Annotated in this window: 49 protein-coding genes, 1 tRNA gene and 2 pseudogenes (1 of these 52 running past the window's edge); 19 read left to right on the top strand and 33 right to left on the bottom strand. The window is 73.2% G+C overall.

What is annotated here, in order from left to right:
* The 4 genes and pseudogenes from IEY78_RS02125 to IEY78_RS02110 all read left to right on the top strand — a co-directional run.
* Positions 1-705: pseudogene (locus tag IEY78_RS02125) on the top strand (crotonase/enoyl-CoA hydratase family protein); it begins 65 nt to the left of the window's first position.
* Between the two features lie 124 nt (positions 706-829).
* Positions 830-1,339: a DUF1990 domain-containing protein gene (locus tag IEY78_RS02120; RefSeq protein ID WP_189095786.1), complete on the top strand. Its 510-nt coding sequence runs from the start codon at positions 830-832 to the stop codon at positions 1,337-1,339.
* A 174-nt stretch (positions 1,340-1,513) separates the two neighbouring features.
* On the top strand, positions 1,514-2,737 hold the full coding sequence (locus IEY78_RS02115) for a metallophosphoesterase (protein WP_189095785.1): 1,224 nt from the start codon (positions 1,514-1,516) through the stop codon (positions 2,735-2,737).
* A gap of 223 nt (positions 2,738-2,960) precedes the next feature.
* Positions 2,961-5,096 carry a SpoIIE family protein phosphatase gene (locus IEY78_RS02110; protein WP_189095784.1) on the top strand — a complete coding sequence of 712 codons (2,136 nt, stop codon included), beginning with the start codon at positions 2,961-2,963 and terminating at the stop codon, positions 5,094-5,096.
* 200 nt (positions 5,097-5,296) lie between these two features.
* On the opposite strand, the gene IEY78_RS02105 is transcribed toward IEY78_RS02110, so the two are convergent.
* On the bottom strand, positions 5,297-6,694 hold the full coding sequence (locus tag IEY78_RS02105) for an NADP-dependent succinic semialdehyde dehydrogenase (protein WP_189095783.1): 1,398 nt from the start codon (positions 6,692-6,694) through the stop codon (positions 5,297-5,299).
* A 478-nt stretch (positions 6,695-7,172) separates the two neighbouring features.
* Here IEY78_RS02105 and IEY78_RS02100 point away from each other — a divergent pair, with 478 nt between their 5' ends.
* Positions 7,173-7,946 carry a L,D-transpeptidase family protein gene (locus IEY78_RS02100; RefSeq protein ID WP_229699649.1) on the top strand — a complete coding sequence of 258 codons (774 nt, stop codon included), beginning with the start codon at positions 7,173-7,175 and terminating at the stop codon, positions 7,944-7,946.
* Positions 7,947-8,037: 91 nt separating this feature from the next.
* Here IEY78_RS02100 and IEY78_RS02095 read toward each other — a convergent pair whose 3' ends face one another.
* The 3 genes from IEY78_RS02095 to IEY78_RS02085 all read right to left on the bottom strand — a co-directional run bounded on the left by IEY78_RS02095 (position 8,038) and on the right by IEY78_RS02085 (position 13,052).
* Positions 8,038-9,378: an MFS transporter gene (locus tag IEY78_RS02095; protein WP_229699648.1), complete on the bottom strand. Its 1,341-nt coding sequence runs from the start codon at positions 9,376-9,378 to the stop codon at positions 8,038-8,040.
* Positions 9,379-9,505: 127 nt separating this feature from the next.
* Positions 9,506-10,906 (bottom strand): type I glutamate--ammonia ligase, encoded by a 1,401-nt coding sequence (locus tag IEY78_RS02090; RefSeq protein WP_189095781.1) that lies wholly within the window; start codon positions 10,904-10,906, stop codon positions 9,506-9,508.
* An 82-nt stretch (positions 10,907-10,988) separates the two neighbouring features.
* Entirely contained in the window at positions 10,989-13,052 is a 2,064-nt protein-coding gene (locus IEY78_RS02085; RefSeq protein WP_189095780.1) for a SpoIIE family protein phosphatase, read from the bottom strand.
* 206 nt (positions 13,053-13,258) lie between these two features.
* Between IEY78_RS02085 and IEY78_RS02080 the strand changes: the two genes are divergently transcribed.
* The 6 genes from IEY78_RS02080 (at position 13,259) to IEY78_RS02055 (ending at position 17,845) form a co-directional block, all read left to right on the top strand.
* Entirely contained in the window at positions 13,259-14,122 is an 864-nt protein-coding gene (locus tag IEY78_RS02080; RefSeq protein WP_189095779.1) for a TetR/AcrR family transcriptional regulator, read from the top strand.
* A gap of 50 nt (positions 14,123-14,172) precedes the next feature.
* Positions 14,173-15,060, top strand: coding sequence for a beta-keto acid cleavage family enzyme (locus tag IEY78_RS02075; protein WP_285508935.1), 888 nt, complete (start codon positions 14,173-14,175; stop codon positions 15,058-15,060).
* A 48-nt stretch (positions 15,061-15,108) separates the two neighbouring features.
* Positions 15,109-16,080 (top strand): 3-hydroxyacyl-CoA dehydrogenase NAD-binding domain-containing protein, encoded by a 972-nt coding sequence (locus IEY78_RS02070; RefSeq protein ID WP_189095778.1) that lies wholly within the window; start codon positions 15,109-15,111, stop codon positions 16,078-16,080.
* Positions 16,077-16,562 (top strand): thioesterase family protein, encoded by a 486-nt coding sequence (locus IEY78_RS02065; RefSeq protein WP_189095777.1) that lies wholly within the window; start codon positions 16,077-16,079, stop codon positions 16,560-16,562. Before IEY78_RS02070 ends, IEY78_RS02065 begins: the two co-directional genes overlap by 4 nt.
* 150 nt (positions 16,563-16,712) lie before the next feature.
* Entirely contained in the window at positions 16,713-17,045 is a 333-nt protein-coding gene (locus IEY78_RS02060) for a DUF427 domain-containing protein (protein WP_189095776.1), read from the top strand.
* Positions 17,046-17,257: 212 nt separating this feature from the next.
* On the top strand, positions 17,258-17,845 hold the full coding sequence (locus IEY78_RS02055) for a DUF309 domain-containing protein (RefSeq protein WP_373294055.1): 588 nt from the start codon (positions 17,258-17,260) through the stop codon (positions 17,843-17,845).
* A 105-nt stretch (positions 17,846-17,950) separates the two neighbouring features.
* On the opposite strand, the gene IEY78_RS02050 is transcribed toward IEY78_RS02055, so the two are convergent.
* The 6 genes from IEY78_RS02050 to IEY78_RS02025 all read right to left on the bottom strand — a co-directional run bounded on the left by IEY78_RS02050 (position 17,951) and on the right by IEY78_RS02025 (position 23,716).
* On the bottom strand, positions 17,951-19,120 hold the full coding sequence (locus IEY78_RS02050; protein ID WP_229699647.1) for a D-alanyl-D-alanine carboxypeptidase family protein: 1,170 nt from the start codon (positions 19,118-19,120) through the stop codon (positions 17,951-17,953).
* A 216-nt stretch (positions 19,121-19,336) separates the two neighbouring features.
* Positions 19,337-20,560: a cytochrome P450 family protein gene (locus tag IEY78_RS02045; protein WP_189095775.1), complete on the bottom strand. Its 1,224-nt coding sequence runs from the start codon at positions 20,558-20,560 to the stop codon at positions 19,337-19,339.
* A gap of 220 nt (positions 20,561-20,780) precedes the next feature.
* Positions 20,781-22,001 (bottom strand): MAB_1171c family putative transporter, encoded by a 1,221-nt coding sequence (locus IEY78_RS02040; RefSeq protein WP_189095774.1) that lies wholly within the window; start codon positions 21,999-22,001, stop codon positions 20,781-20,783.
* Complete coding sequence (locus tag IEY78_RS02035; RefSeq protein ID WP_229699693.1) at positions 21,994-22,605, bottom strand: hypothetical protein; 612 nt, start codon at positions 22,603-22,605, stop codon at positions 21,994-21,996. The genes IEY78_RS02040 and IEY78_RS02035 overlap by 8 nt, the downstream gene beginning before the upstream one ends.
* A 79-nt stretch (positions 22,606-22,684) precedes the next feature.
* A complete protein-coding gene (locus IEY78_RS02030; RefSeq protein ID WP_189095772.1) occupies positions 22,685-23,173 on the bottom strand; it encodes a helix-turn-helix domain-containing protein in 489 nt (162 codons plus the stop codon).
* 469 nt (positions 23,174-23,642) lie between these two features.
* Positions 23,643-23,716 (bottom strand) — tRNA-Pro (locus IEY78_RS02025).
* Positions 23,717-23,880: 164 nt separating this feature from the next.
* Between IEY78_RS02025 and IEY78_RS02020 the strand changes: the two genes are divergently transcribed.
* Entirely contained in the window at positions 23,881-24,174 is a 294-nt protein-coding gene (locus IEY78_RS02020; RefSeq protein ID WP_189095771.1) for a YiaA/YiaB family inner membrane protein, read from the top strand.
* Positions 24,175-24,314: 140 nt separating this feature from the next.
* Here IEY78_RS02020 and IEY78_RS02015 read toward each other — a convergent pair whose 3' ends face one another.
* Positions 24,315-25,238 carry an alpha/beta fold hydrolase gene (locus IEY78_RS02015; RefSeq protein WP_189095770.1) on the bottom strand — a complete coding sequence of 308 codons (924 nt, stop codon included), beginning with the start codon at positions 25,236-25,238 and terminating at the stop codon, positions 24,315-24,317.
* 446 nt (positions 25,239-25,684) lie between these two features.
* On the opposite strand from IEY78_RS02015, the gene IEY78_RS02010 reads away from it, so the two are divergent.
* Positions 25,685-27,004 (top strand): acyl-CoA dehydrogenase family protein, encoded by a 1,320-nt coding sequence (locus tag IEY78_RS02010; protein ID WP_189095769.1) that lies wholly within the window; start codon positions 25,685-25,687, stop codon positions 27,002-27,004.
* A 118-nt stretch (positions 27,005-27,122) separates the two neighbouring features.
* Here the strand turns inward: IEY78_RS02010 and IEY78_RS02005 are convergent, their stop codons facing one another.
* Genes IEY78_RS02005 through IEY78_RS01985 form a run of 5 tightly spaced genes read right to left on the bottom strand, consistent with a single transcriptional unit; the run spans position 27,123 to position 31,316 of the window.
* Complete coding sequence (locus IEY78_RS02005; RefSeq protein ID WP_189095768.1) at positions 27,123-27,728, bottom strand: GAF domain-containing protein; 606 nt, start codon at positions 27,726-27,728, stop codon at positions 27,123-27,125.
* Entirely contained in the window at positions 27,725-28,345 is a 621-nt protein-coding gene (locus tag IEY78_RS02000) for a GTP-binding protein (protein ID WP_189095767.1), read from the bottom strand. The genes IEY78_RS02005 and IEY78_RS02000 overlap by 4 nt, the downstream gene beginning before the upstream one ends.
* Positions 28,323-28,721 (bottom strand): DUF742 domain-containing protein, encoded by a 399-nt coding sequence (locus IEY78_RS01995; protein ID WP_189095766.1) that lies wholly within the window; start codon positions 28,719-28,721, stop codon positions 28,323-28,325. The genes IEY78_RS02000 and IEY78_RS01995 overlap by 23 nt, the downstream gene beginning before the upstream one ends.
* Positions 28,722-28,723: 2 nt before the next feature.
* Positions 28,724-29,173, bottom strand: a complete 450-nt coding sequence (locus IEY78_RS01990; protein WP_189095765.1) for a roadblock/LC7 domain-containing protein — start codon at positions 29,171-29,173, stop codon at positions 28,724-28,726.
* A complete protein-coding gene (locus IEY78_RS01985; RefSeq protein ID WP_189095764.1) occupies positions 29,163-31,316 on the bottom strand; it encodes a sensor histidine kinase in 2,154 nt (717 codons plus the stop codon). The genes IEY78_RS01990 and IEY78_RS01985 overlap by 11 nt, the downstream gene beginning before the upstream one ends.
* Before the next feature lie 386 nt (positions 31,317-31,702).
* On the opposite strand from IEY78_RS01985, the gene IEY78_RS01980 reads away from it, so the two are divergent.
* Entirely contained in the window at positions 31,703-32,347 is a 645-nt protein-coding gene (locus IEY78_RS01980) for a LysE family translocator (RefSeq protein WP_189095763.1), read from the top strand.
* A 64-nt stretch (positions 32,348-32,411) separates the two neighbouring features.
* Here the strand turns inward: IEY78_RS01980 and IEY78_RS01975 are convergent, their stop codons facing one another.
* Positions 32,412-33,605, bottom strand: coding sequence for an FAD-dependent oxidoreductase (locus tag IEY78_RS01975; protein WP_189095762.1), 1,194 nt, complete (start codon positions 33,603-33,605; stop codon positions 32,412-32,414).
* A gap of 172 nt (positions 33,606-33,777) precedes the next feature.
* Between IEY78_RS01975 and IEY78_RS01970 the strand changes: the two genes are divergently transcribed.
* Complete coding sequence (locus IEY78_RS01970; protein WP_229699645.1) at positions 33,778-34,383, top strand: TetR/AcrR family transcriptional regulator; 606 nt, start codon at positions 33,778-33,780, stop codon at positions 34,381-34,383.
* A 76-nt stretch (positions 34,384-34,459) separates the two neighbouring features.
* Here the strand turns inward: IEY78_RS01970 and IEY78_RS01965 are convergent, their stop codons facing one another.
* Complete coding sequence (locus IEY78_RS01965; protein WP_189095761.1) at positions 34,460-35,677, bottom strand: MBL fold metallo-hydrolase; 1,218 nt, start codon at positions 35,675-35,677, stop codon at positions 34,460-34,462.
* A 330-nt stretch (positions 35,678-36,007) separates the two neighbouring features.
* Positions 36,008-36,862, bottom strand: coding sequence for a GNAT family N-acetyltransferase (locus IEY78_RS01960; RefSeq protein WP_189095760.1), 855 nt, complete (start codon positions 36,860-36,862; stop codon positions 36,008-36,010).
* A gap of 1,099 nt (positions 36,863-37,961) precedes the next feature.
* Here IEY78_RS01960 and IEY78_RS01955 point away from each other — a divergent pair.
* Positions 37,962-39,011, top strand: coding sequence for a carbohydrate kinase family protein (locus tag IEY78_RS01955; protein ID WP_189095759.1), 1,050 nt, complete (start codon positions 37,962-37,964; stop codon positions 39,009-39,011).
* 75 nt (positions 39,012-39,086) lie between these two features.
* Here the strand turns inward: IEY78_RS01955 and IEY78_RS01950 are convergent, their stop codons facing one another.
* The 3 genes from IEY78_RS01950 to IEY78_RS01940 are packed head-to-tail and all read right to left on the bottom strand — an operon-like array spanning position 39,087 to position 41,137.
* The gene (locus IEY78_RS01950) at positions 39,087-39,992 is read right to left on the bottom strand and encodes an SAM-dependent methyltransferase (protein WP_189095758.1); all 906 of its coding nucleotides are present in this window, start codon (positions 39,990-39,992) and stop codon (positions 39,087-39,089) included.
* Positions 39,989-40,267: a DUF397 domain-containing protein gene (locus IEY78_RS01945; RefSeq protein WP_189095757.1), complete on the bottom strand. Its 279-nt coding sequence runs from the start codon at positions 40,265-40,267 to the stop codon at positions 39,989-39,991. Before IEY78_RS01945 ends, IEY78_RS01950 begins: the two co-directional genes overlap by 4 nt.
* A gap of 3 nt (positions 40,268-40,270) precedes the next feature.
* Complete coding sequence (locus IEY78_RS01940) at positions 40,271-41,137, bottom strand: Sco1979 family transcriptional regulator (RefSeq protein ID WP_189095756.1); 867 nt, start codon at positions 41,135-41,137, stop codon at positions 40,271-40,273.
* A gap of 215 nt (positions 41,138-41,352) precedes the next feature.
* Between IEY78_RS01940 and IEY78_RS01935 the strand changes: the two genes are divergently transcribed.
* The gene (locus tag IEY78_RS01935) at positions 41,353-41,739 is read left to right on the top strand and encodes an ATP-binding protein (RefSeq protein WP_189095755.1); all 387 of its coding nucleotides are present in this window, start codon (positions 41,353-41,355) and stop codon (positions 41,737-41,739) included.
* Between the two features lie 126 nt (positions 41,740-41,865).
* Here IEY78_RS01935 and IEY78_RS01930 read toward each other — a convergent pair whose 3' ends face one another.
* Complete coding sequence (locus IEY78_RS01930) at positions 41,866-42,669, bottom strand: SGNH/GDSL hydrolase family protein (protein WP_189095754.1); 804 nt, start codon at positions 42,667-42,669, stop codon at positions 41,866-41,868.
* Between the two features lie 264 nt (positions 42,670-42,933).
* Here IEY78_RS01930 and IEY78_RS01925 point away from each other — a divergent pair, with 264 nt between their 5' ends.
* Together IEY78_RS01925 and IEY78_RS01920 are read left to right on the top strand one after the other, a co-directional pair.
* On the top strand, positions 42,934-43,740 hold the full coding sequence (locus IEY78_RS01925) for a tyrosine-protein phosphatase (RefSeq protein ID WP_189095753.1): 807 nt from the start codon (positions 42,934-42,936) through the stop codon (positions 43,738-43,740).
* A gap of 36 nt (positions 43,741-43,776) precedes the next feature.
* Positions 43,777-44,196 carry a GNAT family N-acetyltransferase gene (locus IEY78_RS01920; protein WP_189095752.1) on the top strand — a complete coding sequence of 140 codons (420 nt, stop codon included), beginning with the start codon at positions 43,777-43,779 and terminating at the stop codon, positions 44,194-44,196.
* A gap of 71 nt (positions 44,197-44,267) precedes the next feature.
* Here IEY78_RS01920 and IEY78_RS01915 read toward each other — a convergent pair whose 3' ends face one another.
* From IEY78_RS01915 to IEY78_RS01870, 10 genes and pseudogenes are all read right to left on the bottom strand, one after another.
* A complete protein-coding gene (locus IEY78_RS01915) occupies positions 44,268-45,656 on the bottom strand; it encodes an aspartate aminotransferase family protein (protein ID WP_189095751.1) in 1,389 nt (462 codons plus the stop codon).
* On the bottom strand, positions 45,653-47,548 hold the full coding sequence (gene dxs / locus IEY78_RS01910; protein WP_189095750.1) for a 1-deoxy-D-xylulose-5-phosphate synthase: 1,896 nt from the start codon (positions 47,546-47,548) through the stop codon (positions 45,653-45,655). The genes IEY78_RS01915 and dxs overlap by 4 nt, the downstream gene beginning before the upstream one ends.
* A gap of 136 nt (positions 47,549-47,684) precedes the next feature.
* Positions 47,685-48,710, bottom strand: coding sequence for an adenosyl-hopene transferase HpnH (hpnH, locus tag IEY78_RS01905; RefSeq protein ID WP_189095749.1), 1,026 nt, complete (start codon positions 48,708-48,710; stop codon positions 47,685-47,687).
* A 5-nt stretch (positions 48,711-48,715) separates the two neighbouring features.
* Entirely contained in the window at positions 48,716-49,384 is a 669-nt protein-coding gene (locus tag IEY78_RS01900; protein WP_189095748.1) for a phosphorylase family protein, read from the bottom strand.
* Positions 49,384-51,402, bottom strand: coding sequence for a squalene--hopene cyclase (shc, locus tag IEY78_RS01895; RefSeq protein ID WP_189095747.1), 2,019 nt, complete (start codon positions 51,400-51,402; stop codon positions 49,384-49,386). The genes IEY78_RS01900 and shc overlap by 1 nt, the downstream gene beginning before the upstream one ends.
* A 107-nt stretch (positions 51,403-51,509) precedes the next feature.
* Positions 51,510-52,574 (bottom strand): polyprenyl synthetase family protein, encoded by a 1,065-nt coding sequence (locus IEY78_RS01890; RefSeq protein WP_189095746.1) that lies wholly within the window; start codon positions 52,572-52,574, stop codon positions 51,510-51,512.
* A gap of 53 nt (positions 52,575-52,627) precedes the next feature.
* Positions 52,628-54,103, bottom strand: coding sequence for a hydroxysqualene dehydroxylase HpnE (hpnE, locus tag IEY78_RS01885; RefSeq protein WP_189095745.1), 1,476 nt, complete (start codon positions 54,101-54,103; stop codon positions 52,628-52,630).
* 100 nt (positions 54,104-54,203) lie between these two features.
* Complete coding sequence (gene hpnD, locus IEY78_RS01880) at positions 54,204-55,157, bottom strand: presqualene diphosphate synthase HpnD (RefSeq protein ID WP_189095744.1); 954 nt, start codon at positions 55,155-55,157, stop codon at positions 54,204-54,206.
* Complete coding sequence (hpnC, locus tag IEY78_RS01875; RefSeq protein ID WP_189096160.1) at positions 55,154-56,020, bottom strand: squalene synthase HpnC; 867 nt, start codon at positions 56,018-56,020, stop codon at positions 55,154-55,156. The genes hpnD and hpnC overlap by 4 nt, the downstream gene beginning before the upstream one ends.
* Positions 56,021-56,472: 452 nt before the next feature.
* Positions 56,473-56,657, bottom strand: a pseudogene (locus tag IEY78_RS01870) (ABC transporter ATP-binding protein); the annotation flags it as partial.

Below are 56,657 nucleotides of genomic sequence, written 5' to 3'. Positions count from 1 at the left end.
CAACGCGGTCGACGGCCCGACGGCCCACGAACTCGCCGATACCTTCCGGGAGTTCGACGCCGACGAGTCGGCGCGGGTGGCCGTCCTGTGGGGCGAGGGCGGGACCTTCTGCTCCGGTGCGGACCTCAAGGCGATCGGCACCGAGAGCGCGGCAACCGCGTGGCGGCCGACGGGGACGGGCCGATGGGGCCGACCCGGATGCGGCTCGGCAAGCCGGTGATCGCGGCGATCGCCGGGCACGCGGTGGCCGGCGGTCTGGAGCTGGCGCTGTGGTGCGATCTGCGGGTGGCGGAGGAGGACGCGGTCCTCGGCGTCTTCTGCCGGCGCTGGGGCGTGCCGCTGATCGACGGCGGCACGGTGCGGCTGCCGCGGCTGATCGGCGCGAGCCGGGCGCGGGACCTGGTGCTGACGGGGCGGCCGGTGCCGGCCGCGGAGGCGCTGGACATCGGGCTGGTCCACCGCGTGGTGCCGGCCGGTGCGGCGCGCGCGCAGGCGGAGCTGCTGGCGGCGGAGATCGCCCGCCTCCCGCAGGCGTGCCTGCGCAGCGACCGCGCCTCCCTGCTGGACCAGGAGGGCCGGGACGAGGAGTCGGCGATGGCCGCGGAACTCGCCCACGGGCAGGCCGTCCTGGCCGAGGCCCAGGAGGGCGCGGCGCGCTTTGCCGCGGGGGCGGGGCGGCACGGGGCGGCGGACCCGAACGGGTGAGGCGGCGCCCGGCCGGGTGCCGGTCGCGGACGCCCGCCCGCCCCTCGGCGGGCGGGGCGCGTTGCCCGCGGACGGCCGGCCGCGTACGGTCGCGCCGTCCCCGCCCCGCTGCCAGGAGCACCGCATGAGCGAGCTGAACTACCCCGAGCAGGGCGGCACCCGGCGCACCCCGCTGCCGCCCGGCTACCGCCACCTCCACGAGGAGCTGCCGATCGGCCGGGGGCGGGCGGCGCTGGCGGCGGCGGGCGAGGCGATCACCACCTTCCGGATGCACCGCGCGGCGGGCACCGGCGTCCGGGCCGACGCGCCGCGCGCCGCGCCGGGCGTGCGGGTCGAGGTCGCACCGGGCATCGGCCCGCTGCGGCTGCGCGCGCCGTGCACGGTGGTGTGGACGGCGGATGAGGAGGACCGCGTCGGCTTCGGCTACGGGACCCGCGAGGGGCATCCCGTGTGCGGCGAGGAGGCGTTCCTCGCCGAGCTGCGCGCCGATGGCTCGGTGTGGTTCACGGTGACCGCGTTCAGCCGCCCCGCCGGGACACTCACCCGTCTCGCCGGCCCGCTGCTCCCCGTCTTCCAGCGCCGCTACGTGCGCCATCTCGGCCGCACCCTGCGCCGTCTGACGCCCCCTCGGTGAACGCGCCGCACGGGGTGGCTCCGCCGCCGTACGCGCCGTTCGCTACGCCCTGCCGGTCCCCTGAGCACGCTTTGTTACCGACGCGTAGATTCTGGGCTCCCCGTTTCGATACGTCCACTTCGCCTTCATCAATCCGTCACCATCACCTCCGGCGACCGTGAAAGAAATCCACACATGTGTGAGGACGAACTGATTCCGCCGCAGGCGGACATGACCGAGCAGGAGTGGCTGCGCACCGGCTCGGCGACGGCGACCGGGGAGCCGTCGATGCCCACGACGGGGCGCACCCCGTCCTTCGTGAACCGGCGGACGCTGCTGGGCGGCGCGATGGCCGGCGCGGCACTCGCGGTGCTGCCGTCACCGGGGCAGCCGTCCGCCTCCGCCGCTCCCCGACCGGGAGTCCCAGGGGCCTTCCCGTTCCCCGAACACCCCAACGGCAAGGGCGAGTTCGCGATCCTGGTCACCGGGGACGCGGGGACCGGCGACGAGGCGCAGTACGCGGTGGCGGCCGCCGCCCGCGATGTCTGCCGGGCCGAGCGGGTGGGTCTCGCGGTGGGCCTGGGCGACAACATCTACGAGAACGGGCCGGAGTCCGCCGACGACTCCGAATTCCAGGACAAGTTCGAGAAGCCCAACAGCGGCATCGATGTGCCGTGGCTGATGGTGCTGGGCAACCACGACTGCTCGGGGCTGATCCCCGGCAGCGGCGGCGACCCGTCCCGCGGTGACCGCGAGGTCGCCTACGCCGCCACGTCGCGGCGCTGGTACATGCCGAGCCGCTACTACAGCGTGCCGCTGCCGGCCGCCGATCCGCTGGTGGAGTTCTTCGCGATCGACACCATTCCGTGGTCCTCCTACGTCGCCCAGCTCGACCCGCACTACCGCTGGGACGGGCCGTACATGCGCGAGCAGCGCAGCTGGCTGGACGGCGCGCTGCGGGCCTCGCGCGCCCGCTGGAAGGTGGTGATCGGCCATCACCCGTACCTCAACAACGGCAAGCACGGCAGTGCCGGTTCCTACGACGGGTTCGAGATCGGGAACTACACCAGCGGGGTCCACCTCAAGGACATGTACGACAACGTGGTCGCCGGCCGGGCCGACCTGATCCTCTCCGGTCACGACCACACCCTCCAGATCCTGGAGCCGACCGCCCGCACGGGCGGCACCCGGCAGGTGGTGTGCGGGGCGTCGGCCAAGACGGAGGACGGCAAGGCGCACTTCACGAATCCGGCGGCCTGGCAGAACTTCTCCGACCACGGGTTCATGCTGCTGAAGGTGTCCGGCGCGCGGCTGACCATCGAGGCGTACACGGTGGACGTGGCGACCCGGAAGGCCACCCTGGCGCACCGCGCGCGGCAGACCCGTCCGGTGGCCGCTCCCGCGGGGGCGCACGCCTGACGGGGGCACGACTCCTGGGCCGCGGCGCCGGAAATGCGGGTTTTCCGGCCCGCGCCTAGGGTGTTCGCATGGCCGCGTTCCGGTGGACACCGGCCCCGGTCAACGGCCCCCGACCGTGGGCACGAGACGTGCTCGGCGCGGCGCCGCGCGCCCTGCTGCACGCCCGCCCGGCAGGGGCGGAAATCGGCCCCGCCCATGACCGGGCCGCGAGGCGTGACGCGCCATGACCGGCCGGTTCGTGGAATCGCCCGGCGAGGACTACGACCCCCGGGCCGACCGGGACTGGCGTCCGGTCACCGAGGACGCGCCCGGGGTGTCGGACCGCGAGCCCATCGGCCTGCGCGAGCGGCTGTCACTCAACCGGATGGGCACCTTCGACTGGGATCTGGACGAGGGGTTCATGAACCTGGACCCCGGCGCCTTGGACGTCTTCGATCTGCGCCCGGACGAATACGACGGCGCGCCGATGTCGCTGGTCTCCCGGGTGCCTCCGGAGGAGGCCCTGCGGCTGGACGAGGCGCTCGCCCAGGCCCTGCGGGACGGCCACTCCTCCTACGGGTCCTACTTCCGCCTCCAGTGCCGCGACGGGACCCGGCGCTGGACCCACTCCCAGGGGCGGATCCTGCACGACGCGGACGGGACGCCGTACCGGATCATCGGCATCGTCCGGGAGGCGACCAGCGAGCTGGCGGACTCCGCGCTGCTGCGCTCGCTCCAGCAGGAGCGGCAGCGGCAGACCGTGATGGTGCAGCAGACCACCGCGGAGCTGGCCCGCGCGCTGTCCGTCAAGGACGTCACCCGGGTGCTCACCGACAGCGGCGGCGCCCGGCGGTTCGGGGCGGACGGGCTGCTGCTCGGGCTGGTCGAGAACGACCGGTTCGAGGTGATCGCCGCCGCGGGCCTGGCGGGCGAGGTGCCCGAGGACATGAAGACCTCGGCGCTGGACGACACCCTGCCGCTGGCCGACACCGCGCGCTCGCGGCGGCCGCTCTTCCTCAGCAGCCGCAGCGAGCTGATCACCCGCTTCCCCCGGCTGCGCCCGTACACCGAGGTGCTGCCGACCGGCAGCTCGGCGTACCTGCCGCTGGTGGCGCAGGACACCGTCATCGGGGCGCTGGGGCTGTTCAACGCGGAGCCCGCGGTGCAGTCGCCGGAGGCCAAGAACCTGGCGCTGGCGCTGGCCGGTGTGGTCGCCCAGTCGGTGCAGCGGGCGACCCTCTTCGACCAGGAGCGGGAGTTCGCGACGGGGCTCCAGGCGACGATGCTGCCGCGCCGGCTGCCGCCCCTGGCGGGCGGCGCGGTCACCGTGCGCTACCACCCGGCGAGCGTCGGGCGGGACGTCGGCGGCGACTGGTACGACGTCATCGCGCTGCCGCAGGGCCGCACCGGGCTGGTGGTCGGCGACGTCCAGGGCCACGACACCCACGCGGCCGCCGTGATGGGCCAGCTGCGGATCGCGCTGCGGGCCTACGCCAGCGAGGGGCACACGCCGGAGACCGTGCTGGTGCGGGCCTCCCGCTTCCTGTCCGAGCTGGACACCGAGCGCTTCGCCACCTGCACCTACATCCAGGCCGACCTGGAGTCCGGCGCGCTGCACCTGGCCCGGGCCGGCCATCTCGGCCCGCTGATCAGCAACAGCTCCCGGCACATCGACTGGCCCGAGGTCCGCGGCGGGCTGCCGCTGGGCCTGGCCACCGCCTTCGGGCACGACCACTTCCCGGAGACCCAGCTGTTCCTGGAGCCCGGCTCGACGCTGCTGCTGTGCACCGACGGGCTGGTCGAGCGCCCCGGCCACGACATCTCCTCCGGCATCGACGCGCTGTCCGAGGCCGTCCGCGAGGGCCCCACGGAGCTGGAGGCGCTGGCCGACCGGCTCTCGGACCAGCTGTGGGCCGCGCCCGGCTCGGAGGACGACATGGCGCTCCTGCTGCTGCACCGGCTCCCCGGCCCCGGGCCGGCCACCACTCCCCGGCTGCGGCTGCACGTCCACCAGGCCGACCCCTCGGGCACGGCGGAGGTCCGCGCGGCGCTGCGCCGCACTCTGGACCAGTGGCGGGCGGGCGCCGTCGCGCACCACATCGAGGTCGCCGCGTCCGAGCTGATCGCCAATGCGCTGACCCATACCGAGAGCGGCGCCCTGGTCTCCGTGGAGCTGCTGCCCGGCACCCCGCGGCGGATCCGGCTGGAGGTCGAGGACCGCTCCAGCCGGTGGCCGCGGCGGCGCAGCCCCGGGGAGACCGCCACCTCAGGGCGGGGGCTGATGCTGGTCGAGGCGTTCGCGGACCGCTGGGGCGCGGAGCCGCGCGGTGCGGGCAAGGCGCTGTGGTGCGAGTTCGCGGTACCGGACGGCTCGCGGTGACGTCCGCCAAACGGACTCCGCACATCTACTGACGGTCCGTCAGGCGCCTTGCAGGAAAGGGCATTTGGTGCCCGCCCGAGCGGCTCGGCACCGGCGCGCGGGAGGGCGGCCGAGCCGACCGACCTGGCCGTGGGCCGACTCGGCCTGACCGGACCGTACACCCTGAGCTCCGCGACGAAAACCGCGCCGGAACGAGCCGTTCAGTCCTCCGGCCCGTACCAGAGCGTCGTCATGTTGCAGAACTCCCGGATGCCGTGCCCGGACAGCTCCCGCCCGTAGCCGGAGCGCTTGGCGCCGCCGAAGGGCAGGCCCGGGTGCGAGGCGGTCATCCCGTTGAAGAAGACGCCGCCGGCCTGCACATCGCGGGCCAGCCGGGCCTGTTCGTCGGGGTCCCGGGTCCAGGCGTTGGAACTGAGCCCGAACGGCGTGTCGTTGGCGATCCGCACCGCCTCGTCCACGTCGGCGACTCGGTACAGCGTGGCCACCGGCCCGAACGCCTCCTCGTAGTGGATGCGCATGCCGGGGGTGATGTCCGAGAGCACCGTCGGCTCGTAGAACCAGCCCGCCGGGTGCTGTGCCGGCCGCCGCCCGCCGCACAGCGCCGTGGCGCCCTTGTGGACCGCGTCGTCGACGAGTTCCTCCAGGTCGGAGCGGCCCTGCTCGCTGGCGAGCGGCCCGACATCGGTCCCCTCGTCCATCGGGTCGCCGACGGTCAGCGCCGCCATCCGGTCGGTGAAGCGCCGGGCGAAGGCGTCGTAGATGTCGTCGTGCACGAGGAAGCGCTTGGCGGCGATGCACGACTGGCCGTTGTTCTGGACGCGCGCGGTGACCGCGACCCGGGCCGCCTTGTCGAGGTCGGCGGAGGGCAGGACGATGAACGGGTCGCTGCCACCGAGTTCGAGGACGGTCTTCTTGACCTCGTCACCGGCGACCGAGGCGACCGCGCGGCCGGCCGGCTCGCTGCCGGTCAGCGTGGCGGCGGCGATCCGCGGGTCGCGCAGGATGTCCTCGACGGCGCCGGAGCCGATCAGCAGGGTCTGGAAGCAGCCCTCGGGGTAGCCGGCGCGGCGGAACAGCTCCTCCAGGTACAGCGCGGTCTGCGGGACGTTCGAGGCGTGCTTGAGCAGTCCGGTGTTGCCGGCCATCAGGGCGGGTGCGGCGAACCGGACGACCTGCCACAGCGGGAAGTTCCACGGCATCACCGCGAGGACGGTGCCCAGGGGGCGGTAGCGCACCACGGCGCGGGCGGCGCCGGAGTCGCGGACGTCGGCGGGGTCGGGGTGCTCGTCGGCGAGCAGTTCCTCGGCGTGGTCGGCGTACCAGCGCATGGTCTTGGCGCACTTCGCGGCTTCCGCGCGCGCCTGGGCCAGCGGCTTGCCCATCTCCGTGGTCATCGTGCGGGCGATGTCGTCCTGGTCGCCGTCGAGCAGCTCGGCGGCCTTGTGGAGCAGTGCCCTGCGGTGCGCGAAGCTGGTGCGGCGGTGCTCCTGGAAGGCCTGGTCCGCCCGGACCAGATGGTCTTCGATCTCGCCCGCGTTGAGCGCGTCGAAGGTCTTCAGCGTCTCGCCGGTGGCCGGGTTGACCGTGGCGATGGCCATGGTCGGCACCTCCTTGGTGGGGCGGGCGCGCGCGCCCGCGGACGACGGGGTGACGGTCCGGGCGGCTCCTAGGAGAGCGGCGAGGGGGCCGGGGACGGCTCCGGGACCGGGTCGGGGTCGGGTCCGGGCGGCCGTGGGATCGGGGACGGTTCCGGCGGGATGGGGTCCGGCTGACCGGGCGGGCTCGGCGGGCCGGGCAGCGGGTCCGGGACGGGGTCCGGCGACGGGCCTCCCGGATCCGGGGTGGGCTGCGGATCGCGGTCGAGCGTGCGCTCGCCGCGCGGATGCGGTTGCCGCTGCACGATGGGCCTCCAGAATGAGACGTCTAGTGGCACATGGGCCCCGTACCCGAGTTTGGCCCGTCCATGGCCCCGGCGCACGACGGATTGCGGCGGACGGAGTGCGCGGGGGCGGAGGGCGGCGCATGTGACCTGATCGGGCGGCGCCCGGGGAGCCCGCCGCGCTCTACCGTGCGGTCATGCCCATGACGCGTACCAGGACGACGCCCCCTTCCGCGGCCGGGACCACGGCCGGCGCGGTCCGGACCGCGGCGCTGCCGGTGGCCGCGCTGCTCCTCGCGCTCTGCGTGCCCGCCCCGGCGGCCGCCCGCCCCGCGGACCCCGCCCTCCCGCTGCCCGCCCGGATGGCCGACACCGGGGGCGGCGGGCAGCTGATCACCGCCCGGGCGCGCACCCCGCGCGACACCACCGGGACGGTGGCGTGGTGGGAGCGGCGCAACGGCCGCTGGCGGCGGGCCGGTTGGGCGCCGGCGCGGTTCGGGGCCGGCGGGCTGACCGAGGGCCGCACCCGGGTGCAGGGCACCTCGACCACCCCGACCGGGCTGTATGACCTGCCGTTCGCGTTCGGCCTCGCGCCCGCGCCGCCCGGCACCACCGTCCCCTACCGCCGGGTCGGCGCGGACTCCTGGTGGTGCGAGGACAACGCCTCGGCCTCCTACAACCGCTGGGTGGCACCCCTGCCGGCGGACTGCGCGGCCGCCGAGTCCGAACGCCTGGCGGACTATCCCACGCAGTACGACCAGGCCCTGGTCACCGGCTTCAACTACCACCGTCCGGTGCACGGCCGCGGCGCCGGGATCTTCCTCCACGTCCAGGGGAAGGGCGCCACGGCCGGCTGTGTGTCCGTACCGGCCGGGGCGATGGCGCGGATCCTGTCCTGGGTGCGGCCGTCCCGGCATCCGCACCTCGCCATCGGCACGGCGCACGGACCGACCGCCCTCACCCGCTACTGACGCCGCCCGCCCGGGAGGCACGGGGAGAGCGGAGTCGCGCCGTGAGTGCCCGGGCGCCCCTGCGCACGAGTCGCCGCGGCGGGCCCGCTCCTCACGGCTGCGGGTCGCGGGCGTCGTAGCGGGCGAAGTCGCGGCGGGCCAGGCCCAGGGCGGTCACCACCAGCACGCAGGCCAGACCGCCGCCGATCACCGCGGTGGCCGGGGAGGTGAGATCGGCCGCCGACCCGGCCAGGAAGTCGCCCAGCCGCGGCCCGCCCGCGACCACCACGATGAAGACGCCCTGGAGCCGGCCGCGCATCGCGTCCGGCGTCGCGGCCTGGAGCATGGTGCTGCGGAACACCATCGAGACGGTGTCCGCGCAGCCGGCCACCGCCAGGAAGAACAGACCGAGCCAGAGGTGGCGGGACAGCCCGAAGCAGGCCACGGCCGCGCCCCAGGCGGCCACCGCCACCAGGATCGCCAGTCCGTGCCGGCGGATCCCGCCGAGCCAGCCGGAGAACAGCCCGCCCAGTACGGCGCCCACCGCGGGCGCGGCGACCAGCAGGCCGACCGTCTTGGCATCCCCGGCGAACCAGAGCACCGCGACCGCCGGAAACAGCGCCCGCGGCTGGGCCAGCACCATCGCCGCCAGGTCGGAGAAGAACGTCATCCGCAGATTCGGCCGGGTGGCGAGAAACCGCAGCCCGTCCAGGACGGAGGCCCGGCGCCGCGGCCCCTCCCCCTGGTCGGGCCGCATGGACGGCAGCCGCCACATCGCGTACAGCGAGCCGCCGAAGGCCACCACGTCGATCAGGTACGCGGTCTGGTAGCCCCACAGGCCGACGATGACGCCGCCCAGCATCGGCCCGCCCATCAGACCGAGGTTGCTGGTCAGGGAGTTGAGGGCGTTGGCGGCCGGCAGCTGCTCGGCGGGCAGCAGCCGCGGGATCATCGAGGAGCGGGCCGGCGAGTTCATCGCGAAGCAGACGGCCTGGACGGCGACGACGGAGTAGAGCAGCCAGACCCGGTGGAATCCGGCCATCGCGGCGACGGCCAGCGTGACGGACATCGCGGTGGCGCCCATGGCGCTGTACAGGCCCAGCGTGCGGCGGTCGACGGTGTCCGCGATGGCCCCGCCGTACAGCCCGAAGACCACCAGCGGGACCAGCGCGCACAGGCCCACCAGACCGACCGAGAAGGTGGAGTGGGTGAGCGCGTAGACCTGGAGGGAGACCGCGAGGGCGGTCATCTGCTGGCCCATCCAGGAGATGGTGTTGCCGCACCACAGGCGGCGGTAGTCCGGCGAGGTGCGCAGCGGGGTCAGATCGGCGAATATCCGGGAACGCAGGGGTATTTCGCCTTTTTCGGCAGTCGTTGTAGGGGCCACGCAGCGCAGTAAAGCATGCCGCCGGGACGGAAGGGGCGACAGGACGGGAACAGCCGCCCACCGCATTCGCCCCTTACATCCCGCCGCCTCCCACGGCGGCAGCCGGCCGGTTCACCGATGGCCGCGCGGACGCCGGCCGTCCGGTTCCGGGCCCACTACGCGCACGCGCCGGACGCCGCGCGCCCCGCGGGCCTCACCAGCGCCAGCGGGTGGCCGCGGCGATCTCCTCGGGCTCGCTGTCGGCGAAGTGGGCCTCCTCCGCGCGCCGCACGGCCAGGACCGCGCCGTGCAGCATCTCCCCCATCGCCTCGTGCAGCGGGGCCGACTTCTCCAGCTGGTCGGCGGCCTCGGTGAGGGTGGCGGGCAGCCGGACGATGCCGCGCCGGGCCCGTTCGCGGACGCCGAGCACGCCCGGGTCGCCGGTCTGCGGGGCGGGCAGCCGCGCCGCCGACTCGATGCCGTGCAGCCCGGCGGCGATGACCGCGCCGACGGCGAGGTACGGGTTGGCGGCGGCGTCGAAGGTCTTCAGCTCGGCGTGGCCGCCGTCCGGGTCGTCGGGGGCGCCGGTGATCAGCCGCAGCGCCGCCTCCCGGTTCTCCACCCCCCAGCACTGGTAGACGCCGGCCCAGTGGGAGGGTTGGAGCCGCAGATAGCTGGCGGGTGAGGGGCAGCCGATGGCGAGCAGGGCGGGCAGGGCGGCGACGAGGCCGCCGAGGAAGGCCACCGCATCGGGCGCCAGCCCCCATTCGGCGCCGGGGGCGCGGTGCAGGCTGGCGCCGTCGCGGTAGAGGCCGAGGTGGAGGTGGCAGCCGTTGCCGACCTGGCCGGCGACGAACGACGGGGCGAAGGAGGCGCGCAGCCCGTGCCGGGCGGAGACGGCGCGGACGGTCTCGCGGACCAGCACCACGTCGTCGGCGGCGCGGACCGGGTCGGCGGGGGCGGTGGTGACCTCGAACTGGCCCGGGGCGTACTCGGGGTGGAGCTGGAGGACGTCGAGCCCCTGGACGCCGAGCGCCTCGGTGACGTCCCGGAGGTAGTCGGAGAGTTCGACGACCCGCGTCATGCCGTAGGCGGGGCCCGCGCAGGGGAAATCGAGCGCCTCGTCCGCGCCGGCGGCGGCCGGGCCGTGCCCCGCCGGGGCGCGGGTGACGATCCACTCCGTCTCGAAGCCCATCCGCAGTTGCAGGCCGGCCGCGGCGGCCCGGTCCACCATCCGCCGGGCGAACTGCCGCTGGCAGGCGGGGTGCGGGCGGCCGAGCTGGTCGTAGCGGTCCACCGGCGCCCAGGCCCAGCCGGGCTGGGCGGCGAGCGGGACGACGCGGTCCAGGTCGGGGAGGAGCCGCAGGTCCCCGTCGGGCCCGCCGACCTGGTCGGAGGCGGTGATGTCGTCGTAGGAGGTGAAGACGTCGAAGACCGGCGACATCCCGACGCCGCGCTGGGCCGCCGCCGCGAACCGCTGCACAGGAACGGTCTTGACGCGGACGATGCCCGCGTTGTCCACCCAGGTCAGCGCGGTGTTCAGCACGCCTTCCGCGGTCAGTTGCGCCGCCAGCCGGCGGGCTTCCTCGCGCTGTTCCGGTGCCCGCGATGCCATAGAACCGTCCTCACTCGACCGTGCCGAACCCTCGGCGCCCGCTGTGCCGACTGCCGCCCGCCGCGGCCCGATACCGCGCGGGTCAGGAGCAGTTGAACTCGCACCATACGCACTTTCCGCTGCCGCGCGGTTCCACACCCCACACATCGGCCAGGCGGTCGACGAGGAGCAGTCCGCGGCCCGAGACCCCGGCCTCCCCCGGCTCGCGGCGGCGCGGCAGGCTGCTGGAGTGGTCCTCGACCTCCAACCGCAACAGCCGCCCGACGCTGTGCGGCATACGGATGTTGACGACCGCCTCGCCGTCGGTGTGCAGCAGCGCGTTGGTGATCAGCTCATCGGCGACCAGTTCGATCTCCTCGGCCCGCTCGGCGGCGCCCCAGGCGCGCACCGCGGCCCGGATCATGTGCCGTGCGGCCGACAGCCCGTCGGGGTCGGCGGGGGCGATGTGCTGGCGGAACCGTCCGACGGTGTCGTGCTCCGGGACGCCGAGGCGGCGCAGCAGCAGCAGCGCCATGTCGTCCTCGCCGGTCCGCACGTCCGCCGACTCGCAGAGCCGGTCGGCGAGTTGCTGGACGTCCTGGGGGCCGTCGCGGACCTCGCGGGCCAAGTGCCGCATCCCGACGTCGAGATCGGTGCCGGGCTGCTCGACGATGCCGTCGGTGCACAGCAGCAGGGTGTCGCCGGGGGCGAGCTGCACGGTGGTGACGGGGTAGTCGAGCCGGCGGAACTCGGAGGCGATGCCGAGCGGCAGCCCGCCGGCCACCGGCAGTCTGCGGCAGATGCCCTCGGCGTGCCGCAGCAGCGGGTCGATATGGCCGGCCCGGACGATCCGGGCCGCGCCGGTGCTCAGGTCCGCGTCGACATAGGTGCAGGTCGCGAAGCGGTCGGTGTCCAGCTCGTGGAGGAAGGCGGAGGCCCGCGCCACGACGGTGGCCGGGGCGTGCCCCTCGGCGGCGTAGGCGCGCAGCACGATCCGCAGCTGGCCCATCAGCGCCGCGGCATGGGTGTCGTGGCCCTGGACGTCGCCGATGACGGCGGCGACCCGGCCGTCGGGCAGCGGGATGACGTCGTACCAGTCGCCGCCGATGTCCCGGCCCATGCGGGCGGAGCGGTAGCGCACGGCGATCTGCGCGTGCGGGACGCCGGGGATCCGCCGGGGCAGCATCGCCTGCTGGAGGCCCGCGGCGAGATCGTGCTCCTGGTCGTAGAGCATGGCGCGGGCCAGGCTCTGCGCGATGCTGCTGCCCAGTGCCAGCAGGACGCTGCGCTCCTGGTCGCGGAAGTCGCTCTCGCGCTCGAAGAACAGGCCGATCACGCCGATCGGGCGGCCCTGGGCGATCAGCGGCAGATAGGCGGCGGAGTTGACGTTCAGCGGCTCGATGGCCGGCCACAGCCGCGGCCAGCCGTGCCGGAACTCCGCGCGGCTGGACACATACCGCGGGGTGAGGGTGCGGACCACCTCGCTCATCGGGAATTCGTCGCCCACCCGCGTGTACTCCAGGTCCGGCACGAAGCTGCCCGCCTTGCCCTCGGAGATCAGCCGGATGCGGCCCGCCTCGACGAGGCCGAGGATCACGTTCTCCGCGCCCAGCCGGCTCAGCCCCTGCTCGTCGGCGAGCACGGCGATCACCTCGCCGACCGTCCGGGCGTGCGCCAGGGCGGCGGTGGTGCGCTCGACGACGCTGGTGTGCCGGCGGCGCTCCTCGTCGCCGGCGACCCGCTCCGCCGCGTGGGTGTACTCGTGGCTGGCGTCGCGGACCACGCCGATGATGCGGCGGGGCCGGCCGCCGCCGTCCCGGCGGATGCTGCCCTGGCTGTGAGTCCAGCGCAGTTCGCCGTCGCGCAGCCGCACCCGGAAGTAGGCGCCGTAGGAGTCGCTGCCGTCCTTGAGGGCGCGGGCGACCAGTGCGTCGAGCCGGGCGGCCTCATGGGGCGGGAGGTGGCACCGCAGGCTCTCGGGGCGGTCGTCGTAGTCCCCCGGGAGCATGTCGAACACCTCGAGGGCGGGCGCGTCCAGGTGCATCAGCCCGCTGTCGAGGTCCCAGTCGAAGCCGCCCATCCCGTTGAGGGCCAGGGTCAGGTCCGGGTGGGCGGGCCAGTCGTCCGGCACCGACACGGTGGGCCGTTTCGCTCCCCGGTCAGCCATGACGTCACTTTGCCACATTCACCCGGATTGCGACGTATCCAGGATATCGGCGCGAAGCCGTCCGGCACACCCTCCCGCCGAACTGACTCATGCATCAGCCACCTCCGCATCACTCGCCCGGCATCCGCCGGAACAAGCTGATGAAGCCCCTAGCCCCTGCCCCACACCATTGCGATGATCTCAACGCGCTGTTACGGTCCCGGACCATGGACGACACCCCCGGAGACCGGGTCACCGACGACAGCGGCGATGTCACCGACCGTGTCCGCCAGGTGATCGGCCGGCTCGGCTGCAGCCACCGCGAATTCGCCCGCCGGATCGTGATGGACCCCTCGAAGCTGTCCCGGTCGCTGGGCGGCACCCGCCGCTTCACACTCGCCGAGATCGTGCGGATCGCCGATATCGGCGCGGTCGACACCGGCTGGCTGCTCGGCGCCCCGGCCCGGCCCGCACCGGCGGCCGACCGCGCGCCGGCGGCCGTCCCCGAGGGCGGCCGGCCGCTGCAGATCGTGCGGGAGACCGTCCGGCTGATCGCCGAACACGGCTTCCACGCCGTACGGGTCGCCGATATCGCGGCCGCCTGCGGCACCAGCACCGCCGCCGTCCACTACCACTTCCCCGGCCGCGACGAGCTGCTGGAGGCCGCGGTGCGCTGGTGCATGGACGAGGACACCGAACGCCGCGCCGCCGGACTGGCCGAGGCCCCCGACGCGCACGCCGAGCTGCTGCATCTGATCGCGCTGCAGACCCCGCGCACCGCGCAGCAGCGCCGCCAGTGGCTGGTCTGGCTGGATCTGTGGGCCCAGGCCGCCCGCTCCACCGCCGTCGGCCGGCTCCACGAGCACTACTACCGGCAGTGGCGCACCACGGTCGCCGAGGTCGTCCGGCGCGGCGTCGACCAGGGCGTCTTCCGCGCCGTCGATCCGGAGTTCACCGCACTGCGGCTGACCGCGCTGATCGACGGCCTGGCCACGCAGGTGCTGGCCACCGCGCCGGACAGCACCGGTCCCGACACCATGCACACGGCCCTGCTGGCCTTCGTGACGAGCGAACTCACCCCCGCCGACTGACGCCCCCGCCCCGCGCCCCCGAGGCACCCCACCCCACCGAAGGGATCCCCGTGAACAACGAGGTCATCATCACCTGTGCGCTCACCGGCGCCGGTGACACCGTCCGCCGCTCCCCGCACGTCCCGGTGACGCCCGAGCAGATCGCCGCCTCGGCCGTGGAGGCGGCGTCCGCGGGCGCCGCCGTCGTGCACATCCACGTCCGCGACCCCGAGACCGGCGACCCGTCCCGCGATCCGCGGCTGTACGCGGAGGTGGTCGAGCGGATCAAGGAGTCCGGCACCGATGTCGTCATCAACCTCACCGCCGGCATGGGCGGCGACCTGGTGATCGACCCGGAGCGGCCGCTGCGGCAGCTGCCCGGCACGGACCTGGTGAGCGGCCTGGAGCGGCTGCCGCACGTCGAGGAACTGCTGCCCGACATCTGCACCCTGGACTGCGGATCCCTCAACTTCGGGGACGGCTCCAGCCTCTACGTCTCCACGCCCGACATGCTGCGGGCCGGCGCCCGGCGCATCCAGGAGCTGGGCGTACGGCCCGAGTTGGAGATCTTCGACACCGGTCAGCTGTGGTTCGCCAAGCAGCTGCTGGCCGAGGGGCTGCTGGACGATCCGACGGTCTTCCAGCTGTGCATGGGTATCCCGTGGGGCGCCCCGGCCGACCCCGGAGTGCTCCAGTCCATGGTGCACATGCTGCCCGAGGGCGCCCAGTGGGCGAGTTTCGCGCTCGGCCGGATGCAGCTGCCGTGGGCCGCCCAGTCGATCCTCCTCGGCGGCAATGTCCGGGTCGGCCTGGAGGACAACCTCTACCTCAGCAAGGGCGTCAAGGCCACCAACGGGCAGCTGGTCGAACGTGCCGTGCAGCTCACCGAGCTGCTCGGCGCCACGGTCGCCACCCCCGACCAGGCCCGCGCCCGCCTGGGACTGAAGCCGCGCGGCTGACCCCGTACGCCCCTCCCGCCCCTACCTCCCCACCTGGAGCCGCCCGCCATGTCCGAGACCACCCCCGCCCCTTGCGCCCCCGAGGACGTACGCCGTGTCGCCTGTATCGGCGCCGGAGTGATCGGTGGCGGCTGGGCCGCCCACTTCCTCGCCCGCGGCTACGACGTCACCGCCTGGGACCCGGCCCCCGACGCCGAGGAGAAGCTCCGCCGCCTGGTCGCCGCCGCCTGGCCCGCACTGGAACAGATGGGCACGGCCGAGGGGGCGGCGCCGGAGCGGCTGACCGTGGCGGGCTCACTCGCCGAGGCGGTCGCCGACGCGGACTTCGTCCAGGAGAGCGCCCCCGAGAAGCTGGAGCTGAAGCGCTCGCTGCTCGCCGAGCTGACCGCCGCGACCCGGCCGGGCGTGGTCATCGCCTCCTCGACCTCCGGCTACCCGATGACCGACATGCAGACCTCGGCCGGCGACCCCGGCCGCCTGGTCGTCGGCCACCCCTTCAATCCGCCGTACCTCATCCCGCTGGTCGAGGTCGTCGGCGGCGAGCGGACCGACCGCGCCGCCGTCGACTGGGCGTCCCGCTTCTACAAGGCGGCCGGCAAGTCCGTCCTCACCATGGACCGCGAGCTGCCGGGCTTCATCGCCAACCGCCTCCAGGAGGCACTGTGGCGCGAGGCGCTGCACATGGTCGCGAGCGGCGAGGCCACGGTCGAGGACATCGACGCCTCGATCACCGAAGGGCCGGGACTGCGCTGGGCGTTCATGGGCCCCTGCCTGACCTTCGCGCTGGCCGGCGGCGAGGGCGGTATGGCGCACATGCTCGACCACTTCGGCCCGTCCCTGAAGTCGCCGTGGACCCGGCTGGAGGCGCCCGAGCTGGACCGCGCGCTGCGCGACGCCATGGTCGAGGGCTGCGACCGGGCGGCGGGCGACCGCAGCTACGCGGACCTGGTCGCCGCGCGCGACCAGGGCGTCATAGACGTGCTCCGCGCCACCGGCCGACTGGGAGGCACCGCCCGATGAGCAACCACCCGCCGGAGCACCTTCCCCCGGAGGGCCTCCCGCTCTTCCGCCGCACGGTCCAGGACGACTGGATCGACTACAACGGCCACCTCAGCGAGGCCTACTACGTCCTGGTCTTCGGCTTCGCGACCGACGCCCTGATGGCGGCCGCCGGCCTCGGCCCGTCCTACCGCGAGCGCTCCGGCTGCTCCCTCTACACGGTCGAGACCCATGTCCGCTATCTCCGGGAGGTGGCCCGCGGCACCGAACTCACCGTCCGGACCACGGTGTTGGGGGTCGACGGCAAGAAGCTCCGCTTCCTCCACGAGATGTTCGCCGGTGAGCCGACGGGTGAACCGGTGGCCACCGGGGAGCAGTTCACCCTGCACGTCGACCGGGCCGCGGGCCGCTCGGTGCCCCTGCCGGAGGCCACCCGCGCCTTCCTCGCCGGCCTGGTCGCGCCCGCACCACCTTGGGCGGGGCACGGCATCCGCGAGGTGTGAGGCACACGGGATACGGGCGGGGGCTGCCAGCCACGGCCGCCCCTCGCCCGTTTCCCGCCGCCGGATGCCGCGCGGGAGCGCCGTTGTCCTACCCCGGTGCCATCCTGGGAGGCGGGCGACACCCCACGGACCCGGCAAGGAGACCCGACCATGAGCACGACGCAAGGCCACCACATCGACGTCACGCAGGGCACCGAGCACGTCCGCGTCGAGATCGACGGCAAGCTGATCGCCGAGAGCAGCCGCCCCCTCCTGCTCGCGGAGACCGGCTACCCGGTGCGCTACTACTTCCCGCCCGAGGATGTACGGACCGAGCTGCTGGTCCCCTCCGACACGCACACGGTGTGCCCGTTCAAGGGCACGGCCTCCTACTGGTCGCTGCCCGGCGGCCCGGAGGACGTCACCTGGGCCTACCCCGAGCCGCACGACCAGGTCGCCCCGATCAAGGATCACTTCTGCTTCTACGAGGTCGAGCGGGACTGACGCCGGCCGGCCCCACCCCGCACAATCGAAGGGTGAACCCCGCGGACAAGACCCCCGACACCCCGAACCCGCCCCCGCCCCGGACGCCCGGCCCCCCCTGGCCCGGCGAGCAGGGCGGCGACCCGGCCTGCTGGCTGGACCAGGTGTGCGAGGCCTGCGGCCGGATCCGCGAACGGCCCGGCGGCGAGGCCTGCGCGTACTGCGGCGCGGGGGTGGCGGACGGCGCGGACGACGGTGCGGGCGGCCCGGACAGTGCGGACGGCTCGGACACTACGGGCGGCGACACGCCCGCCGCCGTCACCCCCGAGCAGCCCACCGCGCTCCGCCGGGACCGCGACGAGGAGGGCCGGGCCCGCAGCGCCCGCCCCCGCGACGGACTCGGCCGCCCGCTCCCCTACGGCTCCCCCGGGGTGGCACGCCAGCCCGAGGGGGTGTCCCGCACGCCCGCGCAGTCGCTGGCGGAAGCCCAGCGGCTGCTCGACGACGGGATGCCGTTCCACGCCCACGAGGTGCTGGAGGACGCCTGGAAGGCGGCGCCGGAAGCGGAGCGCGAGCTGTGGCGCGGACTCGCCCAGCTCGCGGTGGGACTCACCCATGCGGCACGCGGCAACGCCGTGGGCGGCAAAGCGCTGCTCGACCGGGGGGCCTCGGCCCTCGCGCCGTATGCCGAGGCGGCCCCCCACGGGATCGACATCGCGGGGCTGCTCGCCTGGTCCCGGGAGCTGACCGGATGTCTGGCCGGCTCCGGGGCCGTATCGGCCGCGGAGACCGCACCCCGGCTCCGGACCGCCGACGCATGAGGAAGGGGCTCCGCGAGGACATGCGGAGCCCCTTCTTTTGGTCGTACGGCGAGACCTCCGGTGCGCACCGTCCATAGGCCCGCACCGGCCGCCAGCGGTACGGTCCTACGCCGTGCCGCGCCGCTCGCCACCGCGGCCGCGCGCCTGGCGCCGGCCGGTCAGCAGGGCGCCCAGCCCGATCGCCCCGACACCCGCGCCGCCGGCCCCCAGGACCAGGGCCGAGCGCCAGGCCGCACCACCGCGGACCTCGGCCCCGGTGACATCCGCCGCCACCGGACCCGGCCGGGCCCCGCCGTCGTAGGAGGCGTTCACGGCGTGCAGGGTGCCCACCGGCTCGGCCTTGCCCTCGGCGCCGAAGCCCCAGTCGAGCAGCGAACCGGCCTCCTTGTAGACGCCGTTGGCCTGCTTCGACTGCGGGTTCATCACGGTGACCAGCAGGGTGCGGCCGTTGCGGCGGGCGGCGGCGATCAGGGTGTTGCCGGCCTGGGAGGTGTAGCCGTTCTTCACGCCGATGATGCCGGGGTAGCGGGACAGCCCGTGCGAGCCCACCAGCATGCGGTTGGTGTTCTCGATCCGGGTGGCACCGCCGGCGCCGGGGAACAGGGCGCTGGGGGTCGAGCAGTAGCGGGCGAAGTCGGCGTTGGCGAGCCCGGCACGGGCGAAGACCGTCAGGTCGTACGCCGAGGACACCTGGCCGGGCGCGTCATACCCGTCCGGGGACTTGACGGTGGTGTCGCGCCCGCCGAGCCTGCGGGCGGTCTGCTGCATCTCCCGCGCGGTGGTCCGCCAGCCGCCGTTCATCGACGCCAGCACATGCACCGCATCGTTGCCGGAACGCAGGAAGACCCCGCGCCACAGATCGGCGACGGTGTAGCTGCGGCCCTGCCGGACGCCGACGACGCTGCTGCCCGCCCCGACGCCCGCGAGGTCCGACGAGCTGACCTGGCGCACGGTGCCGGAGGGGAACTTGGGCAGGACGGTGACCGCGAACAGCGTCTTGAGGGTGCTGGCCGGGGCCAGCTTCCGGTGCGGGCTCTTGGTGGCCAGCACATTGCCGGTGTCCGCGTCGGCCACCATCCACGAGAGTGCGGACAGCCCGTCGGGCAGCGCCGGTATGCCGGGGGCGGTGACGGCCCGCACCCCGGCATCGCGCGCACCGGACTGACGGGTCGTCGCCCCGTCCGCCGCGGCCGGTATGCACGCCAGTGAGACCCCGGCGGCGGCGAGAAGTACCGTCGACGCCGCCTTCTTGGACATCCGCGAGTGAAGTGCCATGGCGTCACGCTATGGAGTGGAGCGGACACGCGCAGCACAGTTGAGCCAGACGGACCACGAGGGCGCCACCGACACGGCGTGTCGCGACTGCAAACAGCGCAAACACCCAAAGAAGAGGCCCGCCCGGTGCGACGGGGGATGCACACCGGGCGGGCTCAGACACCTTTTTACCGCATGAGCGAACGGTTATGCCTCAAAAACTTGTTCGTCTGCCGACTACCAGGCGACGGGCAGCGAAATCAGGCCACGCGAGCGGAGGGACCTGCGATGCCGCAATTCACTACGGGGGACGTCCAGTCGCAGCCCCGGGAAACGGGCGAGGAGCGCCTCGATCGCGGTGACGGCCTCCATCCGGGCCAGCGGCGCGCCGAGGCAGTAGTGGATGCCGTGCCCCATGGCGAGGTGGCCGGACAGGTCCCGGCCGCGATCCAGCACGTCCGGGGCGGGGAAGCGCGCGGGGTCGCGGTTCGCGGACGCGATCGACAGCAGCACGCTGTCCCCGGCCGGGATCCGCACGCCGCCGATCTCCAGGTCCTCGCGGGGAAAGCGGCGGATCGCCAGCGGACCGGGGCTGTCGAAGCGCAGGAACTCCTCCACGGCGGGCGGCAGTTCGGCTGGATTGTGCTGCAACTGACGCAGTAGTTCCGGGTGGTCCAGCAGGCCGAGCACGGCGTTGCCGATGAGATGGACGGTGTTCTCGTATCCGGCGAAGAGGATGAGGAAGGCGAGCGAGGTCAGCTCGTCCTCGGTGAGCCGGTCGCCCCCTTCGTCCCCGGGCTCGTCATCGCGGACCGCGATCAGGTCCGAGAGCAGGTCGTCGCCCGGCTCGGCGCGCTTGGCCGCGATCAGCCCGGTGTAGAACTCCAGCATCGCGCCGATCGCGTGCTTCATCGCCTCCGGCCGGCTCGGGTCGGGCGTGATCAGCGCGTCCGACCAGGCCAGGAAGTCCCGGCGGTCGCGCTGCGGGATACCGAGCAGATCGCAGATCACGGTGATCGGCAGCGGACCCGCGTAGTCGGCGATCAGGTCCGCGCGGCCGCGCCCGGCCATCGCGTCCAGCAGCTCGTCGGCGACCCGCCGCACGGGCGCCCGCAGCGTCTCGACCCGGCCCGGGGTGAACGCCTTGACCACCAGGCGGCGGACCCGGGTGTGGTCCGGCGGGTCCATGTTCAGCAGATTGGCGTCCAGCGCGGGCGGCAGCGCGAAGCCACGGTATCCGCCGGGCCCGGCATGGCGCTTGTCCAGGGAGAGCCGGGGATCGGCCAGGGCGCTGCGGACATCGTCGTAGCGGGTGACCAGCCAGGCGGGGCTGCCATCGGCGCCGGTGATCCGATGTACCGGGCCGGCCTCGCGCAGGGCGGCGTAGGCGGCGTGCGGATCGTCGAGGAGGGGCGTCACGTCGAGGGGTGCGTCGGGGCCGGTCTCGGCGGTGTTCTGCATGGGCCCGACTCTAGGCCGTGGCCCCGAAGTCCCGCCCGGCACACGACGCCTGGCACGCACCCTCGCTGCCGACCTCGGCCTTCCACGGTCCGCGGTGCCCGGTCTGCGGTCTGCGGTCCCGCAATGCCGCGAGGACGGTACCGGTGGAAGAACCGGTACCGCCTCGGCGGTACGGGTGGCCCGGACCCCCGTCCCGGGCCACCCCGTCTCAGGGTGTTCCTCAGCCGCGCGCCAGCGCGCTGCGCTGCCGCAGTTCGGTGAGCACGGTGTCGATCAGCGGCGAGTGGTAGACATCCGCCACCAGGGCCAAGTGCTCGTACTCCGCGGCGAGTTCGGCCGGTTCGCTGCCGCTGGCGACCACCACGCTGTCCGCGCCGTGCCGGGGCACATGACCGACCGCACGGTTCTCCAGCCCGCGGCGGAGTGCGGCGGCCTCCGCGACGGCCGCCAACTGCCGGTCGTCCAGGGCGACCGCACGGGCCCGCTCCCGGGCGACATCGACGGCGTCGGACTCCACATGGCGCCGGATGCCGCGCTGCACGTCGCGGATCTCCGCCATCTGCCGGTTGGCCCGCCACTCCAGATCGGCGAACGGCCAGCGCACGGACCATGCCGAGGTCTCCATCGTCACCTCCGGGGTCTGCGCGGTGACGGTCCGCCAGAGCGGGGAGAGCCGGCGCAGCCGGCGCCAGGCGGCGACCCGGGGGCCGGCCGCCGGCAGGGCGAATCCGGCGAGGACCATGAGGGCCGCGACCGAGGCGCTCAGCGGGGCCACGCCGTTGGAGAGCCACAGCGCCGGATGGCCCGCCCAGGACAGGACGAAGCCGATGACCTTGCACGCGCAGTAGACGAGGCCCAGCCAGCAGCCCGCGGCCAGCACCCGCAGTCCGCGCGCCAGATGGGTGCCGCCGAGCCGGGCGGCGTAGCGCGGGCACAGCGTGCCCAGGGCCGCCGAGGCGAAGCCGAAGATGGCCAGGTACAGCACCAGGAACAGCATCACGCCGGGCGAGTCGGTGTACGCGGTGCTGAAGTCACGGGGATGCTCGACGGAGTCCGGCCGGCCGACCAGGAACCCGGCGATCGCCACCGCCCAGAGTGCGGCCACACCCCCGACGGCGGCCCGCGCCCTGACCCGTGCCCGGGCCTTCCCGGCCGCGCCCTCCCCCGCCGTCCAGCGCAGCAGCAGCACCAAGGCGCCCGCGGCGAACATCACGACGGAGGAGTAGAGGAACACCATGGCGAGGTTCGCCACCCCGGCCACCCGGTCGAACGCCCGGTAGAGGCTGGGCGCGGAGAACAGGAAGACCGTGGCCACCCCGCCGGTCATCACACAGGCCAGCCCCAGATCCGCGTTGCTGCGGTCACGGAACCAGGCGACGGACTTGTATCCGACGATGACCCAGGCGGCCAGCCCGAACGACAGATAGAGGGCGTCAAACACGCGAGCCCCCGTTCCCGGCCGCGTCCGCACCGGCGTCCTCGGGTCCCGCGCCGCCTACCGGAACTCCCTGCTGGCGCCGGATGTGCTGGAGCGCGGGCCCGAGCGCCGCCGCCAGCTCGGCCGCCTGTCCCTCCAGAGGGAGTTCACGCTCGGCGGCGGACGGCGCCACCTGCTCCATCAGCAGCGTGCCGAGCACCTCGGTCTCCCGCTCGGCGAGGTTGTCATAGCCGTGGTGCCGGGCGAAGCCCATGGTCAGGCCCATCCGGCGCATGGCGGTGGCGACATCGACGGACGGTGTCCACAGCTTCAGCGCGTCCTCGGTGACCGAGGGGTCCTGGTCGTGTCCCAGCAGGAGGTGGCTCAGCTCGTGCAGCACGATGTGCGCCTGGTGCCACGGCGAGGTCTTGAGCTCGTAGAACACCCAGTAGCCGTCGTCGGTGACGGCCGTCATCCCGGAGACCACGCCGCCCAGGCTCATCGGCACCAGATGGACGGGCCGCGCCACCCGCGCGGCGACGATGTCACACATCCCGCGCAGATCGATTGCGGCGGGCAGCGCCAGCTCCTTGATCAGCTGCTTGCACCGCCTGCGTATCTGCCCCACTCGCATGCTCGTCCCGTCCTCGTGTCCGGACCGCTGCCAGGTGCCGAAGAGCTGGCCGCGCTCAGCGGTCCGTGTCGACTCACTCACCGCGCCGGTCACCGCCCTGCTCCGGCGGATCGGCCGGCAGATTCATCTGCTCCCGGAAGTGGCCGATGATCGTCGTCAGGCTGTCCTGCACCTCCGGCGGCAGCCCGACGGAGCGCAGGGCGATGGCGCGCACCCGCTGATCGCGCATGGCGGCGAGGAAGCGCACCTCCTCCTCCACCCGCGCGGCCTGCGGCTGCGAGAGGTCCCCCAGCAGATAGCCCACCGGCACCGCGAAGAACTTGGCCAGCGCGCGCAGCAGTTCCGGACTCGGGTTCGTGCGCCTGCTGTTGCGCAGCATCGACAGATACTGCTCGGTCACCTTGACCCCGCCGTACTCCTCCGCTCCCCCGCTGATCTCCTCGGCCACGAAGGCGTTGGTGTACGGGGCGCCGGGCGGGTGCATGTTCGCGAAGAGATGGTTGAGCCGCTCCGCGAGCGCGCTGCCCGCCCCCTTGGATCGGCTGTCGCCCCCCACGCTCATGCCCACCGTCCCCCCATCGACCGAGCCCAACGAACAGTTAAGGCACTGGAATTATCGCCCCCATAGTGGCACGCCGGGAACACCGTGCACCAGTCCACTTACAGACAGTAGGGGCCGACCGACTTAACCGGGAGTTGAGTGGCAGTGCGGTCATACAGAGCGTGAACAAAAGCGACCCGACGGACGGTCAGCCGGCACCGCACCCCAACCAACACCGCGGAGCGCGAAGTTCATCCGCATCTCGCGGAAGCGGGCGCCGGGCACGCGCCACGGTCACCGCCCCTCACGACGACACGGACACGGATACCCGATGGCCCGCAACCCCGGGCGAAGCGGCCGGATGCCCCACGAGACAGGACCGGCTCCTCTCCCCGCGCCGCGGGTGAGCGGACAGACACGCGGCAGGCAGACATGCGAAAGAGGCCGCTCCCCCTTACAGGGAAACGACCTCCGACCTGCGAAAAACAAGTCGGGACGACAGGATTTGAACCTGCGACCCCTTGACCCCCAGTCAAGTGCGCTACCAAGCTGCGCCACGTCCCGATGCCCGTTCCGGCCGGGATGTCCCGGCTGACCGCGCACGAGAACAATACCGCATGTCAGAGGGTGGGTGCTGCCATTTCGTGGCGCGCGGCCCCACCTGGCCGGTCGGCGAGATGAGTACCCGTACTCATGCGCCCCTGTCACCGCGCCCGCACGCTACGCACATGACCACTCCATCGATTCAGCGGCCGACGACCACGGCCTTCTTCGTGCAGTCCGCGATCTCCTTCGGACTCTCCCTGGTGGCGCTGATGATCGGGATCACCCGGCTGCCCGTGGGGCCCTGGGAGCGCGGCTTTCTCGCCCTCGGGTTGGTTTTCGTGGTGTCCTCGGCCTTCACCCTGGCCAAGTGCGTCCGCGACCGCCAGGAGGTCGCGGAGGTGACGAACCGGGTGGACAAGGCCCGGATCGACAAGATCCTCATCGAGCAGGACGTCTTCCACCCCGGGAAGGTCTGACCCGCAGAGGGCGGCCCGGCCCGGCCCCGCCGGATGACACCCGACGGCGACGGGCGGGGCGCCGGCGGCGGGGGCCCGGTTCCGCACACGGGCCCCCGGCCCCCGGTTCCGCACACAAGCCCCCGCCCCCGGCATCGGGCTCAGATGCGCTTGTCGAGCCAGGCCAGCAGGTCGTCCTGGACCTCGTCGCGATGGGTCTCGTTGAGGATCTCGTGGCGGGCGTCCGGGTAGGCCCGCCAGGTCAGATCGCGGGTGCCCAGGTAGCGGAAGTCCTCCAGGAGTTCATGGACCAGGGTCATCCCCTGGTGGCAGGGGTCCAAAGCGCCGACGGCGACATGGACGGGCAGCCCGCGCGGGATGCGGGCGAGGTTGCCCGGGTCGTTGATCTTGCGGATGGCGCGCACCCAGTCGAGGGCCAGCCCGGCGCAGAACGGGAAGCCGCAGTCCTCGTCGGCGACGTAGGCGTCCACCTCGGCGGTGTCGCGGGAGAGCCACTCGAAGCCGGTGCGGTGCGGGAAGGCGTCATTGAAGGAGCGGAAGGTGCGCGGGATGAAGGCCGACAGCGCGCCGCGGCCGTGCTCGGCGGCCTCCGCCTCCAGTTCGGCGACGGCCCCCTCGATGTCCAGGCCGGGCAGGGTCCGGAAGGTGCCGGTGAGGATCAGCCCGGCGAGGTCGGCGCCGTACTCCTGGGCGTAGTCGCGGGCCAGCAGCGAGCCCATGCTGTGGCCGAGCAGGACCAGGGGGACGCCGGGGTGGGCGGCGGCCGCGTGGTCGCCGATGCTCTTGAGGTCGCCGACGATCGCCCGCCAGGAGTCCTCGCCGACCACCCCGCGGCCACCGGTGGAGGGGGCGGTGGCGCCGTGCCCCCGGTGGTCGGAGGCGAGCACGCCATAGCCGTGGCCGGTCAGGAAGCGGGCGAAGCGGTCGTAGCGCCTGCCGTGTTCGGCGGCGCCGTGGGCGATCTGGACGAGGGCACGCGGACGGCCGGACTCCGGGAGCCAGGTATAGGTGGCGATCCGGGCGCCGTCCGGGGCCTGGTGGACAGCTGGCTGCATGGCCTGCATGGCGTCGTCTCCTGACTGCCGGGGCGGTGGCTGACGGTCTCGGCGCCCACTCTTCCGCGCCGGGCGCGGGCACGCCATGGGACGCGCGCGGTGGCGCGGCCCCGACGGCAGCGCCGCGCGCAGAGCCGGGGCGCCGCGCACCGGGTCGCCGCGGCCGCTCCGCGAGGGGTCGGGGAGGCGTGGGGTGGCGCGATTCCGGAGGCCTCGGAGCCGTACCCGGGGCATCGTCGAACCAGGGGTGGTGCGGCTCTCCCGAGTGCGCCAACTCTGCGTCGGAACGCCGCCAGTTGATGTTTCGTGCGGCCCGGAGTAGGTATGCCAACGGGTATTGCACGGGGTAAGCGATAGCTCACGTTCCGGAACGTTCACTGCAGACGGCACCGCCGGTGCCGTCCCGAGGCAGGTGCGCGGCCGGCACGGAGAAGATCGCGGAGGAGGGGCTCGTCTTGCATGGCTATTTCACGGACCAGAGACACGAGGCACTCCGCAGCCGGGTGCGGGATTTCGCCGAAAGGGAGGTCCGCCCCCGGATTGCGGAGATGGAGGAGAACCGTTCCGTGTGCCGCGATCTCTCGCGCCTGATCGCCCGTCAGGGGTGGATAGGAGCCACCGTGCACCGCGCCTACGGCGGCATGGGCGCCGGGCACGTCGCCAAGACCCTCATCATCGAGGAGCTGTCCCGGGTGAGCGCCGCGATGGGCGCCATGGTGCAGGCCTCCCAGCTGGGGGTGGCGAAGATCGTCCACTTCGGCAGCGAGGAGCAGAAGAAGACCTGGCTGCCCGCGATAGCTTCCGGCGACTGCCTGCCGACCATCGCCGTCACCGAACCGCAGTCCGGCAGCCATGTGCTGGGCATGGCCTCCACCGCGGTCCGCGACGGCGACGACTACCTCCTCAACGGCCGCAAGATCTACGTCGGCAACAGCCACGTCGGCGATCTGCACGGCGTGGTGGTGCGCACCGGCGAGGGGTCCAGGGGCCTGTCGGCCTTCCTCGTCGAGTCCGACAGCCCGGGCTTCCGGGTGGGCGAGCAGCGGCCCGCGATGGGGCTGCACGGCTTCAGTTTCGGTGAGCTGTTCTTCGACAACTGCCGCGTCCCGGCGGCGAATCTGCTGGGCCGGGAGGGCGACGGACTCTCCGTCGCCTACTCCTCCAGCGTGCTGTACGGACGCCCGAACCTCACGGCCGTCTCCCTGGGGATCCATCAGGCGGTGCTGGAGGAGACGACCGCCTTCTGCGCCGAGCGGCAGCGCTACGGCAAGCCGCTGGCCGATCTGAGCACCGTCAAGCTCAAGCTCGGCCGGATCCAGTCGCGGCTGCTGCTGGCCCGGCTGTCGGCCTATCACGCGGTGCACCTGCTCGACCAAGGGCAGCCGTGCGACGCGGAGTTGATGAACGCCAAGCTGGTCAATGTGGAGTCCGCGCTGGAGTCGGCGCGCGACGCGATGGACATCCATGCCGGGTGCGGGCTGTTCACCGACCGGCCGATCGAGCGCTTTCTGCGGGACGCCCACCACATCTTCGCGCCGGCCGGCACCTCCGACATCCAGCTGCTGCGCCTGGGCGAGCTGGCCCTGGGCCGGGCGCACGGCGAGTGGTCCCGGCGCCTGGCGGACCTGCTGCGGCTGGAGCCCTCGGAGTGGCCGGAGGACGAGCCCGCCGCGGACCCGGCGCCGTTGGTGCCGGGTGAGGACGCCGCGGCCACGGTGCCGGTGCAGCGCACGGGAGAGTCGCCCCGGCAGCCGTGGTGCACCGGACGGACCTGAGCGGCCGGCCGCGTCCCCGAGTCGCGGCCGCCACCGGCCCGGAGCCCATGCGACGGCCCCGGGCCGGCCGTCCGGCACAAGGGCCGTACGCCGGGCGCCGGGGCCGGGAGCGGGCGGATCAGGGCGCGTCGGTGTGCTGCGCCTCCATGCTGTGGATCTGCTCGACGAGTTCGGCCGCCATCGCCTTGATGGTCTCCAGCCCCTCCCGCCCCCAGGGGCGCGGTTCGAGGTCCACGACGCAGACGGTGCCCAGCGCCATCCCCGTACGGTCGATCAGCGGCGCACCGAGGTAGGAGCGGATGCCGATCTCGTCGACGACGGGGTTGCCGGCGAACCGCGGATAGTCACAGACGTCCTCCAGCACCAGGGCCTTGCGGCGGACGATGACATGCGGGCAGTAGCCATGGTCGCGGTCCATCACCCGGCCCGGCTGTGCGCTGGCCGGCGCCGGGCCCAGCTCGACGGCCCGGTCCTGGTCGGGCGTGTAGAGGCCGGCGAAGTACTGCCGCCGCTCGTCGATGAAGTTGACCATCGAGTACGGCGCGCGGGTGGTCCGGGCGAGCTTGCGGGCGAACTCGTCGAACGCCGGCAGCGGCGACTCGCCGATCCCCAGCGCGCGCAGCCGGGCGACGCGGGCGGGGGCCTCATCGTCCTGCGGGGTGAGCAGCAGATGCCGGGTCGGGTCGTAGGAGGTGTAGGGAACGCGGGAGGCGGGGTGGTTCATGGCAGCTCCGGGGTCGCGGCGAGGGCGGGGGTGAGCAGATGCTGGACGAGTGCCACCAGGACGCGGGTCGCCGAGCTGCTCCGTCGGGCGTCGCAGAGCACGACGGGGACGTCCGGGGAGAGGTCTATCGCGCTGCGGACCTCGTCCGGTGCGTAGTGGTAGGCGCCGTCGAACTCGTTGACGGCGACGATGAAGCGGATGCCGCGCCGTTCGAAGAAGTCGACGGCGCCGAAGCACTGGTCCAGCCGCCGGGTGTCGGCGAGGATCACCGCGCCGAGCGCGCCGTTGGACAGCTCGTCCCACATGAACCAGAAGCGCTGCTGCCCGGGCGTCCCGAAGAGGTAGAGCAGATGCGCGGGGCTGAGGGTGATCCGCCCGAAGTCCATGGCGACGGTGGTGGTGCTCTTGTCCTCGACACCCGCCAGATCGTCGGTGCCGACGCTGATCTGGGTGAGCAGCTCTTCCGTGCTGAGCGGCTCGATCTCGCTGACCGCTCCGACGAAGGTCGTCTTGCCGACGCCGAAGCCGCCCGCGATCAGGATCTTGAGCGCGGTGGGGAAGACATCGGCCCCGGGATCCCCCGGGGCCGGGAGGTCACAGTCGTTTGCGAAGTCCATTCAACACCGCCTCCAGCAGGGCTCGGTCGGTACGGGACGCGGCCCCTGCCGAAACGGCCGCGGGGGCCCGCGCGGTGAGCGCCCCGCAGTCGACGAGGTCGGCGAGGAGCACCTTGGTGACCACGGCGGGCAGCCGTATGTGGGCGGCGATCTCCGCCACGGAGACCGGCCCGCCGCACAGCCCCAGCACCTGGGCGTAGTCGGGCCCCTGGCAGGAGACGGGCCGCCGGCCGGTGGCCATCACCATCGTCAGCAGGTCGAAGTGCGCCGTCGGACGGGTGCGGCCGTTGCTGATGGTGTACGGGCGGACCAGCCGGCCCGCCGCGTCGTCGTACCAGGGTTCCCCGCCCTGCCGCCGTCGGCGACGCACGGCCATGGTCATCGACCACCCGCGGGGGCCTGGTGGCGGGCGGGCGTGGACAGGTACGGGCGGACGCTCTTGACCAGCATCGACATCTCGTAGCCCAGGACCGCCACATCGGCTTCCCGGCCGGCGAGCACGGCCAGGCAGGCGCCGGATCCGGCGGTGGAGACGAACAGGAAGGTGGACTCCAGCTCGACGACGACCTGGAGGACGTCGTCGCCCTCCCCGAAGCGCACCCCCGCGCTGCGGGCGAGGGAGTAGAGGCCGGAGGACAGGGCCGCCATGTGGTCGGCGCTGTCCGGGTCGAAGCCGTGGGCGGCCTTGACCAGGCCGTCCGAGGTCAGCAGCAGCGCACTGCGGGCGTGCGGCACACGCTGGACGAGCCCGGTCAGCAGCCAGGACAGGTCGGTGTGCTGGCTTCCTTGCAGTTGCGAATGCGCCTGCGCACGCACATCACTCACCATGGTTGCGGTCGTCTCCTCGGGGGCGGGCCATCGGGGCGTCGTGGTCACGGTCGTAGAGAAGGTCGTTGCCGGCCGGGGCGGCGGTGTCGCCGCCCTGGGCCGGGGGGATGAGGTGCTCGCCGGTGTCGCCGGCGTAGCAGTCGTCGGCGAGGCTGAATCCGCGCCGGAAGGCGGCCATCAGGCCGGGGTCGTGCTCGGGTTCGGGGCCGGTCCGGCGGGTGGCGGACGGCAGGATGGGCTCGCCGCGCAACTCGGGGACGAGATGGGTCTGCTTGCGCCGCCGGGGCAGTCGGGGGCGGGCGCTGTTGTCCACCACCGGTGGCGCGGGCGGCAGCACGACCGGGCCGGGGTCGGCCGGGCGGTCGGCGGGAGCGAGCTCGCGGGGGTGCGGCTCGGGCAACTGGGCGTCGGCCATGGGGACTTCAGGGGTGCGGACGCCGGAGGCGTGAACGAGCCGGCGACGGGCGGCGCCGGAGTCGGGCCCGGGCTCGGCGGAGACGGGGGTGGGCGCCGGAATCCCGTCCGTACGGTCGTCGTAGCCGCGCGGCGTCAGGTCGAGCGCGTGGTCCTGGGCGGGGACGGGGCGGGGGACGGCCACCGTCCACGAATCGTCGGCCGCGGGCTCACGGTGGTCACCGCGGTCGGGAACGTCGTGCCGGTCGTGAGGCTCGTGCCGGTCGCGGAGGTCGTACGGGTCGTGGAGGTCGTACCGGTCATGGGGCTCGTACCGGTCATGGGGCTCATGGTGGTCCCGGCGGGCGTGCCGGGCCGGGCCGGTCTCGCGGGTGTCGGTGTATCCGGTGCCGTCGCTCCCGTCGTGCGCCGGCGCCGGCCCGGTGTCCGGGGAGTCGGCGGACGACGCGTCCGCATCACCGCTCTCCCCCGCGGCCGGTTCGGCGCCGAGCAGCGCCTGGGGCACGATCAGGACGGCCTGGACGCCGCCGTAGATGTTGCTCTGCAGCCGGACAACGATGCCATGCCGCCGGGCGAGCGAGGAGACCACGAACAGCCCGATGCGGCCGTCGCTCAACAGCTCGGCGACATCGACGTGTTCGGGGTCCGCCAGCAGCCCGTTCATCCGGCGCTGCTCGTCCGCCGACATCCCCAGCCCGCGGTCCTCGACCTCGACCGCGAGTCCGGCGGTGACGAGCTGCGCGCGCAGCAGCACCGGGGTCTGCGGGGCGGAGTAGATCGAGGCGTTCTCGACGAGTTCGGCGAGCAAATGGATGACGTCGGCGACGGCGTGGCCGCGCAGGGTGCCCTCGATCGGCGGCACCAGCTTGATCCTCGGGTACTGCTCGACCTCGGCGATCGAGGAGCGCAGTACCTCGGTCAGGGACACCGGGCGGCTCCACTGGCGGCGCGAGATGGCGCCGCCGAGCACGGCGAGGTTCTCGGCGTGCCGGCGGATGCGGGTGGCCAGATGGTCGACGTGGAAGAGGCCCTTGAGCAGGTCCGGGTCCTCGACCTGGTTCTCCAGCTCGTCCAGCAGCTCGATCTCGCGGTGGACCAGGGACTGCAGCCGGCGGGCGAGGTTCACGAAGACCTCGACCTTCTGTTCGCTGCCGCTGGCGTTGCTGCGGGCGATGGCGACCGCGTCGATGACGGCGGACTCGGCGGCCCGGCCGGCGGCGGCGACCTCGTGGGCGAGCAGGTCGAGGGTGTCGCCGGTGGGCGCGGGAGTCGTGTCGGGTTCGCGGCGCTGGAGCCATTCGCCCTGCCGCACCCGGTCCAGCAGGGCGTAGAGGTCGGACTGGCTGCGGGAGCAGACCTCGCGGAGCCGGTCGTAGCGGGCCACGGCGGCGCGGGACTCGGCGTGGGCGGCGGCGGCCGCGGTCAGCACGATGACGCAGACCAGAGCGAGCGCGCCGGCCAGCACCACGCCTTCCCGCCCGGTCAGCCGGGCGCCGCCGGACTCCACCACGAACGCGGCGGCCGCGGTGCAGACGACGGCGACGAGGAGGCAGGGCACGGCGGCGAGCCTGACCAGCCGTGACCGTATCGCCGCATCGGTGGCCGACTCGGGGGACGGCGCCCGGCCGTGCCGTCCGCCGTCACGCTCCCGCCGCCGGGTAGAGCTGGGGACAGGAGCGGCCCCCGGGGAGCTGTGGGGTCCCGGGGACCTCTCAGGCTCCTGGGACATCTGGGTCCCCTGGGGGAATGCGGTAGGCATCGGCGCCCTCCGGATCGGCCGTTGGCAGTTCGCGGAGCACGCACGCTAGTTGTTGCGGGGGTAGTGTCCGGAGCCACTTCGGGCTTTCGCTACCCCACGCCACCTCCTTGAGTGGGCGAAGCGCGCACATCAGTGCGACGCAATCCGAACTTCCGTCCAGCGAGGTGGAGTTACCGACTCCGGATGCTCGTCTCCGGGGCTCACGGCAGCGTCCGCGGCCGCGCGGCACAGCGGGCCCGGCCCGGTGAGCGGGGGACCGGGCCGCGAGGCATCCGTTGCCGCCCGCCGCCCATCACTGACGCTTCCCGCCATCCGGCTGGTTCAATGGCCGCCGAGCGAGAGACGAGGTGAGAGACATGGTGAGTACCGACCGGATCCTGGCGTTCGCGGCGATGTCGCTGCTGGTGATCGTGATCCCGGGGCCCAGCGTGCTGTTCGTGATCGGCCGGGCGCTGGCCCACGGCCGGCGGACCGCCCTGGCGACGGTCCTGGGCAATGTGCTGGGCTCCTACCTCCTGGTGGCCGCGGTCGCGCTCGGCCTCGGCTCGCTGGTGGAGCGGTCCGCCACGGTCTTCCTCGCCGTGAAGCTGGCCGGTGCGGCCTACCTGGTCTTCCTCGGCGTCCAGGCCTTCCGGCACCGCAAGGACATGAAGCTGGGGGCCGTGGCAGCAGCCGCGCCGAGGGCCCGCGGCGATCTGCGGACGATCGCCGACGGCCTCCTGGTCGGCGTCACCAACCCCAAGGGCATCGTCTTCTTCGCCGCCGTGCTCCCCCAGTTCGTGGACCCCTCGGCGGGCGGGCTGCCCGCCCAGATGCTGATCCTGGGCCTGGTGCCGATCTGCATCGGCCTGATCACCGACACCGTGTGGGGGCTGACAGCCTCGGCGGCCCGCGGCTGGTTCGCCCGCTCCGAGCGCCGGCTGTCGATGATCGGCGGGGCCGGCGGCTTCGCCATGATCGGCCTGGGAGTGACGGTCGCGGTCACCGGCCGCGCGGACTGACCGCGGCGCCCCGCCGCCCGCGCCCCTCGCGCCGCCGGGTGCGCCGGCCGGCGGCGCGGCGCGCTCACCGGTTGCCGTAGGCAGCGGCGGCGCGCCGGTACTCCTCCTTCTCCCGGCCGAAGTCGGGCACATCGGCGGCGGTGCGGTCGCCCGGGCCGAAGACCCGGGCGAGGATGTCCGCGCCGTCACCGAGCGCGGCCGCCCGGGGCAGCATGACCTCCTCGTACGCGGTCACCGCCGCGTCGACGGTGTCGTGGCGGGCCAGGGCCAGCGCGAGTTCGCAGCCGTCGAGCATGGCGAGGTTGGCGCCGTTGCCGCCGAAGGGCGACATCAGATGGGCGGCGTCGCCGAGCAGGGTGACGCCGGGGGTGTGCGGCCAGGTGTGCGGGGCGGGCAGGACGAACAGCGGGCGGTGGACGTAGGGGCCGTCGTTGTCGGTGATCAGGAGGCGCAGCCGCTCGTCCCAGCCGGTGAACTGCTCCAGCAGGGCGGCGCGTACGGCCTCGGTGTCGCCGGGGAGGCCGGCCGGGCGGCCCCCTTCGCTCTCCTCGCGGACGGCTATGTAGGCACGCACATGCTGGTTGGCGTTGCGCTGCGCGAGCAGGCCCTTGTGGTCGCCGGTGGCGAAGGTGTGCCCGTCGCCGACGAGTGCGGCGACCTCGGGGTGGTCGGTGTCGACGCGGTCGAAGTGGGCCTCGATGAAGGTCACTCCGGAGTGGACCGGCACGGCGTCGCTGACCAGCGGCCGCACCCGCGACCAGGCCCCGTCCGCGCCGATGACGAGATCGGCGTCGGCGGTCGTGCCGTTGTCGAAGGTCAGGCGGTGGGTGCCGTCCGGGAGGGCGGCGGCGGAGCGAAGGGCGTGGCCCCACCGGACGGTGCCGGGGGCGAGGGAGTCGGCCAGGAGCGTGCGCAGCGGTCCGCGGTCGATCTCGGGAGCGGCGTCCTCGTCCGCCGGGGGCGTGTAGTCGGCGAGGACCTCGCCATGACGGTTGAGGGCGCGCTTGGCCTGCCCTTCCGGGCGGGACAGCGCGAAGAACTCGTCGAGCAGGCCGGCTTCCGCGAGGGCGATCTGCCCGGAGTCGGCGTGCAGATCGAGGGTGCCGCCCTGGTCGCGGGCGTCGGCGGAGGCGTCGCGCTCGTAGACGGTGACCGCGATGCCGTGCCGCTCCAGGACACGGGCGCAGGTCAGGCCGCCGGGGCCGGCACCGATGACGGCGATGCGGGGTGCGGACGCGGGGGTGGGTGTGGCGTTCATGGCGGCTCCGTCGAGTCGGTCGGGAGGGTGTGCCTCGCTCCATGCGTCAGGGCGAGGGGTGCGGCCGGGCGGGGATGCGCCCCGCCACCGGCCCGACCAGAAGAGCACACTCACTAAAAAAGTGCAACGACTCAACTTTTAAAACGGGGCAACAAGTGGGTACAGTGCGGTGGTGAGCGATACACCGAAGCCCGTGGGACGACGCGAGCGCAAGAAGGCCGCCACCCGCCAGGCACTGGCCGACGCGGCCCTGGACCTGTTTCTGGAACACGGCTACGACCAGGTCAGCGTCCGGGACGTGGCCGAGGCCGCCGACGTGTCCACCACGACGCTGTTCAAGCACTTCCCCAGCAAGGAGGCGCTGGTCTTCGACGAGGACACCGACCAGCAGGCCGCCCTCGTCGCCGCGGTCCGCGAACGGCCCGCCGGCCGCTCCCTGCCCGCCGCGCTGCTCGACCACCTCCTGCGCACCCACCTCCCGACGACCGCCGACCCGGGATTCCCCCGCTACCGGCAGCTCATCCTCGGCACACCCGTGCTGCGGGAGTACGGCCACCGCATGTGGATGCGCCATGAGGCGGCCCTCGCGGAGGCGATCGCCGACGAGGCGGGCCTCCTCCAGGACGACCCCGCCTGCGCTGCGCTCGCCCATTTCGCCCTGGAAGCGGTCGCCCTCACACACGGCCGGGACGACCCCCGCACCACGCTCGAAGCCGCCTTCGCCCTCCTAGAACACGGCTGGCCGGGCCGCACCGAGGGCGCGGGCCAGGGGGCTTGAGGGGTACGGGGGCAAGCGGCGGAACGGGCGGCCGGCCCGCGGAGAACCCCGTCAGCCGGCCGCCGGGCGGCCCGTCTCAGCGGTCCGCCGCGAGGTCCACGTCCGTAGGGGCCACCACCGGGGGCCAGGCGGGCCACCCATGGGCGGGCGGTACCGCGATCGCCCGCCACCACGGGTAGACGGCCGGCGGATCGGCGGGCTCCAAGGGCTCGCCCGGCCTCGGGTGCACGGTGCTCACGCCGGCCTTGCGGGCAGCGGTCAGCGTCCAGTCGGCGGGCTCCGCCCAGGGGTGCAGCGCCAGGTTGAACGTGCCCCAGTGGATCGGCAGCAGCACCCCGCCGGGCGTTCCGCCCTGGAGGTCCACGTGGGAGCGCACGCCCTGTTCGGGGTTCATGTGGATGTCCGGCCACATGCCGGGGTGCCGGGTGTCGGAGGCGTGGTTCCTGGGCCAGAAGTCGCTGTACGCGCCGATCTGGATCATCGTGGCGTCGAACGGGCCGTGCGTCGCGCCGATCTCCGCGAAGCCGGGGAAGTATCCGGTGTCGCCGCTGTGGAAGATCCGGTGGTCGGGACCGGCGACCACCCAGGACGACCACAGGGTGTGCTGCGGGCCGCGCAGCCCGCGGCCGCAGAAGTGCTGCGCGGGGGTGGCCGTGAGGGTCAAGCCTTCGATGCGAGTGGACTCGTGCCAGTCGAGTTCGGTGATCCGCTCCGCCGGTACGCCCCAGAACTCCAGGTCGGCGCCGATGCCGAGGGGTACCACGAAAGCCGCGCCGGTGCCGATCAGCCCCTGGACCGTCGGCATGTCCAGATGGTCGTAGTGGTCGTGCGAGATCACCACGACGTCGACCGGCGGCAGCTCGTCCAGCCCGACGGGGACCGGGTGCAGCCGCTTGGGGCCGGCCCAGTCGAACGGCGAGCAGCGCTCCCCCCAGACCGGGTCGAAGAGCACCCGCCGGCCGTCGATCTCGGCCAGCACGCTCGAATGCCCCATCCAGGTGAGCCGCAGCCCGGAAGCCGGCGGGCGCCCCCACTCCTCGGCGGTCGGGCGGTGCACCGGAATCGGGCCGATCGGCGCCCGGCGCAGCCGTCCCTCCCGGCTCAGCTGCGCCCGCGCCATCTCCAGCGCGGCACCCTTGGGCGGCCGTCCGGTCGGCGCCGGATTACGGAACTGGCCGTCCGCGAACTGCGGCGATCTGCGCATTCTGGCCAGCCGCTCTCCCGTGGGTTCGATGCCGAAGCTCGCGGGGCGCAGCGCGGAAAGGCCAGCGCGGCGGGGACGGGAACCGGTCACGGCACCTCCATGGTCAGGGCGAACACGTAGTGATGACGGGCCGCCCGCAGGCGGCAGGTTCCGGCACACCGCGCCACTCGGCACCGTCGTACGGCTTCCGCACCACGGCACCCGGACTCCACACCATCACCCTCTGAGGAAAACCGCGCGACCGGCCGTGACATTCCGGGGATCGGAGGTGATTTTGCGCGGTAAGGCCGCGGCGCCTCCCGATGTGGGACTTTTCGGCACCCCGGACGCGTCCGTCGCGGTGAGCCGCGGCGCCCCGGAGGACGGCGCCCGCCGGTCGCCGCACCCGTCGCGAGCCCGCCATGATCCAAACGACACCCCCTACTCCCGCCCGAATTCCAGGACGAGCTGATCCTCGACCGGGCGGTAGCCCAGCCGCCGGTAGAGGGCGTTGCTGGTGGGGTTGGCAAGGTCGGTGAAGAGCAGCACCTCCCGTGTGCCGCGGGCCCGTACGGAGCGGGAGACGGCGGCCGTCACCGCTCCCGCGTAGCCGCGTCCGCGCAGCTCGGGCGGGGTGTAGACGGGGGCGATACGGGCCGCGCCGGCCAGCGGGGCGGTGTGGCAGGCCATCGACACGGGGCGGCCGCCGCTCTCCCACAACAACCAGCGGCCGCCGGCGATCCGCTCGTCGACCGCGCGGGCGCCGTCCGGCGGGGTACCGCCGATCTCCGTGGCGAAGGCGGTGGACCAGGCGAGCAGCAGATCCCGGTCGGCGGTCGTGGCGCGCCGGGCGGTGCCCGCCGGTGCCGGGGACGGCTCGATCAGCCGGTCCAGCCGGTGCAGGCGCAGGCGCTGGACGCAGGTCACCGGGCCGCCGTGGTGCCGCTGCCAGGCAGCGGAGACCGCCTCGGCCACCGCATGCCCGGCCTTCACCCCCGGGATCCCGCTCCGCTTCGCCACCAGCGTCTCCACCAGTGCGTCCGCGGCCTCGTCCGGCATCGGTGACAGCAGCGCGGTCCGCGGCGGGGTCCACACGTACGCGGCGCCGACCGGCGCCGCTTCGCCCGGCCGCCACCAGCCGAACTCCGGCGCCCGTGCCCCGTACGCGTCCGCGCCGGGCGAGCGCAGCGACGACACCACCGACAGCAGCACCGTGTGCCGGACCGGCCGGGAGCGCAGGAACGCCCCCGCGGCCGCCTCGAAGGTCTCGGGATCCTGGGTCGTGGTCCATGCCATGGCTCATCCTCGCGTGGGCCTGCGCGCGGACGCAGCCGGTTTTCGGTGGCCGGAAAGCACCTCCTCGACGGCCGTGGGCGGTGCGGGGAGGCCGGGGCGGTGCGGCCGAGTGCCGCGTACCACTGCGGGGTGCGCGACGCGCGGCCCGAGGCGTCCACGACCAGACCGGCCGTCAGGTCCCGCCCGCACCGCGCACCGTCCCGTGACCGCACCCGTACACCCGTCACCCGCCGGGCGTCCCCGGTCAGTCCGACGGCCTCGGTCGCTTCGAGGACCTCGACGCGGGTGCCCGAGCCGGCGGCGGCCCACAGAGCCCGCTCGCGCACGACCGCGTCGAGCACCGGCCTGGTGACGCTCAGGGTGCGGTGCCGGCGCTCGTCGAAGCGGCGCTGCCAGCCGGTGGGGGTACGGGTGAGCAGATCGCGCGGCAGCTCCAGGCTGCGGGCGCCCGCTTCGGCGAGGGCGTCGACCGTGCCGGGCAGCAGCTCCTCCAGGGCCCATTCGCCGCCGCTGAGGAGGATGTGCAGATGGCGGGCCTGCGGGACGCCTTGCGGAAGGCCCGGCCCTGCGGAGAGCGGTCGCGTTCGACCACCGTGATCGTGTCGACGTGCCCGGTCAGGGCCGTGACGGCCAGCATCCCGGCGAGCCCGCCGCCGATGACGAGCGCGGTGCGTCCGCCATTGGAGTGCTCTGCCATCCCTCTCTCGCTCCCCTCGTCGGCCCGTCCGGCCGCCGTACGCCCGCTCGTCCGGGTCCCCCGGCGGCTCGTGTGCCGGGGGTCCGCTCGCCGCCCCCGGGGGCCGATCGCCGGTGGCCGTGCGGGCTTCAGTGTCCGCGACGACCGCGTCAACGGCCTGCCCTCACCTGCTGGACGAATGTGCGGTGCGCTCCCGCCGGGCCCCGTCCGCACCGGCTCCGCACCCACCGCGCACGCACCCCGGGCCCCGTGCGGGGCGTTCCCCCCTCGCGTCACCGCCCTTGCTGACATCCCGTCATGAGGCGTGCCTGCGTCTAGACTCCGGACAGCGGACGGACATCGTCCGCAAACGGTCTCACCAGCAAGGGATTCGTCTCACCAGCAAGGGATCCAGGGACGCTTGTGACATTCCAGCAGGTTTCTGAGCCGTATGACGCCTATGACGTCCTCGTCGTCGGCGGATCGGGCGTGGACACCGTCGTACCGGTCGGCGCGCTGCCCCTGCCGCCCACCGACTCCGCCGCGGTGCCCCCCATTCGCGAGGCGGTGGGGCACACCGGCACCGGCGTCGCGCTGGGCTGCGCGGCGCTCGGGCTCACCACCGGATTCGTGGACTTCATCGGCGACGACCACCCCGGCAGCCTGGTCCGCGAACGGATGGCCGCCGGCGGCGTCGACTTCCGGCCACTGATCTCACCGCACGGCACCCGGCGCGCGGTCAACCTCGTCTCCCCCGACGGCCGCCGGACGTCCTTCCACGATGCCCGCGACCCGCTCGATCTGCGGATGCCGCCGGAGCACTACCTCCCGGCGCTGCGCCGCGCCCGGCACGTCCATGTGTCCATCACGCACTTCGCCCGCTTCCTGTACGACGACATCGAGGCACTGGGCCTCCCGGTCTCCACGGACCTGCACGACTGGGACGGGCTGACCGAGCATCACCGGGAGTTCGCGCTCCGCTCGGACCTGGTGTTCCTCAGCACCTCCGGGGCGGGGGAACGGATCGCGTCCGTGATGCGGGAGATCGTGCACGAGGGGCGCGCCCAGGCCGTGATCGCGACGGCCGGGGCCGGCGGCGCCTACCTCCTGGCCGCCGACGACCGCTCCCCGCGTCCGGTGCCGGCCGTGGTGCCCTCCGGGCCGGTCGTGGACACCCACGGCGCGGGTGACGCCTTCACCTGCGGGTTCCTCTACGGGCGGCACCTGGGCCGGAGCCTGGAGGACTGCGCGCGGCTGGGCGCCGTCGCCGGGGCTCACGCGTGCACCTCGGCCGGCACGTACACCGACCTGATCGGCCCGGAGGTGCTGCGCACCGTGCCCGGCACGACGCCACCGCCCGCCGCCCCGCCGCAGTCCGCGCCACCGCAGGCCGCCGCACCGCACCCCGCCGCGCCACCCGGCGCCGGTCTCGCGGGCCCGCCGGACGACCGGGTGTCCCCCGCGGGGGCGTAGCCGCCGGCTCCCGGCCGGACGGTCCGCGCGGCGTCCTCCCCGTCAGGGGACGCCGCGCCCGTCCGGCCGCCGAGGTCAGTCCTTGCGGCCGACCCCGCCGTAGAAAATGGTGTTGTTGAGCTCCTCGGCGCCGGGCACCGGACCGTCCGGCCGCCACAGCGGCACCCGTACGACGCCCGGCTCCAGCAGGGTGAACGGCCCGAAGAGCGGCTCGATGTCCGCCTTCTCGCGCAGATTGAGGCTCGCGGTGGAGCTCTGGTAGACGCTCACCACACCGTCGCGCGCCCGCTCGTCGGTGCGGCCCGGCGCGTAGTCCTCGTAGGGCTCGCCGGTGGCGTGCGACAGCACGAGCGCGCTGCCCGCGGGGAGCGCCTCGGCGAGGGTGGCGACGAGCCCGGCGGGGTCCTCGTCGTCCCGGACGAAGTGCAGGACGGCGACCAGCAGCAGCGCCACCGGCCGGTCGAAGTCGATGAGTTCCCGGACGGCCGGGTGGTCCAGCACGGCCTTGGGGTCCCGGACGTCGCCGAGCACGAACGCGGTGCCCTCGGTGTTGGTCAGCCGGGCCCCGGCATGGGTGGCGACGATCGGGTCGTTGTCGACGTAGACGACGCGGGTGTCGGGCGCGGCCTCCTGGGCCACCTCGTGGGTGCTGGGCGAGGTGGGGATGCCGGTGCCGAGGTCGATGATCTGGCGGATGCCGTCGGCGGCGAGGGCGCGCACCGCCCGCCGCAGGAAGGCCCGGTTGGCGCGGGCGCTGAGCCGCACCTGCGGGTGGACCTCGATGACGCGCTCCGCGGCCACCCGGTCGACCTCGTAGTTGTCCCAGCCGCCGAGGTAGTAGTCGTACATCCGGGCCGGGTGCGGCCGGCTGGTGTCGATCTCCTCGGCCGAGAAGCCGGAGTGCTCCGGGCCCCGGACGTACGGTCCGATGCCGGTGACCGACTCGTCCGGGCCGGACGGGGAGATGTCCCGGTCGCTCATGCGGTCCTCCGCTCGGTGCAGCGGCCCGGTGCCCCCGCGAGGAGGAAGTCGGCGTGGCCGGCCTTCGCGCCCTCGATGAAGCTCACCATCTCGCGGTGCGTGTAGATCAGGGCCGGGCCGTCCGGGTCGGTCGACTGGCGCAGTGCGATCCGGCCGTCCCCCAGCCGCATGGCCTCGACGCACTCGCCGCCGTTGCCGCCGCTCCACGGCTTGTGCCAGCCGTCCGTGCCCAGTTCTGTGGCGGGCATGCCGTTGTAGATGCGTATGCGATCCATGGTTCAGATCTCCTTGCGAAAGCCACCCAGAATGGCCTCGGTGTGGTGTGCCGGCGCGGCCTGCGCACACATCCGGTCGAGGGCCTCCAGGAACTGCGAGACGTCGTTGCGCTGGTCGAAGTACACGCCTCCGACGAGGCTTTCCGCGTACGCGATGTCCGGGAGCTCCGGGATCGGGAAGCGGAAGAGGTGGAACGGGCCGTACATGGCCGGGTGCGGGCCGGCGGCGAAGGGCATGATCTGGAGCCGGACGTTCGGCAGCGCGGTGGCTTCCATGAGCCGGGTGATCTGGTCCCGCATCACCGGGGAGCCGCCGATCGGCCGCCGCAGCACGGTCTCGTCCATGACGACCCACAGCATCGGTGCGTTGTCGCGGGTCAGCAGGGACTGCCGCTCCATCCGCAGGGCGACGATCCGGTCGATGTCCGCCGGGGAGGCGTGCGGCATCCCCGCCCGCAGCACGGCGGCGGCGTAGTCCTCGGACTGCAACAGCCCGGGGACGTAGTGCGGTTGGTAGGCCCGGATGAGGTTGGCCTCGCTCTCCAGGCTGACGTAGGCGCTGAACCACTCGGGCAGGACGTCCCGGAAGCGGTGCCACCAGCCGGGCTTGTTGGCCTCGCGGGCGAGCGAGAGGAAACCCTCGATCTCGCCCTCGTCGACCACCCCGTAGGTGGCCAGCAGCTTCTCGACGTAGGGGAGTTTGAGGCCGACCTCGGCCTTCTCCATGCGCCGAATCGTGGCGTGGGTCACGTCGAGCGCCGCGGCGGCCTGTTCGAAGGACAGCCCCGCCTTCTCGCGCAGGTCCTGCAGGCGCTTGCCGAGCACCACCCGCAGGACGGTCGGTGCACCTGCCGACCGTGGGTCCGCCACGTCCGATCGCCTCCCGCTGATTTCAGTGTGCAGCAGTGTGTCATGCCGTCAGGAGCGCCAACAGACTGCGTCTTACGATTCTGCAAATTGCAGAGTGATCCTTGCCATCGGTCACCGGCATCGCACATAGTTACGGAGTGGCTTCCTCCAACAACGCTCCTTCGTTAGGGCGCTGTGGCAGCTCTGTCGCCCAGTACCCGCAGGACGCGTTCCACTTGCCGGCGCGACGCACGTCCGTGCCCGAGGCACGGCGACGCGTCAGCGCGCTGCTGAGCGAGTGGGGCGCGGATCAACAAGTCCGCGACGACGTGGAGTTGGTGGTCTCCGAGCTGTTCACCAATGCGCTGCGGCACACCGACAGCGAGAAGGTCGGGTGCGAACTCGCCCTGTCCGGCGCGCACATACGCATAGAGGTCACCGACCAGGGAGGCCCGGAGAACTCCGCCCCGCACGTCCAGCCCGGCAGCGTGGACAAGGAGTGCGGGCGGGGACTGTTCCTCGTCGGCGCGCTGTCCGACAGCTGGGGGTCCCGGCCCGCGGACAGCGGAGGGGGCCGGGTCGTCTGGGCGGACCTGCCCTACACCGGCACCGCGGCACTCTGAGGCCCCGCTCCGCCCTCGGCGCGGTCGGGGCCTCCGTCATACCCGGGCCGGTGCCGGCCGCCGGGGACCCCGGGGCCGGTACCGGTACGCCCTGGACGTGTCGCCCGGGCGCTGTCTTCGCAGCCCCTAGAGCGGCAGCAGGTCGGGCCGCTTCGGCTCGACGTGGTCGCCGGAGGACTCGCCGCGCAGCCGGCGGCCGATCCACGGCACGAGGTGCTCCCGCGCCCAATGGATGTTGTCCCGCCGCGCGTCGGCGGCCGACCGCTCCGCCTCCGGAGGCCACGGCTGGTCCGGGTCGGCCGGCACCCCCAGCCCGAGCACCTGGGCCGCGCGCAGCGCCACCCGGGTGTGCCCGTCGGCCGACAGGTGCAGCCGGTCGTCGCTCCAGGCCCGCCGGTCCTGCACCGACTTCAGCGACCACAGGTCCAGGACGGGGCAGTCGTGCCGGTCGGCGATCGCCCGGACGTGCGCCGTGTACGTGGCGATCTTGCCGCGCAGATGCTTGAGCACGGGGATCCCGCGGGTGTCGAAACCCGTGCAGAGCAGGACCGTGCCGACCGATCCGGCCAGACCGCGGACCGCCGCCTCGTAACGCTCGGCGACCGCGTCCGGGTCCGAGCCGGGCCGCAGGATGTCGTTGCCGCCGGCACAGAACGTCACCAGCGAGGGGGCGAGCTCCTTGGCCCGCGGCACCTGCTCCTCGACGATCTGGTCCAGGAGTCGTCCCCTGACGGCGAGATTCGCGTAGCGGAAGTCCCCCTCCGCCCGCTGGTCCGAGAGCAGGACCGCGAGCCGGTCCGCCCAACCGATGTACACCCCGTCAGGGCCGGGATCCCCGACCCCCTCCGTGAAGCTGTCCCCGACGGCTGCGTACGACCCGATGGCGCCGTGGGCGCCGCTGCTGCTGATGTTGTTCGAATCGTCTGCCACGTCAGGACATACTTCACCTCGCTAAGTGACCTACGCCACCGTAACCAGGGGTTGACGGCGGGTGATATATGCCACCTGGTCAAATTCTGCCCAGATGGGAATAACGAACGGTCACCCCTTGCTTTCCGGGCGCTTCACCGCACCCCGACACACCCCGGCGCGCCTCGATTGCGACCTGATTGCCCCTTGCATCAATGTCGTATCGTCGGATGGTGACCCGCCTCGTCGACGAGCAGCGTCGGCGGCCGACACCGAGGAGCGCCCGTGACGCAGACGCCGCAGGTCCCACCGGCCCAGACCGAACTCGCGGAGGTCCGCAACTTCCGTGACGTGGGTGGACTGCCGACCGTGGACGGGCGTCGGGTGCGGGAGGGCAGGCTGTTCCGCAGCGGGCATCTCGCCCATGCGACGGAGGCGGACGCGGCGTTCCTGGCCGGCCTCGGACTGCACACCGTCTTCGACTTCCGCAATGCCTCGGACATCAAGCTGGAGGGGCCGGATGTCGCCCTGCCCGGTGTGCGCAATGTGAACATCCCGCTCACCGACCCGGCCGACGGCGCGGAGTTCTGGACGATGGTGCGCGACGGCGAGCTGGACCTGCTGCGCGGCGCGCTCGGCGACGGCAAGGCCGCGGCCCGCATGGCCGCCACCTACCGCCACATCATCACCACCCGCACCGAGGACCACAGCCGGGTGCTGCATGCGCTCGCCGAGGACAGCGTGCCGGCGCTGATGCACTGCGCGGCGGGCAAGGACCGGGCGGGCCTGTCCGTGGCCGTGACCCTGCTGGCGGTCGGCGTCGAGCGGGACGCCATCGAGGCGGACTACCTCAAGTCCAACGACCCGCACCGCCGCTACAAGATCCGCCGCTCCGACAGCTCGGCGGTGGGCATGTCGGCGGAGGTCATGGAGCTGCTCTCGCCGCTGTTCGGCGCGCACACCGACTACCTCGCGGCCGCCTACGACGCCATCGAGCGGACCTGGGGCTCGACCGAGGCCTACCTCACCGACGGGCTGAAGCTGACCCCCGCCGTCCGGGAACGGCTGCGGGACCGGCTGCTGACGGACTGACACCCGCGGGCGGTGCCCTGTGGCAGTCTGCGCGGCATGATCGACACCTATGAGTTCTCCAGCGATCCGGCCCGGCTGGACCGCGCCGCGGTGCACCACTGGCTGTCCACCGACGCGTACTGGGCGGCCGGCCGCTCGCGCGACACGCAGGACCGGGCGATCGCCGGCTCGCTGAACTTCGGCGCCTACGACACCCGCACCGGCGCCCAGGTCGCCTATGCGCGGGTGGTCACCGACAAGGTCACCTTCGCGTGGCTCTGCGATGTCTACGTGGCCCGCGAGGTGCGCGGCCAGGGCATAGGCACGGCGCTGGCCACCGCGGTCCGCGACCACCTCGCCCCCTACGAGGTGCGCCGCATCCTGCTCGCCACCGCGGACGCCCATGAGGTCTACGGGAAGGCCGGGTTCCGCCCGCTGGCGAATCCCGGGAAGTGGATGGCGTACGGACGGCAGTAGGAGTAGGAGGCGGGGAGGACAGGCGGGAGCCCGGTCGCGCCCGGCGGCCCGCGTCCCCCTGAGGGCGCCGGTCAGCCCCGCCCCGTCTGCAAGGACTGTTTGACCAGGGTCCGGCCGAAGTCCCACATCAGGCCGCCGCCGTTGTGGGCCTCGTCCATGACGGCCGTGAAGGCCTCGACGAACCGGTCGACGTCCCGCTCGGTGATGACCAGTGGCGGGATCAGCTTGATGACCTCCAGGTGGTCGCCGGAGACCTGGGTCAGGATGTGGTGCCGTTGCAGCAGCGGGACCACGACCATCTGCGCGAACAGGCCCTTGCGGGCGGCCTGCAGCATGGTCCAGCGGCCGCGCAGCCCCAGGGATGTGGGGCGGCCGAACTCGATGCCGATCATCAGGCCGCGGCCCCGTACGTCGTGCAGCAGCTCGTAGTCGCCGATGAGCGCGGCGAGCCGGGAGCGCAGCAGATCGCCGAGGTGCCGGGCGTGCGCGACGAGCTGCTCGTCCTCCATCACCGAGAGCACCGCGAGACCGGCTGCCATCGCCTGGGCGTTGGAGCCGAAGCTCGCGGAGTGCACCAGGACCCGGTCCATGGACGAGTAGACCTTCTTGAAGATCCAGTCCTTGCCGAGGGTCGCGCCGACGGGGACATAGCCGCCGGAGAGCGCCTTGGCCACGCACACCAGGTCCGGTTCGACGCCGTCCTCGTGCTGGTAGGCGAAGAAGTCGCCGGTGCGGCCGAGGCCGGTCTGCACCTCGTCGGCGATGAGCAGCGCCTTGTGGCGGTGCAGCAGCTCCTGGGCGGCGCGCAGGAAGCCGGGCGGGGTGGGGTGGACGCCCTTGCCCTGGATGGGCTCGACCACGAAACCGGCCACGTCGCCGCGCTTCAGCTCGCGCTCCAGGGCCGCCAGGTCGCCCATCTCCACGGCGGTGTCCGGCAGCAGCGGGGCGAAGCCGTCGCGGAAGCCGTCCTCGCCGTTGACCGAGAGCGCGCCGGTGGTCAGGCCGTGGAAGGCGTGGGTGCAGTAGAGGACGCGCGGTCTGCCGGTGGCGTAGCGGGCGAACTTCAGGGCGGTCTCGACGGCCTCGGTGCCGCTGTTGCCGAAGAAGACCCGGTCCAGGTGGGGCGCATGGCTCAGCAGCTTCTCGGCGAGCAGTCCCGGCAGCGGCGGGCAGTCGAAGCGGGTGAGATCGGCCAGCGAGGCGTCGAGGACGTCGTGCAGCGCCTGTCGGACGACGGGATGGTGGCGGCCCAGGCCCATCACCCCGAACCCGGCGAGCATGTCGAGGTACTCCTGGCCGTCGGCGTCCCAGAAGTAGGCGCCCTCGGCCCGCTCGTAGACCCGGTCGAAGCCGAGGGTGTGCAGCATCCGCGGGAGCTGGTGATTGAGGTGGCGGGCGTGCAGCTCGTAGCGCTCACCGCCGCGCTCGGCGAGGAGCGCGCTCAGATCGAATCCGGTCACGGGGTGCTCTCCTTACGGCCCGTCGCGGTGCGGCCCAGCGCGGCGCTGATCTGTCCGGCGATCTCGGCCGGGGTGAGTCCGATGTCGGCGAGCAGCTCACCGCGCCGGCCGTGCGGCAGGAACTGCTCGGGGATACCGAAGGTGCGCAGCGGCACGTCCACGTCCGCGTCCCGCAGGGCCTGGCCGACCGCCCAGCCGACGCCGCCGGTCCGGCTGTTGTCCTCGACGACGGCCACCATGGCGTGCCGCGCGGCGAGCTGCCCGATGGCCTCGTCGACCGGCTTGACCCAGCGCGGATCGATGACGGTGGCGTCGACACCGCGGGCGGCGAGGAGTTCGGCGACCCGCAGGCAGACCGGGGCCATCACCCCGACGGCGACCAGCAGGACGTCCGGGTGCGGTGCCCGGTGGAGGACGTCGACGCCGCCGATCCGGTCGACGGCCGGGATCGGGTCGTCCACCGTCTCCTTGGGGAAGCGGACGACGGTCGGTGCGTCGGCCACGTCGAGCGCCTCGCGCAGCTGGGCGCGGAGCTGCTCGGCGTCGCGGGGTGCGGCGATCCGCAGGCCGGGGACGACCTGGAGGATCGACATGTCCCACATGCCGTTGTGGGAGGCGCCGTCGGTGCCGGTGACACCGGCCCGGTCCAGCACGAAGGTGACCCCGCACTTGTGCAGCGCCACGTCCATCAGCACCTGGTCGAAGGCGCGGTTGAGGAAGGTGGCGTAGACGGCGACGACGGGGTGCAGGCCGCCGGTGGCCAGGCCCGCCGCCGAGACCGCCGCGTGCTGCTCGGCGATGCCCACGTCCCACACCCGGTCCGGGTAGGCCCGGGCGAACTGCTCCAGGCCTACCGGTTGCAGCATCGCCGCCGTGAGGGCGACCACGTCCTCGCGTTCGGCGCCGATGCGCAGCATCTCGTCGCCGAAGACGGAGGTCCAGGAGGGGGCGCCGGGCGGGGCGGCCGGTGCGCAGGTCAGCGGGTCCATCACGCCGACGGTGTGGAAGTGGTCCGCCTCGTCCTCCAGGGCGGGCGGGTAGCCGCGGCCCTTCTCGGTCAGGCAGTGCACCAGCACCGGCCCGTGGAAGCCCGCCGCCCGGCGCAGCGCCGATTCGACGGCCCCGATGTCATGGCCGTCGACCGGCCCGACGTATTTCAGGCCCAGGTCCTCGAACATGCCCTGGGGGGCGATGAAGTCCTTCAGGCCCTTCTTGGCGCCGTGCAGCGAGTCGTACAGGGGGGCGCCGACGACGGGGGTGCGCTGGAGAACGTCCTTGCCCCAGGACAGGAACTTCTCGTAGCCGTCGGTGGTGCGCAGGGTGGCGAGGTGGTCGGCGAGGCCGCCGATGGTGGGCGCGTAGGAGCGGGCGTTGTCGTTGACGACGATGATCAGCGGGCGGTCCTTGGCGGCCGCGATGTTGTTCAGCGCCTCCCAGGCCATGCCGCCGGTCAGCGCGCCGTCGCCGATCACGGCCACCACGTGGTCGCGGGTGCCGCGGAGGCGGTGGGCCTTGGCCAGACCGTCGGCCCAGCCCAGCACCGTCGAGGCGTGGCTGTTCTCGATGACGTCGTGCGCGGACTCGGCGCGCGAGGGGTATCCGGACAGCCCGCCCTTGGCCCGCAGCTTGGAGAAGTCCTGGCGTCCCGTCAGCAGCTTGTGCACATAGGACTGGTGGCCGGTGTCCCACAGGACGCGGTCGGCGGGTGAGTCGAAGACCCGGTGCAGGGCGATGGTCAGCTCGACCACGCCGAGGTTGGGGCCCAGATGGCCGCCGGTGCGGGTGACGGCCCGGACGAGGAAGTGCCGGATCTCCTCGGCAAGTTCGGGCAGTCGGGCCGCCGGGAGCGCCTTGAGGTCGCCGGGCTCCCGGAGGTGTTCCAGCATGGTCATGTACGGTCCCCCACTACTCGGTCCAGTCGTCCCTGCCGGTCTGCCGGTCCGGTCCGTCGCCGCGGGCGGGGTGCGGCGGCGGGCCGGGCCGTGACGCGGGGAGCCCGCGGACGCGGGCTCCCCGGTGCTCAGCGGGTCAGCCGCGGTTTCCCGCGATGGTCTCCCTGGCCGCCCGCAGGGACTCCTTCAGCGAGCCCATGGTGGCGAGGACGGCGGTCGGCTCGTAGCCGCAGTGCGCCATGCAGTTGGCGCACCGCGGGTCCTTGCCGCGGCCGTACTTCTCCCAGTCGGTCTCCTCGATGAGCTCCCGGTACGTCGGCACGTAGCCGTCGCTCATCAGATAGCAGGGGCGCTGCCAGCCGAAGAGGGAGTAGTTGGGGATCGCCCAGGCCGTGCAGGGGAAGTCCGCCTTGCCCTCCAGGAAGTCCAGGAAGAGCGGGCTGTGGTTGAGCCGCCAGCGGCGCCGGTTGCCGCCGGCGAACGCCTTCTTGAACAGCTCGCGGGTCTGCTCGACGCCCAGGAAGTGCTCCTGGTCGGGGGCCTTCTCGTAGGCGTAGGCGGGCGAGAGCATCATCTCGTCGACCTGGAGGTCGTCATTGAGGAAATTGAGGACCTCGATGATGGTCTGCGGGGTGTCGGTGTTGAAGAAGGTGGAGTTGGTGGTGACCCGGAAGCCCTGCCGCTTGGCCTCCTTGATCGCCTCCACCGCCTCGTCGAAAACACCTTCCTTGGCGACCGATTCGTCATGCCGCTCGCGCATGCCGTCGATGTGCACGGCGAACGCGAAATACTGGGAGGGCCGGAAATTCTCCAGCTTCTTGCGCAGCAGCATGGCGTTGGTGCACAGGAAGACATATTTCCGCTTGGCCACCAGCTGCCGCACGATTTCGTCGATCTGCGGGTGCATCAGGGGTTCGCCGCCGGCGATGGAGACCATCGGGGCACCCGACTCCAGCACCGCGCCGACGGCCTGCGCCACCGGCATGCGCTGCTTGAGCACGCCCGCCGGATGCTGGATCTTGCCGCAGCCCTCACATTTCAGATTGCAGGCGAAGAGCGGTTCCAGCTCGACAATGAGCGGGAACTTCTCCCGCCGCCGGATCATTTTCTGCTCAAAAAGATAGGTACCGACCCGGATGGACTGACGAAGCGGCATGACCATCTGACTCACCTCCAGGGGAGCAGCAAAGAACGGTGCCATTCGTAGAAAACAGGCAGGATGGAACGCAGGACTCGGAAGGCTGATATTCCACCGCGCACGGTGCCGATACGCACGAGTTCATGTTCTGGAGCGTCCACGACCACCCGGACGGCCGCAACCGGACGGGGACCGGCCCGCCGCGCCGCCCGGAGCGTGGCGGCGGACTCCATGTCCACCGCGACCGCTCCGGCGGCGTGCAGCTCGGCCCGCTCCGCACCGCGTACCACGTGGTCGGAGCCCCACAGCAGCCCGCTGTGCACCCGCAGGCCGCGCTCTCGCAGGGCCCGCAGCAGCGGGCCGTTGTCCCGGCAGGGCGTCTCCGGGGCGTCCGGGTGGTGGCCGCGGGTGGCCGAGGCGACGATCACGTCCCCGGGCCGCATGCCGGGGGCGAGACCGGCGCAGAAGCCGCTGGCGACCACCGGGGAACGCTGGGTGATCGCACCCTCACCCAGCGCCGCGGTCAGGGCGCGTTCGGCCGCCTCGGGGCCCATGCCCGTACGGAGCACCACCGGCCGCGGCCGGGCCCGCTCCGTCGCGGCCCCGCGGTCGCCGCCGCGCAGTGCGAGCCGCTCGATCCCGAGCGCGCAGGCGACCAGCAGCGGCGGATCCGCGTCCGCCGGGTGCCGGCCGGGCATCAGGCCCCCACCGGAGCGGCGGCCGGTCCCCCGCCCAGGTAGCGGCCCAGGGCCGTCAGGGGGAAGACCTGGCGGTAGAGGTGGTAGTTGATGGAGAAGTCCCAGGGGAAGCCCGTGCCGGTGAAGTACGGCTCGTCCCAGGTGCCGTCCTCGTGCTGGGTCGAGGCCAGCCAGCGCACCCCGCGCCGCACCGCCTCCGCGTCGCGCTCGCCGGCCGCGAGCAGCGCCATCAGGGCCCAGGCGGTCTGCGAGGCGGTCGAGGCGCCGCGCCCGGCCCACTGCTCCTTGTCCTGGTAGGAGCGCTGGTCCTCGCCCCAGCCGCCGTCGTCGTTCTGCACCCGCTCCAGCCACAGCACCGCCCGGCGCACGGCCGGGTGCGAGCGCGGGATGCCCGCGGCGGCCAGCGCCGGGAGCACCGAGCCGGTGCCGTAGAGGTAGTTGGTGCCCCAGCGGCCGAACCAGGCGCCGCAGGGGTCCTGTTCCGCCAGCAGCCAGGCGATGCCGCGGCGGGTGCGCGGATCGTGGGTGCGGCCCACGTCCGCGAGCATCTCGACGACATGGGCGGTGACATCGGCCGACGGCGGGTCGATGACCTCACCGAAGTCGCAGAACGGCAGCCGGTTGGGCAGCGGACTGGTGTTGTCGGCGTCGAAGGCGCCCCAACCGCCGTCCTTGGACTGCATGCCGACGTTCCAGCGCACCGCGCGGCGCACCGCGGCGTCGACCCGCCGGGGATCGGGGTGCCGGACCCGGCGCAGGGCGATCACCACCTCGGCGGTGTCGTCGATGTCCGGGTAGTTGTCGTTCTCGAACTCGAACGCCCAGCCACCGGAGGGGAGTTGGGGCCGCTGCACGCTCCAGTCGCCGGGGCGGTCGATCTGCTCGGCGAGCATCCAGTCCACGGCCTTGACCAACTGGGGGTGATCGGCGGGCAGTCCGGCGTCGGCGAGCGCGATGGTGGCCAGGCAGGTGTCCCAGACCGGGGACTGGCAGGCCTCGATCATCCGGGCGCCGTCCTCGCGCCGCACCGCGAACCGGTCCAGGGAGGCCAGGCCGGTGCGCAGCACGGGGTGGTCGAGGTCGTAGCCCAGGAGGTGCAGGGCGATGACGGAGTAGACGGCGGGCGGCTGGATGCCGCCCCAGCAGCCGTCGTTCTCCTGGCGCTCGATGATCCAGCGGGCGGCGGAGCGCATCGCGGCCCGGCGCAGCCCGCGGAAGGCGACCTTGCGGTAGAGGTGCAGGGCCTTGTCGAGGCGCTGGAACAGGCCGTCCCAGCTGACGGCGGGGGCGAGCGGCCGCGGCGGGTTGGGGCGGCGCGGATCGGTGTGCAGCTCGTCGAGGGCGAACGGCGCCGGGCGCACCGGGCGCTTGGCCGAGACGATGGTCAGCGGCACAATCGTCTGCCGCGCCCAGCACCCGAAGTCATAGATGTTGAGCGGGAACCACTTGGGCAAGAAGAGGAGTTCCGGGGGCAGTTGGGGCAGGTCGTCCCACTTCCACCAGCCGAACAGGGCCAGCCAGATGCGGGTGAAGACCCGGGCCGCGGCGATACCGCCCTGCTCGCGGACCCATGCGGAGGCCCGGGCCATGTGCGGTGCGTCGGAAGCATCCCCGGCGAGCCGCAGGGCGACATAGGCCTCGATGGTCGCCGAGAGCTCGCCGGGCCCGCCGTAGAAGGTGGCCCAGGTGCCGTCCGCACCCTGCTCGCCCCGGATGTAGCGGGCCGCGGCCTCGGTGAGCTCGGGGTCCTGGATGCCCAGGAACTGACGGAGCAGCAGGTCCTCGGCGTCCATCGTGACGTTGGTCTCGAGGTCGCCCTTCCACCATCCGGCGGGGTCCTGGGCGGACAGCAGATGGTCGGTGGCGCGGGCGGCCGCGCGGCGGGCGGCGTCCGCCGTGTCATCCCGTAAAGCGGTACGCGTACGGGCGGATGCCGTGGTGTTCTCGGCGGTGGCATCGCTGGCCGAAGGGGCCCGGGGCGGCAGCGCCCCGGTGCTTCCGTCGGTCGTCGCTGTCATGGCTTCCCCTTCGGCAGTGAACTGTGAAAAGCGTGCTCAGGGATTCCGTCGGCCGGCGCCCGGCTGGCACCGGCCGGCGACTGCGAACTATTCGGTGTCGATGGCGCTCATCTCTGCCGCACGACGACGAAGTCGGCGAGCGCGACCAGCTGGGCACGGACCTTCTGCGGCATCTCGATCTCGTCGAGCGCGGCGATGGCGGTGGTGTGCTGGCGACGGGCCTCCTGGGAGGTCCACTCACGGCCGCCGGCCTCCTCGATGAGGGCCGCACGGGAGGCGAACTCCTCCTCGGTGAAGTCGGCGATCTCGCTCTCGCTCTTCTTGGCGTCGGCCGCCAGGATCCGGGCCAGCCGCTCGGAGGCCTCGCCGCCGGCGGCCAGGGCCGCGACGACCGGCAGCGACTTCTTGCGCTGGCGCAGATCGCTCCAGGTCTGCTTGCCGGTGGCGTCCGGGTCGCCCCAGATGCCGAGCAGGTCGTCGATGGCCTGGAAGGCGAGGCCGAGGTGGTGGCCGTACTTCTCCAGGGTGTCCGCCATGCGGTCGTCGGCGCCGCCGAGCACCGCGCCGATGGAGACGGCGCAGGCCAGCAGCGCGCCGGTCTTGTTGCCCTCCATCTCCAGGCACTCCTCGACGGTGACCCGCTCGCGGTGCTCGTAGGAGATGTCCTGGGCCTGGCCGTCGATCAGCTTGCGGGAGGCCTGGGTGAGGCGGCGGGTGGCGCGGCCGGCGTCGACCGTGCCGAGCTCCAGCAGTATTTCGTTGGCCAGGGCGAACAGCGCGTCGCCGACCAGGATGGCCTGCGCGGGACCGTGCACCTTCCAGACGGTGTCGCGGTGCCTGCGCTGCTCGTCGCCGTCCATGAGGTCGTCGTGCAGCAGCGAGAAGTTGTGCACCAGCTCGACGGCGACCGCGCCGGGGATGCCGACCTCGGGGGCCGCCCCCGCGGCCTCGGCCGACAGCAGGGCGAGCGCGGGCCGTACCGCCTTGCCGCTGTCCCCCGCGGTGGGGTGGCCCTCGGCGTCGATCCAGCCGAAGTGGTACGCGGCGACGGTGTCCATGGGAGGAGCGAGCCGGCCCACGGCAGCACGCAGCACGGGAGTGGCGAGTGTCCGCCCGCGCTCCAGCAGCGCGGTGACGCTCTCGGTGTCGATAGCTGGGGAAGCCGGATTCACGGTTTCTCCTCTGTTTCCGATGCTCGTGCTCGTGCGAGCGCTCGTACTCGTAGTCATGCCGCCTCCTGAGGCAACTGGCCCTGGGGGCAGCCGAGTTCGGTGAGTGCCTCGCGAGCGGCGGCAGTGCCGCTGCGCACAGCGCTTTCCATGGTCGCGGGCCACCCGGTGGCGGTCCACGCGCCGGCCAGGAACAGGCCGGGGGCTTGAGTGCGGGCGGCGGGGCGGAGCCTGCCGACGCCCGGTGCGGGCGCGAAGGTCGCGGTGCGCTCGCGGGTGACGAAGAAGTCGTGGATCCTGGCGCCGCGGGCGGCGGGCAGCAGCCGCTCCAGCTCCGGCAGATAGCGGGCGCGGAGCTTGGCGACCGGCTCGTCGATCTCCTCCTGCGCGGCGGACTGCGAGACGGCCAGATACTGGCAGCGCTCGTTGCCGACCGCGCGGGTGAGCCCCGAGGCATCGGTGCGGTCGAAGACCCACTGGACCGGGGAGCCGATCGCGGCGAAGAAGGGGCGGCGCAGCACCCTGCGGTCGTAGACGACATGGAGGTTGAGGATCGGCGCCGTGCCGATGTCCAGCAGCCGGTCCTTGCCGTCCAGCGCCCCGTCGGGCAGCAGGCCGTGGGCCTCGCGCTGCGGTACGGCGAGGACGACGGTGTCGGCGGTCAGCAGCTCGCCGCCGTGCGGGCCGTTCTCCACGGCGACCTGCCAGCCGTCCGCGCTGCGCGTGACGGCCCCGGCGCGGGTGCGCAGGGCGAGGCGCACCCCGGCCTTCTCCAGCGCGGTGCGGGCGAGGGTGTCGTGGACGTCGCCGAGCGGGACGCGGGACCAGCCGATGTCGGCGGCGCCCGGCGCGGAGAGCAGGCCGGTCTTGAAGACCTTGGCGGCCAGGCCCATCGAGGCATCCTCGGCACGGGCGTTGAGGGTGGCGATGCCGACCAGGTCCCACAGCGCCTCGACGGCCCGGTCCGACTGGCCGTGGCGGCGCAGCCAGCTGCCGAAGTCGATCCCGTCCAGCGCGGGGTCGGCCGGGTCGAGTCCCTTGAGCGCGAGGGTGGCGCGGACGACGCGGGCCCGCTCGGCGGGGGACAGATGCGGATAGCCGGCCAGGCTGCCGGCGAGGTGCAGGGGGACGGGCAGGGCGGTGCGGCGCAGCCGGCCCAGTCGCATGCCGCCGCGGCCGGCGCCGCCCGCGGGGTCCAGGACGGGAACGTCCATGCGGTCCTGGAGGGGCACCAGGTCCGTGGCGCCGAGCCGCTCCAAGAAGCCGCGGTAGGCGGTGCAGCAGCGCAGGTAGACGTGCTGGCCGTTGTCGACGCTCAGCTCGCCGGCCGCAGACTCGCGCCGGAAGGAGAAGACCAGCCCGCCGAGCCGGGGCCGGCCCTCGATCAGGGTCACCCGCAGCCCGGCGTCGGCCAGCGCGAGCGCCGCGGTCGTGCCCGCGAGACCGCCGCCGATGACCACCGCGGCCGCCCCCTCGGGACGGCCGGACGGCAGCTCGGAGTCGTGACCGAGCCGCGTGGCTCCCGGTGTCATGTGCTCTCCCCCCGTACTGCTGTCAGGGACGCAGCCACCCCGGGGAGGGTTGCCCGCCGCGCTGACGCGGGGTCACCGCCGTCCTTCGCCGTCCGGCGCATCATCCGCGCCTCCGGACGGACTGCCGCCGGCCGATCGCCCGCGCGTCGAGCCCGGACAGCCCGCGCACCGCGACGAACGCCTTCTCCCGGCCGGGCAGCGAGACCCGGCCGCGCAGCACCGCCCCGGGATCGGCGGCGATCCGCGACAGCAGGCGGTGGTAGATGCCGGCCATCGCGGCCACGCAGGCGCCGCTGCGCCGGTCGAGCATCGGCAGCAGCTGGAAGCCCTCGGCGAACAGCGCCCGGGCGCGGTTGACCTCGAAGTGCACCAGGCCGGTGAAGTCGGAGCCGGACTGCGGCACGGGGCGGTCGAAGCCGTCCGCGCAGCCGAACTTGGCGAGGTCCTCGGCGGGGAGGTAGGTGCGGCCGTTGCCGGCGTCCTCGCGAACGTCCCGCAGGATGTTGGTCAGTTGCAGGGCGAGGCCCAGCGTGTCGGCGTACTCCGCAGCGCGTTCCGCGTCCTGCGCGCCCGGCACCGTGCCGAACACGCCGAGCGAGAGCCGGCCGATCGTGCCGGCCACACAACGGCAGTAGACCTTCAGCTCGTCCCAGGTCTCGTACGTCTCACCGCGCACGTCCATCAGCACGCCGTCGATCAGCTCGTCGAGGCCGTCCAGGGGCAGCGGGAAGCGGCGGGCGGCGTCGGCGAGCGCGACGGCCACCGGGTCGGTGTCGTCGTCGTCGATCCGGCCGTCCTTGATGCGGTCCAGCAGCGCCCGGGTGTCCTCCAGGCGCCCCTTCTTGGCGGCGGGCTCCAGGGTGCCGTCACCGATGTCGTCGATCCGGCGGGAGAAGGCGTAGAGCGCCGACATGGCCTGTCGCTTGTCGGTCGGCAGCAGCCGGATGCCATAGGCGAAGTTCCGTGCCTGCTGCCCGGTGATGGCCTCGCAGTAGCGGTACGCAGCGAGCACCGGCGCGGACGCGTGTGCGGTGTCCTCCACGGTCCGACTCACCCCTCTCTTCGCAATGTCGCCGCTACCTCGCGCAGCAGGCTGAGCTTGGTCGGCTTGGGCGGTCCAGGGAGTACGTCATGATCGGCGGCCGCGACCGCCTGGAGCGCGGCACGGCCGCCGGCCACGAAACCGGCCAGCAGCAGCTTGAGTCTGCCGTGGACGCTACCCACCAGCGGGGTGCCTTCACGCAGCAGGTCACGGGCGCGTTCCGCCTCGAAGGCGATCAGCGCGCGCACCGATGCGCCCCCACTGGGCGCGGCCAGATCGGACTCGGTGACGCCGAAGCGTTTCATGTCCTCGGCGGGGAGGTAGATGCGGTCCCGCCCGAGGTCCTCGGCCACGTCCTGGAGGTGTTCGACGATCTGGAGGGCGGTGCACACGGCGTCCGAGCGGCGGATGCGCTCCGGGCTCGCGGTGCCGGTGATGCCGAGGACGAGCCGGCCGACGGGGTTGGCGGACAGCTCGCAGTAGGCGGCCAGATCGTCGTAGGTGCCGTAGCGGCTGACCCGCTGGTCCTGCCGGTTGGCCGCGATCAGGTCGAGGAACGGCTCGGGGGTCAGGCGGCAGCGGCGGACGGTCGGGCCGAGCCGGCGCATGAGCGGATGGCCAGGGCCCGGGGCGCGGTCGCTGAAGACGCGGTGCAGGTCCGCCTCCAGGGCGTCCAGCAGCGCGGCGCGGTCCCCGGCCTGCGCGCGGTCCAGTCCGAGGAGCACGGCGTCGCCGCCGCCGGGTGCGAGATCGCCGTCACCGATGTCGTCGACGAGCCGGGCGAAGCCGTAGACGGCCATCAGATCGGCCCGCCAGACGCGGGGGAGGAAGAACGGCGCGACCGGGAAGTTTTCGTGTGCGGCCTGATCGAGCACGGTGCGCGTCTGCTCCCGCCCGTCGCCCGCCGCCCCCTTCCGGGGGAAGGCGCGACGCGCCTGCTCGTTGTCTCGGCTCACCGGGGGCTGCCCGGCGCATTTCGGTGCCGGAGCGAACCAGTAGCCATTGCCGTCACGTCTCCCGTTCTACACCGCCAAGCTAAAACATCCTATTTCGGACACGCCGCAGGGGGCGACGCGCCCGATCGAGTCCATATCGCCCGCTCGGGTGAGCATTGCCCGACATGTACCACTTGATGCTGTTCAGTACCCGTACAGCTTACGCCGTACGTCTCACCCGCCTCCGAGGGGGTACCCGGGCTCCCGCCCCCGTTCCGCCCAACTTTCCGGCCATCCGAACTGTTCCCGATGCCCAAAGAGTTGACGATTCCTTCACATCCGAAGGCCTCCGCGAGGCGGACTCGCGGAGGCCTTCGGGTGCGGAACGGGGCTTACTTGCCCGTCTCCTTCTCATACGCCTTGATGACCTCGTCGGTGGGGCCGTCCATGAGCAGTTCGCCGCGCTCCAGCCACAGGACCCGGTCGCAGGTGTCGCGGATGGACTTGTTGTTGTGGCTGACCAGGAAGACGGTGCCGGCTTCCTTGCGCAGTTCGCGGATGCGGGCCTCGGAGCGCT

Source organism: Streptomyces kronopolitis, assembly GCF_014646275.1.
Classification (GTDB): domain Bacteria; phylum Actinomycetota; class Actinomycetes; order Streptomycetales; family Streptomycetaceae; genus Streptomyces; species Streptomyces kronopolitis.
The sequence above is the reverse complement of the archived record's forward strand: the minus strand, read 5'-3'. Positions and strand labels throughout refer to the sequence as shown.

Bases quoted from the DNA above. Each gene is read 5' to 3' on its own strand.
- IEY78_RS02120 (WP_189095786.1), top strand. From the start codon at position 830: ATGAGCGAGCTGAACTACCCCGAGCAGGGCGGCACCCGGCGCACCCCG.
- IEY78_RS02115 (WP_189095785.1), top strand. From the start codon at position 1,514: ATGTGTGAGGACGAACTGATTCCGCCGCAGGCGGACATGACCGAGCAG.
- IEY78_RS02110 (WP_189095784.1), top strand. From the start codon at position 2,961: ATGACCGGCCGGTTCGTGGAATCGCCCGGCGAGGACTACGACCCCCGG.
- IEY78_RS02105 (WP_189095783.1), bottom strand. From the start codon at position 6,694: ATGGCCATCGCCACGGTCAACCCGGCCACCGGCGAGACGCTGAAGACC.
- IEY78_RS02100 (WP_229699649.1), top strand. From the start codon at position 7,173: ATGCCCATGACGCGTACCAGGACGACGCCCCCTTCCGCGGCCGGGACC.
- IEY78_RS02095 (WP_229699648.1), bottom strand. From the start codon at position 9,378: ATGCGGTGGGCGGCTGTTCCCGTCCTGTCGCCCCTTCCGTCCCGGCGG.
- IEY78_RS02090 (WP_189095781.1), bottom strand. From the start codon at position 10,906: ATGGCATCGCGGGCACCGGAACAGCGCGAGGAAGCCCGCCGGCTGGCG.
- IEY78_RS02085 (WP_189095780.1), bottom strand. From the start codon at position 13,052: ATGGCTGACCGGGGAGCGAAACGGCCCACCGTGTCGGTGCCGGACGAC.
- IEY78_RS02080 (WP_189095779.1), top strand. From the start codon at position 13,259: ATGGACGACACCCCCGGAGACCGGGTCACCGACGACAGCGGCGATGTC.
- IEY78_RS02070 (WP_189095778.1), top strand. From the start codon at position 15,109: ATGTCCGAGACCACCCCCGCCCCTTGCGCCCCCGAGGACGTACGCCGT.
- IEY78_RS02065 (WP_189095777.1), top strand. From the start codon at position 16,077: ATGAGCAACCACCCGCCGGAGCACCTTCCCCCGGAGGGCCTCCCGCTC.
- IEY78_RS02060 (WP_189095776.1), top strand. From the start codon at position 16,713: ATGAGCACGACGCAAGGCCACCACATCGACGTCACGCAGGGCACCGAG.
- IEY78_RS02050 (WP_229699647.1), bottom strand. From the start codon at position 19,120: ATGGCACTTCACTCGCGGATGTCCAAGAAGGCGGCGTCGACGGTACTT.
- IEY78_RS02045 (WP_189095775.1), bottom strand. From the start codon at position 20,560: ATGCAGAACACCGCCGAGACCGGCCCCGACGCACCCCTCGACGTGACG.
- IEY78_RS02030 (WP_189095772.1), bottom strand. From the start codon at position 23,173: ATGAGCGTGGGGGGCGACAGCCGATCCAAGGGGGCGGGCAGCGCGCTC.
- IEY78_RS02020 (WP_189095771.1), top strand. From the start codon at position 23,881: ATGACCACTCCATCGATTCAGCGGCCGACGACCACGGCCTTCTTCGTG.
- IEY78_RS02015 (WP_189095770.1), bottom strand. From the start codon at position 25,238: ATGCAGGCCATGCAGCCAGCTGTCCACCAGGCCCCGGACGGCGCCCGG.
- IEY78_RS02005 (WP_189095768.1), bottom strand. From the start codon at position 27,728: ATGAACCACCCCGCCTCCCGCGTTCCCTACACCTCCTACGACCCGACC.
- IEY78_RS02000 (WP_189095767.1), bottom strand. From the start codon at position 28,345: ATGGACTTCGCAAACGACTGTGACCTCCCGGCCCCGGGGGATCCCGGG.
- IEY78_RS01995 (WP_189095766.1), bottom strand. From the start codon at position 28,721: ATGGCCGTGCGTCGCCGACGGCGGCAGGGCGGGGAACCCTGGTACGAC.
- IEY78_RS01990 (WP_189095765.1), bottom strand. From the start codon at position 29,173: ATGGTGAGTGATGTGCGTGCGCAGGCGCATTCGCAACTGCAAGGAAGC.
- IEY78_RS01985 (WP_189095764.1), bottom strand. From the start codon at position 31,316: ATGTCCCAGGAGCCTGAGAGGTCCCCGGGACCCCACAGCTCCCCGGGG.
- IEY78_RS01980 (WP_189095763.1), top strand. From the start codon at position 31,703: ATGGTGAGTACCGACCGGATCCTGGCGTTCGCGGCGATGTCGCTGCTG.
- IEY78_RS01975 (WP_189095762.1), bottom strand. From the start codon at position 33,605: ATGAACGCCACACCCACCCCCGCGTCCGCACCCCGCATCGCCGTCATC.
- IEY78_RS01960 (WP_189095760.1), bottom strand. From the start codon at position 36,862: ATGGCATGGACCACGACCCAGGATCCCGAGACCTTCGAGGCGGCCGCG.
- IEY78_RS01950 (WP_189095758.1), bottom strand. From the start codon at position 39,992: ATGAGCGACCGGGACATCTCCCCGTCCGGCCCGGACGAGTCGGTCACC.
- IEY78_RS01945 (WP_189095757.1), bottom strand. From the start codon at position 40,267: ATGGATCGCATACGCATCTACAACGGCATGCCCGCCACAGAACTGGGC.
- IEY78_RS01920 (WP_189095752.1), top strand. From the start codon at position 43,777: ATGATCGACACCTATGAGTTCTCCAGCGATCCGGCCCGGCTGGACCGC.
- dxs (WP_189095750.1), bottom strand. From the start codon at position 47,548: ATGACCATGCTGGAACACCTCCGGGAGCCCGGCGACCTCAAGGCGCTC.
- hpnH (WP_189095749.1), bottom strand. From the start codon at position 48,710: ATGGTCATGCCGCTTCGTCAGTCCATCCGGGTCGGTACCTATCTTTTT.
- IEY78_RS01900 (WP_189095748.1), bottom strand. From the start codon at position 49,384: ATGCCCGGCCGGCACCCGGCGGACGCGGATCCGCCGCTGCTGGTCGCC.
- shc (WP_189095747.1), bottom strand. From the start codon at position 51,402: ATGACAGCGACGACCGACGGAAGCACCGGGGCGCTGCCGCCCCGGGCC.
- hpnE (WP_189095745.1), bottom strand. From the start codon at position 54,103: ATGACACCGGGAGCCACGCGGCTCGGTCACGACTCCGAGCTGCCGTCC.